The organism is Paraburkholderia sp. BL9I2N2 (assembly GCF_004339745.1).
Classification (GTDB): domain Bacteria; phylum Pseudomonadota; class Gammaproteobacteria; order Burkholderiales; family Burkholderiaceae; genus Paraburkholderia.
In genome coordinates this window covers 1-57671 of sequence record NZ_SMGP01000003.1, presented here as the reverse complement: position 1 = coordinate 57671, position 57671 = coordinate 1, and the positions used below count along the sequence as shown (strand labels likewise).

The 57671-nt window shown below is 60.2% G+C and carries 46 protein-coding genes and 1 pseudogene; 35 read left to right on the top strand and 12 right to left on the bottom strand.

Features of this window, described 5'->3' with window-relative positions; genetic code table 11:
* Positions 1 to 33: 33 nt before the first annotated feature.
* Positions 34 to 864, top strand: coding sequence for an IclR family transcriptional regulator C-terminal domain-containing protein (locus B0G74_RS30980; protein WP_132379606.1), 831 nt, complete (start codon positions 34 to 36; stop codon positions 862 to 864).
* A gap of 417 nt (positions 865 to 1281) precedes the next feature.
* Here the strand turns inward: B0G74_RS30980 and B0G74_RS30975 are convergent, their stop codons facing one another.
* Positions 1282 to 2013: an IclR family transcriptional regulator C-terminal domain-containing protein gene (locus B0G74_RS30975; protein ID WP_243658385.1), complete on the bottom strand. Its 732-nt coding sequence runs from the start codon at positions 2011 to 2013 to the stop codon at positions 1282 to 1284.
* 225 nt (positions 2014 to 2238) lie between these two features.
* Here B0G74_RS30975 and B0G74_RS30970 point away from each other — a divergent pair, with 225 nt between their 5' ends.
* From B0G74_RS30970 to B0G74_RS30935, 8 genes are all read left to right on the top strand, one after another.
* Positions 2239 to 2997: an SDR family oxidoreductase gene (locus B0G74_RS30970; protein WP_132379605.1), complete on the top strand. Its 759-nt coding sequence runs from the start codon at positions 2239 to 2241 to the stop codon at positions 2995 to 2997.
* Positions 2998 to 3008: 11 nt separating this feature from the next.
* Complete coding sequence (locus B0G74_RS30965; protein ID WP_132379604.1) at positions 3009 to 4466, top strand: NAD-dependent succinate-semialdehyde dehydrogenase; 1458 nt, start codon at positions 3009 to 3011, stop codon at positions 4464 to 4466.
* Positions 4467 to 4826: 360 nt separating this feature from the next.
* Complete coding sequence (locus B0G74_RS30960; RefSeq protein ID WP_132379602.1) at positions 4827 to 5873, top strand: homogentisate 1,2-dioxygenase; 1047 nt, start codon at positions 4827 to 4829, stop codon at positions 5871 to 5873.
* Positions 5874 to 6097: 224 nt separating this feature from the next.
* Positions 6098 to 7207, top strand: coding sequence for a Gfo/Idh/MocA family oxidoreductase (locus B0G74_RS30955; protein WP_132379601.1), 1110 nt, complete (start codon positions 6098 to 6100; stop codon positions 7205 to 7207).
* Between the two features lie 1160 nt (positions 7208 to 8367).
* Complete coding sequence (locus tag B0G74_RS30950) at positions 8368 to 8571, top strand: hypothetical protein (RefSeq protein ID WP_132379600.1); 204 nt, start codon at positions 8368 to 8370, stop codon at positions 8569 to 8571.
* Positions 8572 to 8645: 74 nt separating this feature from the next.
* Complete coding sequence (locus tag B0G74_RS30945) at positions 8646 to 11123, top strand: ATP-binding cassette domain-containing protein (RefSeq protein ID WP_132379598.1); 2478 nt, start codon at positions 8646 to 8648, stop codon at positions 11121 to 11123.
* Positions 11120 to 12148 carry an ABC transporter permease gene (locus B0G74_RS30940; RefSeq protein ID WP_132379597.1) on the top strand — a complete coding sequence of 343 codons (1029 nt, stop codon included), beginning with the start codon at positions 11120 to 11122 and terminating at the stop codon, positions 12146 to 12148. Before B0G74_RS30945 ends, B0G74_RS30940 begins: the two co-directional genes overlap by 4 nt.
* 195 nt (positions 12149 to 12343) lie before the next feature.
* Entirely contained in the window at positions 12344 to 13414 is a 1071-nt protein-coding gene (locus tag B0G74_RS30935; RefSeq protein WP_132379596.1) for a porin, read from the top strand.
* A gap of 130 nt (positions 13415 to 13544) precedes the next feature.
* Here B0G74_RS30935 and B0G74_RS30930 read toward each other — a convergent pair whose 3' ends face one another.
* Positions 13545 to 14423: an alpha/beta hydrolase gene (locus B0G74_RS30930; protein WP_243658384.1), complete on the bottom strand. Its 879-nt coding sequence runs from the start codon at positions 14421 to 14423 to the stop codon at positions 13545 to 13547.
* Between the two features lie 751 nt (positions 14424 to 15174).
* Here B0G74_RS30930 and B0G74_RS30925 point away from each other — a divergent pair.
* Positions 15175 to 16392: a porin gene (locus B0G74_RS30925; RefSeq protein ID WP_132379592.1), complete on the top strand. Its 1218-nt coding sequence runs from the start codon at positions 15175 to 15177 to the stop codon at positions 16390 to 16392.
* Positions 16393 to 16938: 546 nt separating this feature from the next.
* Positions 16939 to 17769 carry a 3-keto-5-aminohexanoate cleavage protein gene (locus tag B0G74_RS30920; protein WP_132379590.1) on the top strand — a complete coding sequence of 277 codons (831 nt, stop codon included), beginning with the start codon at positions 16939 to 16941 and terminating at the stop codon, positions 17767 to 17769.
* Between the two features lie 60 nt (positions 17770 to 17829).
* Here B0G74_RS30920 and B0G74_RS30915 read toward each other — a convergent pair whose 3' ends face one another.
* The 5 genes and pseudogenes from B0G74_RS30915 to B0G74_RS30900 form a co-directional block, all read right to left on the bottom strand.
* Positions 17830 to 18303: a ferritin-like domain-containing protein gene (locus B0G74_RS30915; RefSeq protein WP_132379588.1), complete on the bottom strand. Its 474-nt coding sequence runs from the start codon at positions 18301 to 18303 to the stop codon at positions 17830 to 17832.
* A 470-nt stretch (positions 18304 to 18773) separates the two neighbouring features.
* Positions 18774 to 18991: pseudogene (locus tag B0G74_RS46855) on the bottom strand (hypothetical protein); the annotation flags it as partial.
* Between the two features lie 21 nt (positions 18992 to 19012).
* The gene (locus tag B0G74_RS30910; RefSeq protein ID WP_132379586.1) at positions 19013 to 21259 is read right to left on the bottom strand and encodes a xanthine dehydrogenase family protein molybdopterin-binding subunit; all 2247 of its coding nucleotides are present in this window, start codon (positions 21257 to 21259) and stop codon (positions 19013 to 19015) included.
* 10 nt (positions 21260 to 21269) lie between these two features.
* A complete protein-coding gene (locus B0G74_RS30905) occupies positions 21270 to 21743 on the bottom strand; it encodes a (2Fe-2S)-binding protein (RefSeq protein WP_132379584.1) in 474 nt (157 codons plus the stop codon).
* 57 nt (positions 21744 to 21800) lie between these two features.
* Positions 21801 to 22640: an SDR family oxidoreductase gene (locus tag B0G74_RS30900; protein ID WP_132379582.1), complete on the bottom strand. Its 840-nt coding sequence runs from the start codon at positions 22638 to 22640 to the stop codon at positions 21801 to 21803.
* Positions 22641 to 22743: 103 nt separating this feature from the next.
* On the opposite strand from B0G74_RS30900, the gene B0G74_RS30895 reads away from it, so the two are divergent.
* Entirely contained in the window at positions 22744 to 23685 is a 942-nt protein-coding gene (locus tag B0G74_RS30895; protein ID WP_132379580.1) for a LysR family transcriptional regulator, read from the top strand.
* 627 nt (positions 23686 to 24312) lie between these two features.
* Entirely contained in the window at positions 24313 to 24777 is a 465-nt protein-coding gene (locus B0G74_RS30890) for a porin (RefSeq protein ID WP_243658383.1), read from the top strand.
* Here the strand turns inward: B0G74_RS30890 and B0G74_RS30885 are convergent.
* Positions 24740 to 25914 (bottom strand): IS3 family transposase gene (locus B0G74_RS30885; protein ID WP_132373085.1). Its coding sequence is split into 2 segments (ribosomal slippage): positions 24740 to 25644 and positions 25644 to 25914, totalling 1176 coding nucleotides; the frame shifts between segments, so codons are not numbered across the junction. The two genes, B0G74_RS30890 and B0G74_RS30885, sit on opposite strands and share 38 nt — an antisense overlap.
* Positions 25915 to 25976: 62 nt before the next feature.
* Here B0G74_RS30885 and B0G74_RS30880 point away from each other — a divergent pair.
* Positions 25977 to 26711 (top strand): porin, encoded by a 735-nt coding sequence (locus tag B0G74_RS30880; protein ID WP_243658382.1) that lies wholly within the window; start codon positions 25977 to 25979, stop codon positions 26709 to 26711.
* A 251-nt stretch (positions 26712 to 26962) separates the two neighbouring features.
* Here the strand turns inward: B0G74_RS30880 and B0G74_RS30875 are convergent, their stop codons facing one another.
* Positions 26963 to 27979 (bottom strand): ABC transporter substrate-binding protein, encoded by a 1017-nt coding sequence (locus B0G74_RS30875; protein WP_132379579.1) that lies wholly within the window; start codon positions 27977 to 27979, stop codon positions 26963 to 26965.
* A 179-nt stretch (positions 27980 to 28158) separates the two neighbouring features.
* On the opposite strand from B0G74_RS30875, the gene B0G74_RS30870 reads away from it, so the two are divergent.
* The 15 genes from B0G74_RS30870 to B0G74_RS30800 all read left to right on the top strand — a co-directional run bounded on the left by B0G74_RS30870 (position 28159) and on the right by B0G74_RS30800 (position 47219).
* Positions 28159 to 29109, top strand: coding sequence for a LysR substrate-binding domain-containing protein (locus B0G74_RS30870; protein WP_132379577.1), 951 nt, complete (start codon positions 28159 to 28161; stop codon positions 29107 to 29109).
* A 237-nt stretch (positions 29110 to 29346) separates the two neighbouring features.
* Positions 29347 to 30387, top strand: coding sequence for a tripartite tricarboxylate transporter substrate-binding protein (locus B0G74_RS30865; protein WP_132379576.1), 1041 nt, complete (start codon positions 29347 to 29349; stop codon positions 30385 to 30387).
* A gap of 124 nt (positions 30388 to 30511) precedes the next feature.
* The gene (locus tag B0G74_RS30860) at positions 30512 to 31366 is read left to right on the top strand and encodes an amidohydrolase family protein (RefSeq protein WP_132379575.1); all 855 of its coding nucleotides are present in this window, start codon (positions 30512 to 30514) and stop codon (positions 31364 to 31366) included.
* A gap of 161 nt (positions 31367 to 31527) precedes the next feature.
* Entirely contained in the window at positions 31528 to 33567 is a 2040-nt protein-coding gene (locus tag B0G74_RS30855; RefSeq protein ID WP_132379574.1) for a tripartite tricarboxylate transporter permease, read from the top strand.
* A gap of 258 nt (positions 33568 to 33825) precedes the next feature.
* Positions 33826 to 34212, top strand: coding sequence for a carboxymuconolactone decarboxylase (locus tag B0G74_RS30850; RefSeq protein ID WP_243658381.1), 387 nt, complete (start codon positions 33826 to 33828; stop codon positions 34210 to 34212).
* A 139-nt stretch (positions 34213 to 34351) separates the two neighbouring features.
* Positions 34352 to 35356: a LysR substrate-binding domain-containing protein gene (locus B0G74_RS30845; RefSeq protein ID WP_132379572.1), complete on the top strand. Its 1005-nt coding sequence runs from the start codon at positions 34352 to 34354 to the stop codon at positions 35354 to 35356.
* 306 nt (positions 35357 to 35662) lie between these two features.
* Positions 35663 to 36634 carry an ABC transporter substrate-binding protein gene (locus B0G74_RS30840; protein WP_132379570.1) on the top strand — a complete coding sequence of 324 codons (972 nt, stop codon included), beginning with the start codon at positions 35663 to 35665 and terminating at the stop codon, positions 36632 to 36634.
* Between the two features lie 22 nt (positions 36635 to 36656).
* On the top strand, positions 36657 to 37682 hold the full coding sequence (locus B0G74_RS30835) for an amidohydrolase family protein (RefSeq protein ID WP_132379568.1): 1026 nt from the start codon (positions 36657 to 36659) through the stop codon (positions 37680 to 37682).
* A gap of 29 nt (positions 37683 to 37711) precedes the next feature.
* Complete coding sequence (locus tag B0G74_RS30830; RefSeq protein WP_132379566.1) at positions 37712 to 38560, top strand: amidohydrolase family protein; 849 nt, start codon at positions 37712 to 37714, stop codon at positions 38558 to 38560.
* A gap of 71 nt (positions 38561 to 38631) precedes the next feature.
* Complete coding sequence (locus B0G74_RS30825; protein WP_132379564.1) at positions 38632 to 39489, top strand: aldolase/citrate lyase family protein; 858 nt, start codon at positions 38632 to 38634, stop codon at positions 39487 to 39489.
* Positions 39489 to 41039 (top strand): acetolactate synthase large subunit, encoded by a 1551-nt coding sequence (locus B0G74_RS30820; RefSeq protein WP_132379562.1) that lies wholly within the window; start codon positions 39489 to 39491, stop codon positions 41037 to 41039. The genes B0G74_RS30825 and B0G74_RS30820 overlap by 1 nt, the downstream gene beginning before the upstream one ends.
* Positions 41040 to 41083: 44 nt before the next feature.
* Positions 41084 to 41977 carry a phosphate ABC transporter substrate-binding protein gene (locus tag B0G74_RS30815; RefSeq protein ID WP_132379560.1) on the top strand — a complete coding sequence of 298 codons (894 nt, stop codon included), beginning with the start codon at positions 41084 to 41086 and terminating at the stop codon, positions 41975 to 41977.
* Positions 41978 to 42121: 144 nt separating this feature from the next.
* The gene (locus B0G74_RS30810; protein WP_243658380.1) at positions 42122 to 43477 is read left to right on the top strand and encodes an MFS transporter; all 1356 of its coding nucleotides are present in this window, start codon (positions 42122 to 42124) and stop codon (positions 43475 to 43477) included.
* Positions 43478 to 43673: 196 nt separating this feature from the next.
* Positions 43674 to 44861, top strand: a complete 1188-nt coding sequence (locus B0G74_RS30805; protein WP_132379558.1) for an MFS transporter — start codon at positions 43674 to 43676, stop codon at positions 44859 to 44861.
* A 747-nt stretch (positions 44862 to 45608) separates the two neighbouring features.
* Positions 45609 to 47219, top strand: a complete 1611-nt coding sequence (locus tag B0G74_RS30800; RefSeq protein WP_132379556.1) for an aldehyde dehydrogenase (NADP(+)) — start codon at positions 45609 to 45611, stop codon at positions 47217 to 47219.
* 693 nt (positions 47220 to 47912) lie between these two features.
* On the opposite strand, the gene B0G74_RS30795 is transcribed toward B0G74_RS30800, so the two are convergent.
* Both B0G74_RS30795 and B0G74_RS30790 read right to left on the bottom strand, forming a co-directional pair.
* Entirely contained in the window at positions 47913 to 48935 is a 1023-nt protein-coding gene (locus B0G74_RS30795) for an IS110 family transposase (RefSeq protein ID WP_132379554.1), read from the bottom strand.
* A gap of 221 nt (positions 48936 to 49156) precedes the next feature.
* Positions 49157 to 49477, bottom strand: a complete 321-nt coding sequence (locus tag B0G74_RS30790; RefSeq protein ID WP_132379552.1) for a DUF4148 domain-containing protein — start codon at positions 49475 to 49477, stop codon at positions 49157 to 49159.
* 535 nt (positions 49478 to 50012) lie between these two features.
* Here B0G74_RS30790 and B0G74_RS30785 point away from each other — a divergent pair.
* Positions 50013 to 51197 (top strand): porin, encoded by a 1185-nt coding sequence (locus tag B0G74_RS30785; protein WP_132379550.1) that lies wholly within the window; start codon positions 50013 to 50015, stop codon positions 51195 to 51197.
* Between the two features lie 135 nt (positions 51198 to 51332).
* On the opposite strand, the gene B0G74_RS30780 is transcribed toward B0G74_RS30785, so the two are convergent.
* Positions 51333 to 52376, bottom strand: a complete 1044-nt coding sequence (locus tag B0G74_RS30780; RefSeq protein WP_132379548.1) for a LacI family DNA-binding transcriptional regulator — start codon at positions 52374 to 52376, stop codon at positions 51333 to 51335.
* A 507-nt stretch (positions 52377 to 52883) separates the two neighbouring features.
* Here B0G74_RS30780 and B0G74_RS30775 point away from each other — a divergent pair.
* The 5 genes from B0G74_RS30775 to B0G74_RS30755 all read left to right on the top strand — a co-directional run.
* Entirely contained in the window at positions 52884 to 53798 is a 915-nt protein-coding gene (locus tag B0G74_RS30775) for a LysR family transcriptional regulator (protein ID WP_132379546.1), read from the top strand.
* Positions 53799 to 53929: 131 nt separating this feature from the next.
* Entirely contained in the window at positions 53930 to 54850 is a 921-nt protein-coding gene (locus B0G74_RS30770; RefSeq protein ID WP_132379544.1) for an intradiol ring-cleavage dioxygenase, read from the top strand.
* A gap of 66 nt (positions 54851 to 54916) precedes the next feature.
* The gene (locus tag B0G74_RS30765) at positions 54917 to 55798 is read left to right on the top strand and encodes a TIM barrel protein (protein WP_132379542.1); all 882 of its coding nucleotides are present in this window, start codon (positions 54917 to 54919) and stop codon (positions 55796 to 55798) included.
* A 41-nt stretch (positions 55799 to 55839) separates the two neighbouring features.
* The gene (iolG, locus tag B0G74_RS30760; RefSeq protein ID WP_132379540.1) at positions 55840 to 56832 is read left to right on the top strand and encodes an inositol 2-dehydrogenase; all 993 of its coding nucleotides are present in this window, start codon (positions 55840 to 55842) and stop codon (positions 56830 to 56832) included.
* Positions 56833 to 56856: 24 nt separating this feature from the next.
* Positions 56857 to 57671: Gfo/Idh/MocA family oxidoreductase (locus B0G74_RS30755; RefSeq protein ID WP_132379538.1), on the top strand; the 815-nt coding region annotated here is incomplete at its 3' end.

Genomic DNA, 57671 nt, shown 5'->3' with positions numbered 1-57671 from the left:
GAATATCGTACATTGTTCGATATGAGAACCAATATGACACCCATCAAAAGTCCTGTCAACACAGAGGGCGGCGCCTTGTCGCCTGTCAAGGACGAGGACGAGACAAGCCAGACCCGCGCGAAGGAAGGCATGGGGGGGCTGGCCAAGGGGTTGGCGATTATCGAGGCGTTCGGCGCGAACACCACGCGCATGACCGTCTCGGACGCGGCCCATCTGGCTGACCTGAGCCGCCCCGCGGCGCGGCGCTGCCTGCTGACGCTCGTCGAGCTCGGCTATCTCGCGCACGACGGTAAGTTCTTTACGCCGCTGCCGCGCATGCTACGGCTGGGTGGCGCCTACCTCAGCACGTCGTCGCTACCGCAGATTGCGCAGCCGCTGCTGGCGAGCGCGCGCGACAGGCTACAGGAGTCCGTGTCGCTGGCCGTGCTGGACGAGGGTTATTCGGTGTTCATCGCACGCGCCGAGGCGGTGCGTATCGTGTCGACCGGCGTGAAGCTCGGTGGCCGCCTGCCTGCTTATTGCTCAGCCACGGGACGCGTGTTGCTAGGTGGCCTGCCTGAACAGCAGATGCGCGCGCACCTCGAAAGCGTGCCGATGAAGCGGCTCACCAATCGCACCGTGGCAAATCTCGACGGCGTGCTGAAGGCGATCCGGCGCGCGACAGAGGACGGCTACGCGATCAGTGACGAGGAGCTGGAAATCGGCATGTCAGCGATGGCGGTACCAGTGAAGAACAGCGCCGGGCAGATCGTGGCGGCGCTGAGTGTGAGCGTATTTTCAGGGCGCGTAAGCATCGAAACGTTGCGAGAAAACTTCCTGCCGACGCTGCGTGAAACGGCCGGGCGCGTGCAACGCTCGCTATAGCCCAACTGGCGGTCTGCGCATTCGGCCGCCAGGCGTGCTCCCGACTACCGGAGTTTCCTGACGTATGGTGGACGCCACTCAGGCGCACTCGTGTCAATCGAAACCGGCGCGGTGGGCAACAGGCCAGTCCGTTAGCCTGATCGGGTAGGACCGCGGTGCAACGTTGACAAGTGTTAGGTAGTCTAGACGCGCCAGCACTCTAACTGCTGGTCGCAAACCTTGTTCGCCGCTCTTGACTGCCGTTCGTCAACCGGTCCGGCATGCAGGAAAAAAGGACCAGGGCTGACGGAGATCACATCGTCGTGACGGCGCGAAACTGGGCGGTAATTGACGATTTCGCCGGTCCCGCGGGCCATCAACCGCGAGAGTGCGAGCCACACAGGCTCGCTGATTTTGCTTGGCAGAAGAGGCGGAACGCTACAACAGGGCGGCAAGGTGGCGGCGCGCGATTTCAAGTTCTGGCAGCAGGTGTTCCACCACGCCTTCGCGCGTCATACGGCTTGTGGATACAGAAAGACTCATGGCTGCAATCATTTCGCCACGTGCGTTGCGGATCGGAACGGCGATTGAGCGAATACCGATCTCCAGTTCTTCGTCGATGATGGCGTATCCGTGTTTGCCCACGAATTCAATCTCTTTCATGATGCTGCTGGTCGTAGTACGGGTGTGAGGCGTCAGAGCGGGACGTGCCATTCTGTTCAGCATGAATCTCACCTCGGCCGGTGGTCTCTCTGACAGCAGAACGCGCCCTGTGGCGCTACAGTAAGCAGGCAAGCGCGAGCCAACACCCAATCCGCTGGAAAGGCTGCGCCGATGCGTTGAGCGCGCGACGAAGACTGCATCCTGCGAATCCAGCACAGCGATCGAGGCAGCCTCTTGCGTGCGTTCGCTGGTGATCTCCAGGATAGGTTGTGCGACCTTGGTCAACGGTTCTGAGACTACATAAGCGTAGCCCAGCCTCAGAGCGCGCGGTGCCAGGACAAAACTGTGACCATTCTGCGCGGCATAGCCCAGCCTGCACAGTGTCAGCAAACTCCGTCGTACCGAACCCTTTGTATGGCCGGTTATCTCTGCCGCTTGTGTCAGAGTCAGCGGCCCCTTCTTCATACCGAATGCTTCGATGATGGACAGCCCTTTTTCGAGCCCCATCACGTATTCCGGTTCGTTTTCCCGTGGTTCCTTCCCCTCCGAATGAGACGCCATAAACCCTCGCGAAATTCGAATTTCGTACAAAAGTCCGGTATCCGGAAATTGTAGCCGGGATCTTTGACATCTGATCGGGTATGTAGCGAAATGCAGCAAAGGGCCCGCGCTTCCTCGGTGAAACGGGCCTCACTCATTGCTACCTGAAGTCTTCTGACTGCGAAGGAAACTATGAAACCTGAATTACCCAAGCGCCTTATTGTCACCGGCGGTGCCAGCGGCATTGGCTACGCCTTCAGCGAACACCTTGCACAACTGGGGCACCGTGTCGTCATCGCCGACCTGCGAGGCGCCGAGGAAGCCGCGGCACGGCTTCGTGAGGCCGGACATCAGGCTATCGGCCTGCGCACGGACGTTGTCAGCGAGGCGGATGTCGCTGACATGACGGCCGCAGCGGTCTCGGAGTTCGGTGGAATCGATGGCCTGGTCAATAACGCCGCGCTATTTACCACCTTGGCACTCAAGCCGTTTGAGCAGATCACCAATCAGGAATGGATGCGGGTGATGGAAGTCAACACGCTGGGTCCATTTAACTCTGCCAAAGCGGTGTTGCCGCAACTGCGCCAAAGCGGTCGGGGGCGTTTGGTGAACATCGCTTCCACCGTGCCGATGAAGGGGCCGGTGAATATGGCGCATTACGTGGCCAGCAAGGGGGCGGTCATTGCCTTCACGCGTTCACTTGCGCGGGAGCTGGCGAAGGACCTCATCACGGTCAATGCGATTGCTCCGGGCTTCACGCTAAGCGACGGCGTGCTGCAGACTGATCTGCAAGACCGCATTGGTGAAAACGCCCGTACTTCCGGCCGCTGTATCCAGCGCGATCAGGTGCCAAACGACCTCGTGGCGGCGCTGGCGTACCTGGTCAGTGATGGCGCCGGCTTTGTCACCGGCCAGACCCTCGCCGTGGACGGCGGTAGTGTATTCCTATGAGCCAGGCCACCATGAGCACCACAACCGCACCTTACGAAGCACTCGCCCTCTACATCGGTGGCCGTTTTCTGAGCGCCAATGGGCGGCCCGAACAGGATGTGATCAACCCTGCGACTGGCAAGGCGTTCGCCCGATTGCCGCACGCTACGCCCCAGGATCTGGATGACGCCGTGAGCGCAGCGGCCGATGCATTCCAGGTCTGGCGGCACACCCCGGCAATCGAACGCTCTACGCTGCTGCGCCGCGTTGCCTCGTTGATCCGGGAGCGAGCTCCGCAGATCGCCCGCAATATTACGCTCGACCAGGGCAAGCCTTTGACTGAAGCCAATCAGGAAGTACTCAGCTGTGCTGAGCACGCTGAATGGCACGCGGAGGAATGCCGGCGTATTTATGGGCGCGTGATCCCGGCGCGCACGCCGGGTGTGCAGCAGACCGTCTCCCGTGAGCCTATAGGTGTTTGCGCTGCGTTCACGCCCTGGAACTTTCCCTTCAACCTGGCGCTACGCAAGGTGGTCGCTGCCTTGGGCGCGGGCTGCACGGTGGTACTCAAGGGCCCGGAGGAGTCGCCAAGCGCAGTGGTGGCGCTGGCGCGCATATTCCACGATGCGGGTTTGCCAGCGGGATGCCTCAACGTCGTCTGGGGCGTGCCGTCCGAGGTTTCCCGGCATCTCATCAACGCTCCCGCGGTGCGAAAGATTTCGTTCACTGGCTCCATCTCTGTCGGCAAACAGTTGGCGTCGCTGGCCGGCGCGCACATGAAGCGCATGACGATGGAACTGGGCGGCCACTCGCCGGTGCTGGTGTTCGATGATTCCGACGTAGAACAGGCAGCGCGTTTTCTGGCGCGCACCAAGACACGCAATGCGGGTCAGGTCTGCATGGCACCGAGCCGCTTCTTCGTGCACGAAAAAGTCTATGAGAAGTTCGTGGATGCCTTCGCTGCGGAGTACGCGCCGCTCCGGGTTGGAGACGGCCTCGATCCCCAGACCCAGATGGGACCGCTGGCCCACGAACGACGTTTGGACGCAATGCAGGCCCTGGTGACGGACGCGCGGGAGCGCGGGGCATCGCTGGTTTGCGGTGGCAGCCGTCTGACTGAAACAGGCTACTTCTTCGCCCCGACCATCCTCACCGGCGTGCCCGATACCGCACGCCTGATGGTCGAGGAACCGTTCGGACCCGTCGTGCCGGTAACGAAGTTCAGTAGCACTGAAGAGGCTTTGTCACGTGCCAACGCGCTGCCATACGGCCTGGCCTCCTACGTGTTCACCAGTTCGATCGCGACTGCCGAATACGTTGCTGGCCGTATCGAGGCCGGAATGGTCGGCATCAATCATTTCGGCCTGGCACTGGCCGAGACGCCGCTGGGTGGCGTGAAGGATAGCGGTATGGGCAGCGAAGGAGGCAGCGAGACGTTCGATAGCTACCTCGTGACCAAGTTCGTGTCGCAGGCCAGTCGGGTGCCCTGACATTAACGTGACCGGAGCCATTCGTCCGTGACCCCCGTACCAGCAGACTGGGGAGCATTTCTGAGAACGCGTTCGTATGGTGTCCTCGGCCGACTGCATCGGCACTGGCCGCAGCGCGAGCGAAGAACGGGGACGACGAATCGGCCTATTGACGTAGGAAATCGGGGAGGCAGTCAACGAAAAACATGCATGGATAGCAAGCTGGCCCCGGCGGACGAATACCGGCCTTGGTGGGCAAACCAGGCAAATCATGATGGAAAATGCCAGCACGCCCATTGCTATATGAACTTTGCTTGCCGACGTCGACAGAGGAGACAAGAGGCGACGGAGGCAGTGTTGGAGAACGAAGGAGGTGGACAAATGAGTGGCAAGCCGCATGATGCAGGCTCCTCCCCGGTGCAACTCTGGAGCCGTGACGGATTTCAGGGAGCGCTGTCAGTTGTGACCCGGCCGACCTACGCGCCTGATTATCTTTCCGTGCAGGGGCCGCACGCACCGCGGCGTGCCGTCCTTGAGCGCTTGACGCCCGACGATCAGGACGACCCCGAGGCGCTTCCGACCACCGTGGCGACTTCCCGGCTCGGCGTCAGACTGCATGTGTCGGGACGGCGCAAGCCCATGCCGTATGTGGTGCGCAACGTCGAAGCGGACGAGATTCATTTCATCCAGTCCGGCACGGTCAGGTTCGAAACGGACGTGGGCTGTCTCACGGCGACGGAAGGGGACTTCGTCTGCATTCCCCGATCCGTCGCGTACCGCTATGCACCAACGGGCGATGCCATGCGAAGCCTCATCGTCGAGAGTCCCGCGGCCCTGAAGCTCGCGCCGCCCGCGCCAAGTGGCCTGCTCAACGTTGCACGCGATCTGAAGTTCGCCGAGATCGACGCCAGCATCCCGGTCGGCGGCCCGACGCGGCTGGTGCTGAAAACCCTCGACACCGAGAACACGGTGTTCATGATGTCGCATGATCCGCTCGCGCTCGGCATGCGCCTGTCGGAGTCCGTCCCGGTGTGGAAGCTTAATCTGGCCAATATCCAGGTTCACGCCTACCTGCCTGAGGGCGGTCCGCCGAGCCAGTTTCTGTCATCAGGCACGGGCGACATTCTGATGTTCAACCTCAGCGCGCGCCCCGGGGGGCGGCCGCCGGTTCACATCAACGCCGATTTCGACGAGGTGATCTGTTACGTGCGGGGCCCGGGGGCCTGGGGCGGTTGCACGGAACCCGGCACGTTGACCTGTGTGCCAAAGGGGGTCATCCATCACGGGCCGTCGGAGGACGTTCCTGAGGGCTATCAGGCCTGGTTGCTGGAAACACGCGCGACCCTGCGTTGGACACCGAAGGCCCTCGCTGCTTCGGAGCTGATGGAGACGGGACAATACCGGCCGCATCCGAGTGTGGGCAAATGACCGGTGTGACGTTACGCGTCGATGTCCTTGAGGCGTAACAGTCCAGACGCTCGGACATGCGATGCAGCATTGAGCGCATCGTCAGCCGTCTTGAGCGAGTGAGGTTAATTCGTTAAGCCTTTATCTCGCTGTTTCAGGTCTGCATCGAGCGCGATTCTGTTCGAGCCGTACCTGACAAAAAAGGGCGGCCTTTCTACAAATGACTGAATGGTTTCGAGGATGCAATGAAAAAACGCTTTCGAGTGGGAATCGTGGGAGTGAGCACGGAGCGCGGTTGGGGTACGACAGCTCATATTCCTGCGCTGCGTGCGCTGTCCGACGTATTCGAAACCGCCGGCGTGGCAAACACCAGTCTCGCGAGTGCAAAGGCCGCCGCTGCTGCCTTTGGCATTCCGCGCGCGTTCGAGAACGTGGCGGAGCTAGTGGCCTCCCCGGATATCGACGTCGTGGCCGTAACGGTCAAAGTTCCCCATCATCGTGAAGTTGTCACCGCGGCTTTGGAGGCGGGCAAGCATGTCTATTGTGAATGGCCACTCGGAAACGGCCTTGCAGAAGCGATCGAGCTTGCAGAGCTCGCCAAGCAGGCCAAGGTACGGGCAGTGGTGGGCACCCAGGCCACTGCGTCGCCCGAGGTCGAATTCGTGCGCAAGATAGTGGCTGACGGATCAGTAGGCGACGTGTTGTCGTCGACTTATCTTGGCTGCGGCCCTACCTGGGGTGACGAAGTCACGCGCGGCGACTCGTACGCCATGGATTCGCGCAACGGCGCAACCATGCTGTCGATCATTGGTGGGCATGCACTTGCTGCCGTGCAAAGTGTGCTCGGCCCCGTCTACGAGGTGGAGGGCGTGGTGTCGCAGCGCCGGAAGACCGTGCGCATCGTCGAGACGGGCGACTCGATCCCGATGCAAACACACGATCATGTGATGGTCAATGCTGTTTTGAAGTCGGGAGCACCGTTGTCCCTAGAGCTTCGCGGGGGCCTGCCGCGCGGCACGCGCCTGCTGTGGGAAATCAACGGAACGCTGGGCGATTTGCGCATTACCGCGACGAATGACCAGGCTCCCGTCATTAATATCTCGCCACTGCGCGTGGAGGCTGGCCGCAGGGGCGAACAGGGGTATAGCGAGGTTGAGGTTGCGAAGTCTCACTACTTCGATTTCGCGGATACGGACTTTGCGCGGAACGTGGCGGCCATCTATCGGCAGATGGCCGAGGATCTGGTTCAGGGAACCAACATTGCCCCTGATTTTGATGCCGCGGTAGCCCTTCACAAGGTGATTGATGCCATCGAGAGGTCGGATCAGACGCGCAAGCAGGTGCGAATCGAATGACCGGCGTCCAGATCGTGGATTCGTTGAGCGGTCGGCAAAGAATGGTTTTATCAGAATTGACAGAGGTCCTCGAAAAGAGGATCGACGATCTTGTTTGACGGGAGCTCAATCCTCGTTTGCTTGATGTCTGAAGATTCGGCGATGCCATCGTGTCGTGCCGGGAGAGGGAGGACGTCTGTTGCCTTGAATGGCATTGAGCACGTAGCCGGCCTGAACGGAACGATTGCGCACGGCACGAGATGATATTCGAGGTCCAGGAGGGGCAATGCCGCTACCTGGTCGTCAACGCGGCGAACCGCCGAGCCTCGCACAGCGCGTGCACACGATATCTGCGATAGCCCGAACACTGTCGCCGTTTCGGTCGTCGCCCGCTCGACGATCGACTGGCACCGCTCCCGCGAGCGTGTCCAGTTACGACTTGCGCATCTTCCCGATCTGCACGCCAACCCGCGAGCCCACACTGCTGGCGGGCTCATCCGTCTTTGCTTTGCACCACGCTCAAGAATAACCAGGCGATCACGGAGTGCAGCGAAGATGCGTCACGCGGTCAGTTGCGGCATCGCCGCTCGCAGTCGCGCCCTCTTTGAGACGACACCCATGTGAAATCCGTGACCCATGCGACATGGGTAGGGAGATTCCCCAGGGCCCTTGACTTTGTTCATTCCGAAACACATCATCCTATATAAATCGATCGTAGGTAGCATCGTCGTATTTGAAATGATATGCCGAGAGCACGGGTGTGATGCTGCGCATCCTGATGGCGTCTCGTTGACCAACTGCCGTCGGTCCTCTTGAGTGTCGGTACTGCTAGTTACTTTTTTGTAATTCTCACAAGCGGCCTATCCGGTCTCCGCGTTTGCAAGGCTCCGGGTGGAGGCAAAGGCGATGCAATTCAGCAGTCGAATCCTGGGCTATGCCGGCAAGTCTCACCTCGCCCCGCATTCCTCTATTTGTTTTCGAACTATTGCATTCCGCCCTCGAAGTAATCCGTACTCACTGCCGGAATTCAAATTCTACTTAATAAATCTGATGCAGACAGATAAAAAGAACCAGAAAGGCACGTTCTCTTGTCAATAGTTCGTAGGACATAGCAATGCAACTAGTGGGCGCATTGGCAGCATTCAACAACGGAATCAAGGATCAATATGTTCGACTCGCCTATGGCCTGGATAACTGGCACGCAAAACACGGAAGACCCGCGCGATTTCATGAAGGCCTCCTTCGACAGGTTTGAAGTCGATGCAGCGTACCGATTCGGCGGCGCACTCGCGAAGATTGCCACGCCGTTTGGCACCTGCGTCTTCGGGACGGCCGCATATGCGGCGGGCGACTCCGTGACCAACCATCAGAGCCGCTCCGCCTGACGCAGATCTCTCCTCCGCGCTTCCTACCGACAAGTTCAAGGAAGTATTTGCACAGTAATTGTTCGAGACGAATCATGAATGACCAGAAAACGCTGCTGCAGGTCGATGGTGTCACCAAGATCTTCCCCGGAGTCCGGGCGCTTGACGACGTGACGTTCTCGGTGGTCGAAGGCGAGGTACACGGTCTCGTTGGCGAGAACGGGGCAGGCAAGTCCACGCTCATGGCCGTCGCGTCCGGCGCCCTTGTTCCGGAGAAGGGACGCGTCGTGGTCGACGGCACGGAAACGCGAGGAGACACGGAGCAGGCACGCCGGTTGGGGTTGGCTATCGTACGGCAGGAACCGGCGCTCATGCCTGACCTGACCGTAGCGGAAAACCTTTATCTCGGCGTGCCTGCCGAGCAGCGTCCGCCCTTGATTGAGGTCGCGCAATGGGCGCGAGGCCTCCTGATGCAATGGAGCGCCGATGTTGCAATCGATGCGAACGAGCGCGTGGTGAGCTTGGGCCCCGAGCAGCGGTTCATCGTCGAAATCGTCAAAGCGCTTGCTGCAAAGCCCAAGGTTCTGGTCCTCGACGAACCTACCGAACATCTGTTGACGGAAGACGTCGAACGTCTGTTCGAGCGCATCCGCAAAATAACGGCTTCGGGTTGTTCGGTCGTCTATATCTCGCACCGGATCCGCGAGGTGCAGAGAATTGCGCATCGCCTGACGGTTCTTCGCGACGGTCAGGGTCAGGGCACCTATGAGGCCGCGGGCCTCAGCGAACAGGAGATCGTCGAACTGATCGTTGGCGGTGCGCTCGACCGCGACTTCCCGGCCAAGGGCAACAATGGTGGCGCAAGCGTCATTCTCGACGTGACGAAGCTGCGTGGTGCCGGCTTTACCGACATATCGGTTCGGGTCAAGAAAGGCGAGATTGTCGGCCTCGCGGGGATCGACGGCAACGGCCAGCGAGAGTTCATGCGAGCCCTCGCGGGACAGACGCGAAGCCGCGGTAGCGTCACTGTGGCCGGCATTCCCGCGAAGCTTCGCAACTCGCAGGCTGCCGCCGATTCGGGCATCAGTTATCTGCCGGGCGATCGTCATCGCGAGGGAATTTTTGGCGAATTGTCGGTGCGCGAAAATTTTTCGATCCGTAGTCTCCCATTCGATTCGATCAAGGGATGGGTGAGCCAGCGCAGCGAAGCAAAGCGCGCCAGGGACGCCGTGACGCGATTCGCTGTCAAGACGCCGTCCATTGACACGCCTATTCGTACCTTGTCGGGCGGTAACCAGCAGAAGCTTGTGCTGGCGAGTGTCCTCGCCAGTCATCCCAAGGTGTTGCTGGTCGACGAGCCGACCCAGGGCGTGGACATTGGCGCACGGATGGAAATCTACAAGGTGCTTCGCGAGGCCGCGGCCGCAGGCACCGCCGTGATCGTCGTTTCGTCGGATGCGCACGAGGTGGCGGGACTCTGTGACCGTGTACTCATCTTCTCGCGCGGCCATGTCGTCAAGGAGTTGGACGACAACGCCGTCAGTGAGAACAACATCACGTCTGCCGTCTTGACCGCAACGACTGAGCGGGAGAAAGGCGCTTCCCGGACCTCCGGCGTTTGGAAGTGGGCTGCTGGGGATTGGGCGCCGCTCGTGATGCTTGCCGTTGCAGTCTGTGCGCTCGGCATGTATGCGGCGCACGTCAATCCGACCTACCTTTCTGCGCGAAACCTCAGCGGCATGCTGGCGCTCGTGGCGACACTGGCCATCGTCGCATACGGGCAGCAGATGCTCATGCTGGTTGGCGGGATCGATCTTTCGGTCGGGCCGCTCATGGGGCTGATCGTCGTCATACAGTCGTTCTTCCTGACGGATGGCGCCTCGCTAGGCCATCAGCTCTCTGGGTGGGTGATCGTGTTGCTCGTCGCCCTTGCCGTCGGACTCGTGAACTGGATGCTTGTCGGCCCGTTCCGGTTGCATCCGATGGTGGCGACACTCGCGACGTACATGGCGCTTCAAGCGCTGTCGCTGCTCCTGCGCCCGGTTCCGGGTGGCCTGATCGCGGATTCCATCGTGGAGTCGATCGGTGCGCAGATCGGCGTCATGCCCATTGTCGTGATCGTGGCAATCGTGATTGCCGTGGTACTCGAAATCGCGCTGTTCAAGTCGAGGGCCGGTCTCACGCTGCGCGGCGTGGGCTCCCGCGTCGAAGCCGCGCGGATGTCCGGTGCCCGCCCGCAACTGACGTCGCTCGCCGCGTACATGGGGTGTTCGTTTCTTGCGGGCGTCGCTGCCGTGCCCATGATGGCGCAGGTCGGCACTGGCGACCCGAGCGCCGGCATCAACTACACGCTCGGAAGCGTCGCAGCGGTGGTGATCGGCGGTGCAAGCCTGTTTGGCGGACGCGGCTCCTTCGTCGGTTCGCTGCTGGGTGCGCTCCTCATCATTCAGGTGAATGTCGTCACGTCATTCCTCGATATTGGCGACTCGTGGCAGTCGTACCTGTTGGGCGGGATGATCCTCGCATCAGTCGCGCTCTATTCCAAGAGCAGAGAAATGGTGGTGGCGAAATGAAAAACGCAATGCACAATCAGGCGGAAGTTATGTCGGAATTCCTTGAGCCCTCTAAGTCGAAATCAAAAGCAAAGCCGGCACGGCTACCAGCGGTTGATGAATTCTCATGGATCTGGGTCGGGCTGATCCTGCTCTTCGCGTGCAGTTCCATCGTCGCGCCGGGCACGATGACGCGAGGCTCAATTTTGGCCATGCTTCCGTTCGCTGGCATTCTTGCGATCGTCGCGACGGGCCAAACGCTGGTCATTCAGCAGCGCGGGTTGGACATGTCGGCAATCGGTATGGTTTCGCTCGCCGGCATTGTCATGGCCAGGACGGGATTCGCATTCAATTCCATCGTCCTTGCCGTCATTTTTACTATTTGCGTCGGCGGGATCGTCGGAATCATCAATGGTGCGCTCATCTCGAGGGTCGCGATTACGCCGCTGGTGGCGACGCTTGCCGTCAACGCGCTGCTGATCGGCTGCGCCCGCTCGTTGACCGGTAACGTTCCGGTTGCAGTCCCAACCGTCATGCAAACCATTTCGCACGCCCAGTTCCTTGGGCTCCCGGCCAACGTCTGGTTCGCCTTCGCGTTCGTGACGACCGCGTGGATCATTACCCGCAAGACCACGGTAGGGCGCAGGTTCGTCGCCGTGGGGGTGAACCCGCGCGCGGCTGACGCCGCAGGCGTCAACGTGCTGAAGTACAAGATTGGGGCGTACCTCGCCTCCGCCGTTTGCTTTTCCGCAGCGGGCGTGCTGCTCGCCGGATTCATCGGAAGCGCTTCGCAGACGTCGGGTAATGACTATCTCCTGCCGGCGGTCGCGGCCGTGGTGGTCGGAGGCACACCATTCACGGGCGGCAGAGGCAGCGTCGTCGCGAGTGCGGTGGCCGCACTGTTCATGGCGCAACTCGGTCAGCTCGTGCTGGCGCTTGGTGCGGGCCCCGCTGCTCAGCTCCTCGTTCAGGCCTGCGCGATTCTGCTTGCAACCACCGTCCGCCATCTGCCATCCGCGATAAAAACGTTTCGCAAGAGGTCGTAGCGGAAAGTAGTAGCGGGTGTCCGCGCCATTATGTTCCGGGTGCCCGTGGTAGCTCGAAAAGCAGCAGTTTCGGGGTTGGGACCTTGGAGCGGGAAGCCGGTTACGACCAGCCTGCCCTTGCAAGCCGATTGCAGCGACCCGAAAGAGGTCGTCAAGCGATTTCTGGAGACTCTTTTTTAAAGTAAGGATAACGAAATGAGAAAGATCATATTCTGCGCGGCTGTCATGGCACTCGGTGTCTGCAATAGTTACGCGCAGAGCACCGTGACCCTGTATGGACGCGTCGCAGCGGGCATTGACTTTGTGACCAACGTTGCGACGCCGAACGGTCAGTCAAAAAACAACTTCAGGTTCGGCAGCAATCAGTATGGATACAGCTGGTTCGGCCTGAAAGGCGACGAAGACCTCGGAGGAGGTCTGCATGCAGTCTTCAAACTCGAAAGCCTCTTCACTTCCGGAACAGGTGAGATTTTTCCCAACTCGCTTTTTACCCGCGACGCGTATGTAGGCCTGTCGAACGACAAGTTTGGAAGCATCTGGTTCGGACGGGCGATGAGTCTCACCGACGAAACTGGCTGGTACATTGACCCGCTTGGAGAACAGGTGGGAACAGGCATTGCAAACTTCGCTTTCGGACGGGCGTGGGGTCCCCGATCGAACGTCATTACTTACAACTCGCCGATCTGGGCTGGCTTCTCTTTCCGGGTACAAGACGGTTTTGGCAACGAGGCAGGTAACTTCCGGGGCGGACGTCAGTTCAGTGTGAGTGCACAGTACACGCTCGTGAACTTTGCTGCGTACGGAGTGTACGAAGAACTCCGCGACGACAACGGAAAGTTCTCGGGGCTGTACACCGCGTCGCGTGAATACATGGCAGGCGCCACCTACCAGCTCGGTGGGCTGAAGTTCTACGCGGGCTATCAGCAACTTGTCTCGTCAGGGCAGGATACGGTTGCCGACTCTTTTAACCCCTACGCGGCGACGCGGAGCCAGCAAGAGTGGATTGGTGCATCTTATCAGGCAACCCCCGCACTCGCCTTGCAGGCTGGCTGGTATCACGGCAACGTGAATCACGGCGGCGGCACCGGAAATCTTGCTGCCATCGGCTCAACCTACAACCTGTCCAAGCGGACGTTCCTCTACCTGACGGTCGGGGCCATGTTCAACGGAAAGCCGTCAGCGTTCCCAGTTGAAACGGCCGATTCCCAACCGCTGCCGGGGCACAACCAGCAAGGCGGCTACTTTGGCATCATGCACTTCTTCTGAGTGCAATTGATGACCTTGACGCGCGGCCGGCGCTTGATCGGCGCGACGTTCGCGAGGTCACGATCCGGGGCGCAGACATGGTCTCTCATGTGGCGGCGTCCCCGGTCGATCAACCCATGCGGGTGCCCCTTCACGAGCCTCTACCTGACTGCAGTCTCTCCGTAAGAAACGTGCCGATGGCATCGAGAGCCTGTGCCGAGGCCTTCAACGTTCCGATGCTGCCATGGAATCCGTGCGGCATGCCCAACCAGACATCAACTCGCGCATCGACGCCTGCGGCGACCGCACGCTCGACATACAGGCGCGAATCGTCCAGCAGGACTTCATCGTCTCCCACGTGAACGCGGACGGGCGGCAAGCCGGTCACGGGCGCGTGAAGCGGCGAAGCCAAGGGATGTCTGGGGTCAGCGTCTCGCAGGTAGGCATCGACGAGTTCCGAAACTTGCGCGCGCGTGAAAAGCGGATCGGCGTCCGCACGGGTTTCGTAAGTCGGGCCGGAGAGCGTCAAATCCGTAACGGGTGACAACGCAACCGCGCCCACGAGTGTCGCCTTCGCGGCGACTTCTCCGTTGGCGATGCGCGAAGCTAGGATCAAGGCAAGATTGCCACCCGCCGAGTCGCCGGTAACCGCAATCCGGGAAATGCCGCTCTCGCCGAGCCCGAGATAGCAGGACAACACGTCATCCACTGCCGCGGGGAAAGGATGTTCAGGCGCCAACCGATAATCTGGGACGAATGCCTTGATTCCGCTCCTCCCGGTGATTTGGGCGACGAGGTGGCGGAATGCGCTGGCGGATCCAAAGTTGAACCAACCGCCGTGAAGATGGAGTATCGCTTCGTCAGGCCGGCTATTTTCAGGGTTGACCCACAGCCCAGGAATGCCGCCGACCGATCCGGATTCGAATGTCACGCCCGTGTAGGGTAAAACGCGTTCCATCATCGCATCGAACGCGCCACGTCCCTCGACTCCCAGCCGCATGCCTTTGGCGGAACGGGTCACGGCGCGCATTGCCTCGGTGATCTTCCCATCTTCCGGATCAAGCGGGTGTGTCACGATGCAAGCGCTCGACAGATCGCCATTGGATGAATTTTGCATGTTCAGTTCCTATACACAGATCCATTGATTGTCCTGCCGATCACAACCGGTTCTCGTCGCCGCGCCTTGGCGTTTTTCCTCAACTAGCAATTGCCGGGAGCGGCCACGCGGAACCTCAGGTGAAAACTCAGGACAAACTCGGTGCTCCTTCCAGTCCGACCGTCTCCGTTGCGGTCAGCGAGCTGGCGCGACACGCTTGCATCGACAACGGCGCTCACCTGCGGCAGCGGATCAACTGAAATCATAGACGTCATTTGGCCATGGGGGCAGCCAGGTGACAAGTCACGAAAATGGGAAGCTTCGTTTCGCGCGTCGAACGGGTTGGGAGGCATGCGTATGACATTGACTGTGATGGATTCGGTCACGATGGAGATGTCCGCAATTCAAGCGACTGACGGTTTTGCCGCGCGATTGTTCCGATCAACTTCCCCAAACCGACTGCGGCCAGCCTAAAGTGGCGATCGGCAGCGCAGCGCATGTTGGAATGTCGCCCTGGCAACTCGCGCCTCGTGCAGCTCGTTTCTTACCCAATTTCGCGACATTCGCCTGCTTCGCCGGTAGCACCCGCTGCATAACTTGCCTATCATGCAGTGCGCCCTTCCTGATCTGCCGCAGGCCCACGGTAGCGCGCCTAGACAGATACCTCCGCCGCAAAAGGATCTGAATGAAAAGCAACGGTGCCTATGTCAGCGCGCTTTTTCTCTTCGGCACCGTATGCGTTGCCGCACCCGCGTTCGCGCAAAGCAGTGTCACGATGTACGGGATTGTCGATGCAGGGCTCGTTTACCAGAGCAGCCAGACGTCGCTCGGCTCGACGGTCAACGGCCATTCCAACGTCAAGCTTGGTCAGAATATCTGGAATGGCAATCGCCTTGGATTCAAGGGGATTGAGGATCTTGGGGGTGGCACACTGGCCGTGTTTACGCTTGAGTCCGGGTTTAACCTCCTTAGCGGCACCCAGCAGTTCGCGAATGCCGGGTTCAGCAGACAGGCGTTCGTGGGCCTGACCAATGCGAGCTACGGTACGCTTACTGCAGGCCGTCAGTACACCTCGTATTACTCCCTGGTGGGTCCGTATGGCCCCACGACCTGGCTAACCGGTTATTTCGGAGCGCACGCCGGTGACATCGACAATTTGGACGTGATATACCGCGTCAATAACTCCCTTGTCTACAAGTCGCCTGCGTTTTACGGCCTCACCATCAGCGGCTCCTACTCGCCTGGCGCGGTGCCTGGCAGTTTAAGCCGGGGTTCGAGCTGGAGCGCGGCGCTGCGGTATTCAAGTGGGCCGCTGGGCGTCGCCGCAGGCGTCGAGCGATTCAACAACTCGACGCTGGGAGGCGGCGCTTGGGGGGCAAACTCGACCTTGAACTCGGGCGGCCAGCCTGGCGTGTCGGCGCTCACCAATGGCTATCAGACGGCGGCCGCCCAGCAGCGCGTCGCGGTCGCAGGCTCCTACGCGTTCTCGGCGGCGTGGAATGTGTCGGTATCCTATTCGAACGTTCAATACATTCCTGGCGTGGGCTCGGCGTTCCGGGATGAGGCGATCTTCAACACGGTCGGCGCCGTGCTGCATTTTCGCGCGACCGCGGCAGCCGACCTGGCGGCGGGCTATAGCATCACGCGCGCGACTAAAGCGAACAGCATCGCCAGCGCGGCACAGTACGAGCAGTTCAATCTGGCGGAATCGTACAACCTTTCGGCGCGCACGATGCTGTATGCGCTGCAGGGCTTCCAGCGGGCGCATGGCCAGACACTGGGCACCGCCGGCGCCGGCAACGTCATCAATGCAACCGCGACGATCGGCGACGGCTTCAACGCGGCGCCGTCGTCGAGTCGCAGCCAGTTTGCATGCGCCATCGCGGTATCGCACCGGTTCTAGATTCGCCACTGCGGTGCGAGCGACATGCCCAGGGTAGTCTTCAAGCGAAACGCCAGGCAATAACGCGTCTGGGCTACCGGCGGGATAGGGATTTTACTTGGGACATCGAAGGCGCGGGCAGTTTATCGAGGCCTTGCCTCCGGGCATTCCATAGGGTCTCGAGGTACCTAATCGCAGACTCGTCGAGACGCTCGAATTGGATGAGAGGTTGAGCAGAACACTCACGGCGGCGAAGCGTGTCGTGGCGGTTTGACTTAGGCAGATTCGCTATTGCCAGGCCTGTCGGCGATAGGCTTGACGAAGCGACTTCATGCGCTATCTTTTTGCTGTTCAACTGCCATCTCAACGGGATGCACCTTGATGAGTTGTGGTAACACGGACGAGCCGCCGGGCGTTCTCGCGTTCCGTCTGTCCCCAATACGTGGTCCTCATCGCGCGCATTTGAACTAGACTTGGAACACGTGGTGTACCGGCACTTCGCCGGGCACGCGGTCATGATCCCTCGCCCTATAGGCGGGACGTAAACCTTGAACTGGAGTGTGAGCCATGAGCGAACCGTGCATTATCTCCGTTGCCATCACAGGCTCAGTTCCGCGCAAGAAGGATAACCCGGCTGTGCCGATCACGATCTCCGAGCAGATTGAAAGCACGCACGAAGCGTACGAAGCCGGAGCATCGCTGGTTCATCTGCACGTGCGCGACGAGCAGGAGAACTCCAGTTCCGACCGGTCGAGCTTCGCCTCTCTCCAGGAGGGCATCCGGAAACACTGTCCTGACATCATCATTCAGTTTTCGACAGGCGGTCGTGGCCGTTCGTTCGAGCAACGCGGCGCGATGCTCGATCTGCGCCCGGATATGGCATCGCTCGCAACAGGTTCTGTCAATTTTCCGACAACAGTCTATGAAAATCCGCCAGACTTTGTGCGTGCGCTTGCGCAAATGATGCTCGACCACGATGTCAAACCGGAGATCGAGATCTTCGATCTGGCGATGTTGTACAGCACAGGGGACCTCGTGCAACAAGGGCTGCTGAAATCTCCCGTGCACGTTCAGTTCGTGATGGGTGTAAAAAATGCGCTGCCCGCGCGTCGCGAGATTCTTGAGTTCGAGGTGCAACAACTCAAGGCGCTACTGCCGGATGCAACGTGGACCGCCGCCGGTATCGGACGGCATCAGTTGGAGGTCAATCACTGGACTCTCGAACTGGGCGGCCACTGCCGCACGGGTCTGGAAGACAATGTGCGCTGGGACAAGGACACGCTGGCGAAGAGCAACGCGCAACTGGTTGCGCGCGTGGCCTCGTTGTGCGGCGAATATGGCCGGCCGGTGGCGAGCGCCGCCCACGCGCGTGTCATGCTGGGTCTTCCTGCCAGATAGCCCGAAGGGGCGCGCTGCCGTCCGTGGCGCGCCCCGCACATGCCGCCATAGTCCGTTTGATCAGGGTTGGGCCGCCTGACGTTCAGTCGACGTCGTCACTTCTCCAGGGCGGCGCAGCATCTTGTCGACTTCGCCCGCGTGCATCTCTTCGATGTGGATCATCTGGCGGGCGAACTCCTCAAGTGCAACGGAGCGGTCCTCGACCAGCGCGAGCAGTTCGCGATAAAGCGTCAGCGCTAGGTTCTCGGCTTGCAGCGATTCGCGGAGGATCGACGAGATATCGAATGTGTGCGAGTCGAGGAGGGGACCGATCGCAAGCGACGGATAGGCGCCCAATGTGGTGATCCACTCTCCGACCTGCTGTGCGTGCAACAGCGATTCGTCGGCCTGCTCGCGCAGCCAGGATCTGATCGGAATGCGTCCGAATCCGAAAACAAGAAACGAGTAGTGCGTATATCGAACGACGCCGGCCAGCTCGGATTCGAGAATCCGGTTCAGCACCGCAACGACGTCTTCCTTGTCTATCTCTGCCATTTGGTATCTCCTTTTATCGCACCGCCGCAGACACATTCCGAGATTCGCCGCTCGTATCACGCCACATGGTCTTGACGGATATTGATTAAATGTAGTCCCGCAAGGCGATCGCGCAAGGTGTTAGTTCGTACGGACGCGTTTGCGTCGGCCAGCGGCGAGAGGGAAGGGCATCTGTTGCAGGGCTGGAACGCAGTCTCTGTAAGCTGACCGGCCGCCGGTTCCGGCGCGGGAGGCATTGATGGCTGCGACCGAAGGGATCGCCGATAGCCGGATCGGGAATCTGCCGGGTCCGATTCAGGCATGACGAAAGGAGCAATGTTGCTTCCCGTATTAGCTCACCTCTCGGTTCATTTTCGCGAATCAAGAAACGCAACTAACCGTCTAGCGGAATGTACTACGCGGCAACTTCGCACCCCGTCTACAGAACCGGGGGCTGGTGATTCAGCAAGTGCCTGATCGATCGCTTCGTTGAAGCGAATGACGTCGTCCAGATCGGGTGCTTCGGTCATGCCGGCTCTTGGGACCCAAGCATGTTCACAATGAATTCAACGGTCATCGTCTGTTCGTTCAGCGGTCGGCGGTAGGCGGTCGACGCTGAGCGGAGCCATCTGCACATTTGCCGGTCTATCGAGTGATGCCGGTTGCAAACGACCTTCTGGGCCATTTGCGTGATCAATGCCTGGGTATATCCGCCGCTGACTATGTCGGGTCAGGCCAGGTTGAACGGCAATTGGCGCTGCGGCTTGCCGGTAAGGCTCGCAATGGCGTTGGCAAACGCGGGCGCCAGCGGTGGCAGGCCGGGTTCGCCAATGCCGGTGGGTGCCTCGGCGCTCGGCACAATGTGGACATCGAACGTGGGCGTGTCGGTGATGCGCGCCACCGTGAAGTCGCCAAAGTTGCTCTGCTCGACGACACCGTCCTTTAGCGTGATGGCCGAACCTGGCAGGCACATCGACAGCCCCATGACCGCTGCACCCTGCACCTGTGCCTCCACACTGCGCGGGTTCACGGCCAGATTGCAATGCACCCCACCCGTGACACGGTGCAGTACGGGACGACCCTCTTGCAAAGAGGCCTCCACCACATAGGCCACCACCGAGTCGAAGGACTCGTGCACGGCCACGCCCCATGCGCGACCGGTGGGAAGCTGCTTCTTCCCGTAGCCGCTCTTGTCCACCGCCAGCTTCAGCGCAGCGCGGTGACGCGAGTGCTTGTCACCGAACAGGCTCATACGGTAGGCCACCGGGTCCTGCTTTGTGGCGCGCGCGATATCGTCGAGCAGGGTCTGCATCACGTAGGCAGTGTGGGTGGAACCCACGCTGCGCCACCACAGCACTGGGACGTTGGTCTTGGGGTGATGCACGGTCAGGCGCATCGGCAGCGGATAGGGGTGACGCATGCCCTCGGTGGCCGTGGCGTCGATGCCGTTCTTCACCTGGAATTCCTCGAATACCGTGCCCGAGGTAATGGACTGGCCAACAATGACATGGTCCCACGCGAGCACCTTGCCGCGCTCGTCGAAGCCGATGCGTGCGTGGTGCAGGTGCATGGGGCGATAGTAGCCGCCCTTGATGTCGTCCTCGCGGCTCCAGAGCGTGCGCACCGGCGCGTTCAGGCCGGCGGAACGGACGGCCTTGGCGACCTCGCATGCCTCGACCACGTAGTCGCTCGTGCCCACGAAACGCCGGCCAAAGCCGCCGCCTGCCATCTGCACATGCATTTTCACCTGCTCGGGCTTGAGACCCAGCACGCGCGCGGCCGCGACAGCGTCCAGGCCGGGGCACTGGCTGCCGACCCACAATTCGGCTCGCCCGTCGGACAGCTGGACGGTGCAGTTCAGTGGCTCCATCGGCGCGTGGGCCAGGTAGGGGAACACGAACTCGGCTTCCAACTGGTGTGGGGCGGTAGCTAGCGGTGCCATATCTGCGTCGAACTGGCGCGGGCCCGGACGACCAGCCTGCTCGCGGTACTGGGCCAGCAACCGTTCGCTATCCGCCTTCTCGACCGAGGCCGTGTCCCACTGTAGCTTCAGCGCATCGCGCCCCTGCTTTGCCGGCCAATAGCCGTCGGCCACCACGGCCACACCCTCGCCACCGCGATCCAGCGGCACGCGCAGCACGGCCTTAATCCCCTTGATGGCGCGCGCGGCGCTGTCGTCCACCGTGGTCAGTCGCGCGCCGAACACGGGCGGATGCGCCACCACGGCGGTGAGCTGGCCGGACAGATGCGTGTCGATGCCGTATTCCTGATGTCCACTGCTCTTAGCCCGCGCATCGAGGCGCGTGGTGGGGCGGCCAATGATGCGGAAGTCCTTGGGGTTCTTCAGCGTGACCTTCTCGGGCACGGGTAGCGCCATCGCAGCTTCTGCCAGTTCGCCGTAGCTCAGCTTGCGGTTACCGGCGCCCAGCACAGTGCCGGCCTGCGTGCGCAGCGTGGCGACGTCCACTTTCCAGCGTGCTGCCGCCGCGGACAGCAGCATGGCCCGGGCACGCGCGCCGAGCTCCCGGTACTGCGTGAAGCTGTTCTTGATCGACTGGGAACCGCCGGTGAGGTGAATGCCGAAGATCGGGTCGACGTAGGCGGGGTCGTTCGAGCCTTGCTGGCTGCGCACCAGATTCCAGTCCGCGTCGAGCTCCTCCGCCAGGATCATCGGCAAACCGGTTTGCACACCTTGGCCGAACTCCAGGCGGTTGATGGTTACCGTGACCTCGCCCTTGGGGCCGATTTGCACGAAGGCCGATGGCTGTTGCGTCGGCTTCAAGGCGCTGGCCGTCCGGCCGCTGCCGGTGGTTTGGCCTATGGCCAGGTAGGGAAACACGCCAAGCGCCAGTCCGCTGGCACCCACCAGCTTCAGGAAGCTGCGGCGCGGCAGCGTGGCCGCTTCCCCAGTGCGGCACCTGGTCAGCAGGTGCTGCAGGGCACGTGGCATTTCGCTGTAGTCGAATTCAGGCAACATGGTGGCTCCTTCAGGTCAGGGCCCTGGCGGCATCGGCCACTGCGGCGCGAATGCGGGCGTAGGTGCCGCAGCGACAAATGTTGCCCGCCATGGCCGAGTCGATCTCGACGGCGGTAGGCTGCTTGCCGCGTGGCAGCGACTTCAGGAACGCCGTGGCGCTCATGATTTGGCCACTTTGACAGTAGCCGCACTGCGCTACGTCGTGCTTGACCCACGCTGCATGCACGGCGGCGCCGACTTTGTCGCTGCCGTCGGTGGTGGCTTCGATGGTGGTGATCTGCTTGCCCTGGGCCGCCGATATCGGCGTAATGCAGGAGCGGATGGCCTGCCCGTCCAGATGCACGGTGCAGGCACCGCACAGCGCGGCGCCGCAGCCGAACTTCGTGCCGGTCATGCCCAACGTGTCGCGCAAGGCCCAGAGAATGGGCGTGTCCGGGGCGACGTCGACCGTGTGCTCACCACCGTTGACGTGGAGCGTGCTCATGATGGGTCAGTCCTTTGCAGGTTAGGTGTGTCGCGGCAAGTGCACCTCGCTTCGCGATCAGAAGCTGCCGTCCGTCGACCTGGAAAGCGCCTCATGGGCGTGCACTGCCTTCAATCGGGCCTCGACAGCTGGCCCGACCGCCGCCAGTGCATCGCTTCCGGCCACGAACACTCTGGGCGGAGTGTCCATGCCCACAAGCTCTACCAAAACGTGGCCGAGCTTGTTCGGATCGCCAGGTTGCTTGCCCGCGTAGGGAGACCACATCGCCTCGGCGCTGACCTCGGCGGCTGCGTAATCGTCGATACGTTTGTTGGGCCACTTGGCGTGGGCGGCGTCCAGCAGATCCGTGCGGAAGAATCCCGGCTCGACCACCGTAATCTTGATGCCGAACTTTCCGACCTCCTCAGCCACAGCGAGCGAAAGGCCCTCCACCGCAAACTTGCTTGCGCTGTAGGCGCCGCAGTGCATCAGGCCGACAGCGCCTGCCACGGAACTGACGTTGATGATGTGCCCGGACCGCTGCTTGCGCATGACCGGCAGCGCTGCCCGCATGACATGACTCACGCCCCAGAAGTTCGTCGCAAAGAGGTGTTGAATGTCTTGCGTTCCCAGTTCCTCGTAATTGCCCAAGAGGCTGTACCCGGCACTGTTCACGACCACATCGATATGACCGAACTTTTTTTGCGTCTCTTCGACCGCCGCCGTTACCTGGACCTCGTCGGAGACGTCCAGCCGGAGAATCTCCAGGTTCTCGCCGGCCAGGCCGCTCAGGGCATTGCCCACTTTGTCCAGGTTCCTCCCTGTGGCAATGACTCGATCACCCGCCTTCAATGCGGCCTTGGCCGTACCAGCGCCGATCCCGCTGCCAGCACCCGTGATAAACCACACTTTGCTCATGCGCAAACTCCCAGTCCTTAGTCATTGCCCTTCACTCTAGGCAGATTGACTGAGAAGAAAAACACCCTGGTACTGAACACGCTTTGAAGATATTCTTCAAAGTATGAGACTCAATCAGCTTGATGGACTGCTCGCATTCTGGAAGGTCGCAGAGCACCGCGGGTTTTCTGCCGCCGCGGCAGCGCTCGAGGTCTCGCCGTCCGCGCTCAGTCAGGCGATCCGCCACCTGGAGGCCCGGCTCGGCGTCAGGCTTCTCAACCGGAACACGCGCAGCGTCAGTCTCACTGAAGCCGGACAGGCATATCTGTCCCGGATCGGGCCGGCGTTAAGCGACGTGCTGGAAGCCGGGGAGCAGCTTCATGAGCTTCAGGGTCGGCCATCGGGCATCCTGCGCATCAACGCAGCGCGAATCTCGACTGCCATGGTCCTCCAGCCGCTGCTGGCCGGGTTCCTGAAGGCCTATCCGGATGTCCACGTGGAGCTGACGAATGATGAGGGCTACGTGGACATCGTCGAAAGAGGGTTCGACGTTGGCATTCGAATGGGAGAGAGTGTTCAGAAAGATATGATCGCTCTGCCTCTCGGTGGGCCGGTTGGCGTATCCATCGTCGGATCCCCCCGTTACTTCAAGAAGCATCCCGTACCACGGCACCCATCCGATCTGATCCATCACAACTGTGTGCGATTCAGGTTTTCAGGCAGCGGGGCAATTTACAAGTGGGAGCTCGCCGTCGATGGCCGTATCGTCGAGTACGAGATCAGCGGCAATCTCACTATCAGCGACTCATTGTTCTCGGTTGAGGCTGCGCTGGATGGGATTGCCCTGGCGTATACGTTCGAGCAGCTCGCGCTTCCTCACATCCGGGCCAGGAAGTTAAAGCGCGTCTTGAGCAGCTTCTCACCGACTTTTCCGGGGTTCTACCTGTACTACCCCAGCAGACGCCAACAGCCTGCCAAGCTGAAGGCGCTGGTGAACTACGTGCTGGCGCATTCCAGCCCCGGTACGATTGGAACGTCAGCAACGGTGCCGGCGAAAGACGTGTAGTAGCACGCCCATTTTTTTCGGCGGCCGAAAGTCCGCGTCGGCGCGTATGGGAGTCCGATGAGGTTTCCCTGATTCCAGAGTCCCCATGCCCGAAACTGGCTGTTGATCCTGCATGACGGTTTCTGTCCGATGACTGGTGCACCAATCTGCGCCGCGAGATTGATCATTCTCGCGACCTCCAGTTCGTCGGACGTCCGCCGCACCATTGTCGCCGGTCGCGGTACATCGCAACCGGCAAGGAACGAATGACCACTAGCCGGCATTGCCACTATCGGGGAGCAGCCCGCCAACTCCAGTCATCGGACCGATCAAGCGCGCGGTCACTCGAACGTCTCCTTCACCTTGCGGATTCAGCCCGTCGACCACCGATTATTGCCGCGGCAATGGGATATTGACATGAGTTGAAAACGCCGTCGCAGTCAGGGATCCAGATGGCCGTCCCTCCAAGCACACCTTAACCATTCGCTCAAGTCGAACGCGGTTTTATTCAATATACCTGTGGCGCCACGCTGGCAAAATTTCAGTGCGTTACAAACAAACGAAAAATGTGGTCTACATCAGGACGGCGACCGTCCCGAGCTCGCTGCCAGGGCAAATTGTGGATCACTACAGGAGACAGCGACGACCATGAATTACAAGACCGCAGTTTGTGTCTGCGCCGCGTTGATAGGCATTACGCCGGCATGGGCGCAGGACGAAGAGGATGGCAAGGCCGCAGGCGCTAGCATGGTCACCATATATGGTTTGATCGATCAAGGATTCGAATACGTCAACAATGTGGCCAAGGGTAAATCCGCTACCACCAACGTTTTCCGCACGGGGGACGGGACCGCAACCTCTTATTTCGGAATTCGCGGTAGCGAGGATCTTGGCGGGGGCACGAAGGCCATATTTGACTTGCAAGGCGGCTTCATGCCAAGCAACGGAACCTCGAGGCAAGGCGGTCGTCTATTTGGACGGCAATCCTATGTCGGTCTCGATGGAAAATTTGGTCGTCTGACGTTCGGCCGCCAATACACCATGAGGTCGGTCGAGACGCGTGGACGCCAACGGGTTAAGCAGCGACCTGATTCAGATAGTATCGCTGCGTGAATGCTACAGGTGACAGGTAATTGAGACGAGCCTGCGTGCGCTGCCGGTTATAAAACATCTCGATGTATTCGCTGATGGATCGCTTGGCTTCATCGCGCGTGGCGAAGCGTCGATGATAGACCAGCTCGCTTTTTAGCGTGCCCCAAAACGATTCGATCGGCGCGTTGTCAAAGCAGTTTCCTCGTCGACTCATCGACGCCTGCATGCGGAACTGGCCGACGAGATCCTGATAGGCGTGAGCGCAGTATTGGGACCCACGGTCCGTGTGATGGATCAGGCCGGGCGCCGGGCGCTGCGATGCAACCGCACGGAACAGCGCCTGCATTACCAGATGCTTCGTCATGCGCTCGCTCATGGCGTAGCCGACGAGCTCCCCACTAAACAGATCCTTCAGGCCGGCGAGGTACAGCCAGCCCTCGTCAGTCGCGATATACGTGATGTCGCCGCACCAGGCCTGATTCGGCGAGGTTGCAGTGAAATCCTGGTTCAGCAGGTTCGGCGCCACCGGTAGGTCGTGCTTCGAATTGGTCGTCGCCTTGAACTTGCGTTTCTGCCTGCAGCGTAGTCCCAGCTTTTTGCGTAGCCTTTTTATGCGGTGAACACCGAGCCGCACGCCGTGCTCGTCGAGGTGCTTCTGCAAGCGTTCGGGCCCGAAGCTCTCACGCGTGCGCTGATGCGCCGCCAGCACTTCGGCCTCCAGTCTCGGCTCCTGCTGTGCCCGCAACGACGGCGAGCGCTTGCGCCACGCGTAATAGCCGCTCACGGAAACGCCCAGCAGCCGGCACATCGGCGGCACCGGATAGTCCTGTCGCATCTGTTCAATCACGCCGTACTTCACCGCGACTCCCTCGCAAAGTACGTCGCGAATTTTTTTAATAAATCGCGCTCCATTTTAACTTCCGCCAGCTCCCGCTTGACTCGCCCGAGTTCCGCTTCGATCTCCGTCAGCGGCTTTTGATGCTGACCTACACGTTCCAGCTTGCCTGCCTTCGCAGCACGCACCCAGTTTGCCACCGTCTTCATTGATATCGACAGCCGACGCGCAGCCTCCGATACGCCAACGCCCTCGGTCATTGCAAGCTTCACCGCCTCTTCACGGAATTCCTTCGTGTAGACGGCTTTGGGGATTCGACTCATGTATGCCTCCATTCCTCAATTTTACGGAATGTTGGCGTCCACTTTTTCCGGCGGACCTCACCATGAGGTTTTATGCGACCTCGTTCATCAATCCATTCGGAACGGGCGCACAAGGCCTCACCACGCTTGATAACGGAATTGCTAACGCTCGGGCTGATAACTCAATTAGCTACCGCTATTTCCTCGGCGATTTCGAAGCGGGAGTGAACTATAGTTTCGGCCGCGATGCCGTCAATGGAGGTAGCGCCGCCGCCTCGAATTGCCCGGGCGAAACGACACCCTCGAATCAATGCCGGGAATATTCGGCAATGATCAAATACGAGGGACATACTTGGGGCCTCGCCAGTTCCTACGAGCGGAACTACGGCGGCACCTCGGCAACATGGGGTGGTCTCACGTCGCCGAAACTCACAGATAGCCGGTTCACGCTGGGCGGCTACTTCAAGATAAGCAAAGCCAAGTTCGGCGTCGGCTGGATCAGGCGCGATGACGAAGGCATCGCGACGCCGAAAAGTAACCTGTTCTGGTTGACGGGCACAGTGCCCGTGACCCCGTTCATTTATTTCGACAGCATGCTGGCGCAACTCAAATACGATCATTCGCCCAATAAGGCACTGGTGATCGTTTTGCGCGGCGAATACTTGCTGTCCAAGCGCACGTTCCTGTATGTGACCGGAGAGCGCATCCATAACGACGGCAATCTCGCTCTTTCAGCGACTACCATTACACCCGTCCCCACCCCGACCGTGGGCGGGTCGCAGATTTCCGTCATCGCGGGTATCAGGCATACATTCTGAGTCTCGTGCGAATGCTCGCGCGTCGTCACGCATTCTCTAGCCGCTGTCCGCGCGGACAGCAAAACGCACGGGGCGACCACGACGTCACGCATAGTACGACGGCCAACGCGGTGGCTTGATGAGCTACACCCCAGAGGTTTGGACACCGATCCAACCTCTGGGTTTTTTTTCATGGTCGAGGCGCTTCACAGAGTTAAGTTTCGCCTCGACAAGGCGCTGATGCGGAAGTCCGGCCGTCCCCGCCCGAGCGCTCAACCCGACAGTTTCGCCGCGGCGTTCGCCGCCGACATGTCGGCCACGGCGGCGAAGGCCTGCTTCTGCATCAGGCTGCCCGTACCAATGAACATGTCCTGCAGATAACCGATATCGTCATCGGTCAGCGACAGATTCCTGGAGTAAGGCCGCTGCGCTTGATTGAAATTCCAGATTGCCTGCGCCGACGTTTTGTCGAAATTCTTCTGGGCGTGCTTGCGCGCTTCGAAGAAGGCGTCATGCGCTGCGGGCGACATCAGGTAGTCGTAGAGCGCCCCATAGGCGGCCATTACCGCGACCATGCCCTCATGCTTGTCCCTGATCGCGGAATCGGAGGCGTAGGCGGTCTGGAAAATGCATTTCGGCAGTGCCTGCCACATGTTGGCCTCGCTGATCGCCACGAGCCCGTCCTCGTCGTTCAGATGCGAGATGCTCGAGCAGCAGGCGTCAGCCTCGCCCTTTACGACGGCCTCATAGCACTGGTCGTTGCTTCCCCTGTCGACGAAATTCACCTGCGAAGCATCGATGCCTTTCTCTTTCATGAGTTGCAGCATTAGCGTATGCAGCAGACCCAGAGCAGGGCCTACCGCGACCGTCTTGCCCTTCAGATCGGCGAGCGTCTTCGTTCCATCAGGTCTTGCAAAGACCGTCAGCGCGCACTTTTTCATACCGGCGCCAACGATCTTGACTCTGGCGCCTTCCGCGATTCGCGATAACACCATGTTGTAACCCGATACCATGCAGACATCCGCGGCTCCGGCGGATATGGCATCGAACGGGCCGCTGACGCCGGGGATCTGGGTCATCATTGCGTTCACACCGAATTGCTTGAAATAGCCCATCTCGCTCATCAACGCGTTCAGCGTAGCGTTCTCCAACCCCGGATTGCTGACGATCCGAATCTGCGTCGCAGCCGCCCGCGCGACATACGGCGCGGCAAGTCCGCCCGTAGCAACACTGAGTCCGAGAAGCCCCGCGTTGCGCAAGAAGCGGCGGCGATCGAGGGAGTGGGTCATCGGTTGTCTCCGTCCGCCGGTCGAACCGGCGAATCTGCGAAATTTGTTTTGAGTGCGCGCGCGGGCCCACCGACCGACCTGCTTGGCCGCATCCGGATCTTGCCAGTGGCTCGCCGCCCGGTCGATTGAGTAAAATTGCGGTAGGCTTAACGAGTTGGTAAAACCGGGGGGTACACGGAGTGTCAGAGCTTGACTGGTTCCTGCAGATCAACTTGAAGGCGCGGCACTTGCGCTTGCTCGTGACGATCGACACATACCGCAATCTGAGCCAGGTGGCCGACGTGACTCACGTGACCGTGCCAGCCATATCTAAGTCACTGGCCGAACTGGAACGGGGGCTCGGACTCACGCTTTTTTCGCGCACTGCTCAGGGCCTGGTGCCCACACCGCACGGCGATTGCCTCATTCGTCACGCGCGCGAGATGTTGACGATCCTGCACCAGGCCCGCGACGAGCTGAAAGCTCTGAGTTCGGGGACCGAGGGCAAAGTTCATATCGGCATGTTGCCTGCTTCGGCCTCCATGCTGGTCGCGCAGGCGCTAAGCCTGTTGAAGCAGCGGTCGCCGGGCACCAATGCGACGGTGATCGAAGGTACGACGGCGTCGCTGCTGCCTGAACTCTGGCAAGGTCGGCTCGACCTGGTCGTAGGCCGCCTGCCACCGCCGGATACCCTTGGCAGCTTTGCAGAGAAGGAACTCCTCGAGGAGCCGGTGACACTGGTGACGGGCCCGCATCATCCGTTGGCCCGCAGGAAAACCCTCAAATGGTCAGACCTGCGCCCCTACCCCTGGATACTGCCGCCGCCCGGCTCGATACTGCGCGATCCCCTGGAGCGGGCACTCGAGGCGCACGACGTGCCGCTGACCAACAATTACATCGAGACGCTCTCGACTCACGTCGTTCGTGCGCACCTGCAAGTCTCGGATTTTATTGCCGTGATGGCCGACACGCCTGCCAACGACACCGTGCAGCCTCTTCATATCCTTCCATTGAGCCTGCCCAAACTGCTCCGACCGGCCGGTGTGCTGTGGAATCGCAACCGCAGCCTGACACCCAGCGCGCAACTCATGGTTTCGTGCCTGGAAGAGACGGCTCAGCGTCTCGCAGTGAAGAGCCGGGGCGCGCGCTAAGGCCCACGCCGGCCATAAAGCGTTTCGCCACATCCGGCAATGCTGCCTCGGGCAAGCCTTAACCATTTACTCAAACCCCGGGCGGTTTTTCTCAATTGACCCGAATCGGCGCGCTGGCAAAATCTCCATACGTTCACTCATAAGCGAACGACAACATGATCCATCCCGGGGACAGGGATTGTCTCCGACGCGCCATGCTGGCGGACCGTGGATCAATACAAGGAGACAGGGACGACTATGAACTACAGGACCGCAATATGTGCTTGCGCGGCGCTGTTGAGCTTTGCCGCGACGGCGTTTGCAGGGCCAGTTTCTGGTCAGTCCGTCGAAAAGTTTTATCACGGTAAAGCTTTGACGATTGTTGTCAGTGCCGACGCGGGCACGCCGACCGACATCATTGCGCGTCAGTTCTCGCGCTTCTTTGTCAAGTACATCCCCGGACATCCCCAAGCGGTGGTGATGAACGTAGTCGGAGCCGGGGGAATGGTTGCGGCAGCCTCGCTCCAGTCCAGACAGCCCAATGACGGTACCGTCATTGGCTTCCTGCAGCGCAACAATCTCTACATTCCACTGCTCGATCCAAGGCAAAGCAGATTCGACCCGCGGAATGTCAGATGGCTTGGCAGCCTCAACAAGGTCGAATACTGCCTGGTGTCAATGACCCGATCTGGTGTCACCACGGCGGATGATCTCACCAAAAAGAAGATGTACATCGGTGCGACCGGTTTTGCTAACGAGGACAGGACGCTGCCGGCGCTGCTCGATGAATACTTGGGCGCCAAGATGAGCATCGTGCCCGGATACACGGGTCGCGGCGAGGTTTATCTGGCGATGCAACGCGGCGAAGTCGATGGCTGGGCCTCGACCATCGACGGCCTTCAGCAGGGCGAGCCGGTGCGAATGCTCGCAGACGGCAAGATGAAGGTGCTGCTGCATCTGGGATGGAAAAGCCCGGCGGCATTCGCTGATGTCCCGAACCTGAGTGCTTACATCGCCAAGCCAGATGACAAAGCGCTGTTCAACTTGTTCCTGCTGCCGTTCCAGGCGGGACGGCCGATCGCCGTACCGAAGGACGTGCCTCAGGATCGTCTGGACGCACTGCGCGAGGCCTTTTCGAAGACCATTGCGGATCCGGAGTTTATCGACGCAATGAAACATTCAGGCTATCCGATTGATCCGATCGACGGAGGCGCAGTGGAACAAATCGTCAGCAAGCTGTACGCCACACCCGAGCCGCAACTCGAGAGCGCGCGCAAGCTCATCTTCAGTTCTCACTGAAAGCAGCCGGGAAGTGCGCGTGTCGGTCCTGCTTGCCCGGTCTCAGTCTGCCCTGATCTGAAATAGAGAACGTCATGAACCTCACGTGGGTGAATGACAGTCAATCACCGAGAGGTTCAATCATATGACGCCCGAAATTATCGACATTCATCCCCATATCATTTCGACGGACACGGTTCGCTACCCCATTGCTCCCCAGCATGGACATCGCTCAAATTGGTCAGCTACGCGTCCGGTCACAGTCGAGCAGATGATCGCGGAGATGGATGAGGCCGGCGTTGCGAAAGCCGCGATCGTGCATTCCTCGACGACCTATGGTCACAACAACGCTTACGTGGCCGACAGCGTGGCGCAGTATCCGAAGCGCTTTACCGGCGTCTATTCCTTCGACTTGCTGGCGCCCGATGCGTTGACGACCTTTGACCATTGGCTGGCTCATGGAATGGGGGGAATTCGGCTCTTCACTGGGGGAGCGACCCATCAGAGCGATGGGATCTGGCTGGTCAATCCGGCGACCTTCCCGATCTGGGAGCGCTGCGCCGAGCTCGGTATGACCATGGCGGTTCAGACGACGCCGGACGGTTTGTCAATGGTGGCCGAGTTGGCCGAACGTTTCCCCACCGTGAAGATCGCCCTCGATCACTGCGCGAGGCCCGATCTCGAAGACGGCCCGCCCTATGCGCGTTGCGCGGCGCTGTTCGAGCTTGCGAAGTATGACAACGTCTACATGAAGATCACGCCACGCACCTTTGATCTCGCGCAGGCGGCGCCGGGCGGGGCAGAGGCCTTTTTCCCGCATCTGGTGAAGGTGTTTGGCGCACACCGTCTGGCTTTCGGCTCGAACTACCCAGCTTCGGCCGGGCCGTTGAAGAAGCTGATTGATCAAGGGCACAACTGTTTTGCGAGTCTTAGCGAGGAGGAGCGCGCCTGGGTTTGGGGCCGCACGGCGAAAGCTCTTTACCCTGCGCTTGCCGACTGAATCGTAGCAATGCCGAAAAGCCAGGCGCCGAAGCGCTGAGCGACGGACGGCAACCGACGCCCGTCGTACTCCGCTTCCACCTGAGTCGACGCTCCAAACACTCGACCCTTACCGGGTCACAGCGTGAGCCCACCGAGCTTGCCATCTCATCAGGATGACGCATGGATTTTTACAACGACGCAACTTTGTTGGCAGCAGGCCATGCGCTGTCGACGCTCTTGCAATTCCACCGTTTGATCTTTCTTGTTTTCGGCGTCGTGGTCGGACTGGCGATCGGACTGTTGCCCGGGATCGGAGGACTCACGGGTTTTGCGCTTCTGGTGCCGTTCACCTACACGATGGACCCCTATGCAGCCTTCGCGATGTTGCTCGGCATGGCTTCGGTCATTACGACTTCCGACGTGATCCCTGCGGTGCTCTTTGGCGTGCCAGGTCACGCCGCTTCGCAGGCGACGGTGCTCGATGGCCTGCCCATGACCAAACGCGGTGAAGCGTCGCGTGCGTTGAGCGCATGCTACACGTCGTCGTTGCTCGGGGGCTTGATCGGAGCGGTCATCCTTGCAGTCTCGTTGCCGTTGGTACGGCCTTTCGTCCTCTCCATCGGTACGCCGGAAATGCTGGCGCTCACGATCTTCGGGGTCTCGATGGTTTCTGCTCTATCTGGCAACGCGCCGCTGCGGGGCGTTGTCGCGGCCTGTTTCGGCATTCTGGTCGGCATGATCGGCACCAACGTCGCAACCGGGCAAATGCGTTGGACGGGGGACATGCTTTACTTGCAGGACGGCATTCCACTGGTGCCGATCATACTAGGCATATTCGCGTTGCCCGAGTTGTGTGAACTCGCCATCCGACGCGCGGCAATCGCTGAGAATGTGCAGTTCAGTTCGCGCCGGGGGATGCAACAAGGCGTCGTGGACACCTTGCGAAACTGGTTCCTGGTTCTTCGGTGCGGCGGGCTTGGCGCGGTCCTTGGGGCGGTGCCGGGTATTACCGGGGCTGTGACGGACTGGATCGCCTACGGACATGCGCTACAGACCTCAAAAGGCGCGAAGCAGACCTTCACCAAGGGCGATGTGCGCGGTGTAATCGCTCCCGAAGCCGCCAACAATGCGAGGGAAGGCGGCAGTCTGGTGCCTATGCTGTCTTTCGGTGTACCCGGTGGCGCGGCGCAGGCTATTTTGCTCGGCGCGATGATGGTCCACGGGTTTATTCCCGGGCCCGACATGCTGACCAGGCATCTCGACCTTACCTATTCAATGGTCTGGTCCATCGCGCTTGCCAATATCTTCGGAGCGGGCTTGTGCTTCCTGCTCAGCGGGCAATTCGCCAAGATCTCGACACTACGTTACACGCTTATCCTGCCGGTCATCATGCCCATCATCTATGTCGGCGCCTTCCAGGGTTCGCGTAGCTGGGGCGACCTGTTCGTGCTGCTCATTGCCGGGCTTATCGGCTGGACCATGAAGCGCCTGAAATGGGCGCGCCCGCCCCTGATCCTCGGTCTTGTGCTCGGCGTGCTCATGGAACGCTACATGTCGATTTCCTTCGTGCGCTATGGCACGGATTGGCTGACGCGGCCGGTCGTCATGGTTCTGCTCGCCCTTGCGGCGCTGGTGTTTTTCAAACCGCTGTTCAAGCTGGTACGCGGAGGCGGGCTCGCGCGGATGCGGCCGAGCGGAAAGATCGCGTTGAAGCTCGAGGACCTCGTCTATGTATTCTTCATCGGCATCGGGCTCTACATGCTGGCGACCGCGCAGGGCTGGCTCCTGATGGCCAGAATCGGGCCGACGGTAGTCGCGAGCATCCTCGTGATCGCCGGGACCATCAGCCTCGCATACAAGGTTTTCGTGATTCCGGCACAGCCGGGACAGGCACATGCCGGCGACGGCATCCACATGGATGTGGCGAGCGACCACGACGAGAAACTGCCAAACAAGGTGGTGCTTACACGGGCGCTGAGATTCTTTGGCTGGTTCCTCGCGTTTCTCGCCTGCATGGGCGTGATCGGCATGATCCCCACCGTACCGCTGATGATCGTAGCCTTCATGCGCATCGAGGGACGCGAGTCCTGGCGCCTCAGTCTGATCCTCGCAGCTTGTGTGACGGTGTTCCTCTATGTGGTCTTCGATCAGATCATCCATATTCCGTGGCCGGACAGTTTCCTGGGGCAGTGGTTTCCCGCGCTCGCAGGCGGCGCGTGACGACTTGATTGAACTGTGTAAGCGCGAATTTGTGGTTCTTTAGGCAGCATTCCTACCAAAGTAGTGTGCCGAGACGGGATTCGGCTTCGGCATCTTTTCACTGCAAGGAAATAGCATGACGGACAATCGACTCGAGCTCATCGACCCGAAGAACACCACCGACGAACAGAAGAAGGTCATTGCACGGCTAGGCGAAGGGCGGGGCGCATTCCTACGCCGTTCAACATCTGGCTTCACAACCCGCATCTCGCTGAAGGAATGGAGATCATCGGCACGCACGTCGACCACTCTCCGGTTCTGGGCGAAGCGGAAAGCGAAGTGGCGATCCTCTCGACGGCTGTTTTCTGGAACGCGCCCTATGTCATCGCCAATCACCGCCGGCATGCGCTGAAGGCCGGAGTTCCTGAGGCGGTCGTCAACGCCATCGTGGAAAAGCGGCGACCCGAAGCTGTCGAGGGGCGTTTGGGTCAGATCTGCGACGCAGTCTGCGACATTCTTGCGGGCGGCGTGGTCGAGGATGCGCGCTTTGCCCGTTACGAGGCCGAGCTGGGCCGCGCGGTGATTGCCGAGCTGCTTGTCACTGTCGGCTATTTCACCTCGATTTCGCTTGGCATGACCCTGCACGCGCTTCGGCCCAAGGAATGACGCAATGACAATCATGGTGGCGTGTGCGGGCGATTGGACCTGAATCCGGTCAGGACGTACTGAGCGGCTGGTTTGTTCATCAACTTGCCGCAGCCGCAACGTCCGTGGCGAGATGGAAAAAATGCGGGAGGTACGCGACGTGTCAGGGCTCGACTGGTATCTGCAGATCAATCTGAAGGCGCGGCACTTGCGTCTGCTCGTGACGATCGACACCTACCGTAATCTGACCCAGGTGGCCGACGTCACTCATGTGACCGTGCCGGCCGTCTCGAAGTCATTGGCGGAACTGGAACGGGGACTCGGACTCACGCTGTTTTCGCGTACAGCGCAGGGCGTGGTACCCACGCCGTATGGCGATTGCCTCATTCGCCACGCGCGATCGATGTTGACGATCCTGCACCAGGCGCGCGATGAGTTGAAAGCCCTGAGTTCGGGGACGGAGGGCAAGGTCCATATCGGTATGCTGCCCGCCTCGGCCTCTGTGCTGCTGCCACAGGCGCTGAGTCTGCTGAAACAGCGGTCGCCCGGCACCAATGTCGCGGTGATCGAAGGTACGACGGCGTCGCTGCTGCCAGAGCTCTGGCAGGGCCGCCTCGACCTGGTCGTGGGCCGCCTGCCGCCGCCCGATACGTTGGGGAGCTTCGCGGAGAAGGAGCTTCTCGAGGAACCGGTGACGTTGGTGACGGGCCGTCACCATCCTCTGGCGCGCAGGAAAACCCTGGAATGGTCGGACCTGCACGCCTATCCGTGGATTCTGCCGCCGCCCGGTTCGATACTGCGCGATCCCCTGGAGCGGGCACTCGAGGCGCACGCCGTGCCGCTGACCGGCAACTACATCGAGACGCTCTCGATTCACGTCGCGCGCGCACAGCTGCAAATCTCGGATTTCATCGCCGTGATGTCAGGGACGCCTAACGAGACCACCCAGCCCCTTCATACCCTTCCGTTGAGCCTGCCTCGACTGCTCCGCCCCGCCGGCGTGTTGTGGAATCGCAACCGCGGCCTGACACCCAGCGCGCAACTCATGGTTACGTGTCTGGAAGAGACCGCCCAGCTTTTGCTGGCGAGCCACGGCGCGGCATCGCGGGGAGTGTCGTCCCAGCTTAAGGCGACCCGGCCGCATCAATCGCCGGACGCACCGTGAGGGGTGCGGAGGCGCGCCAACCGGTCGCTACCCCGTGGACCATAACTGCCGCTCTGATCAATGCTGTTGCGCATCTTTGGCTCTCCGATACCGAAGTCACCGGCGCGGCAACCCATGTTGTCATTGCGCCAACGACTTTACCAATCGGTTAAGGCATTCGCGGCTTATTTCAATAGACGGAAAAGGCGCGCAGAAAGATCATGTAGTCAACGAGATCACCTGAAGAGCCCCCGCAATTTGCCGGTAACGAGCACGGGGCAATCGGAAATGGGTCGATCTGAATGTCTATTTAAACAGGAGACTAAGTTGAGCAAAAAAGTTCACCTCAAGATCGCAATCGCCGAGCATCCGCATACCTCGGCGATCCGTGACGGATCCATTCCCATCGAGGGCGTGGAAGCAGAGTTCATTACGGTCCACCCGCAAATCGGAGCCTTTCGCCGGATGGTTCGCGACGTCGAGTTCGATGTGTGCGAGCTGGCGCCGACGACGTACATCATTGCGCGGGCGTATGGCGCTCCTTTCGTCGCGCTTCCCATCTTTGTCGTACGGCGCTTCCACCACGCCGGGTTGCTGGTGCGTCCGGACGCTGGGATCAAAACCCCCAAGGACCTGGAGGGCAAGAAGGTGGGTGTGCGCGCCTATTCGGTTACGACGGGGGCGTGGACGCGTCAGGTGTTGATGGACGAATTCGGCCTTGATTCGTCAAAGGTGACCTGGGTGGTGGATGACGAGGAGCATGTCACGCAGCTCAAGCTGCCGCCGAACGTGATCCACGCTCCCGCCGGCAGCTCGCTGGCCGAGATGATGGAGAAGGGTGAACTGGCGGCGGGCTTTGGCGCCAACGCGGGCATTGGCCGCACGGGCGCACCGACGGGTGGCTGGAAGGAGGTCGAGGCCGACTATCCCGATCTGTTCCCGAACGCGGCCGAACTGGAGGCCGAGTACTACGCGCGCACTGGCGTGTACCCGATGCACGGCACTATCGTCGTCAAAGACTCGGTGCTGGCCGAGCATCCCTGGGTAGCCAAATCGATTTACGACGCTTTCGACCGCGCGAAGAAAGAATGGCTGGCCCGTCTCGATGCGGGTGAACTCACCGACAAGAAAAATAAGAAGTATCTCGAGTTGCGCAAGATCGTCGGCCACGATCCGCTGCCTTACGGCATCGAGGAGAACCGCAAGACCATCGAGGCGCTCGAAGCCACCGCTTTCAAGCAGGGCTTGACACCGCGGCGCATGTCCATGGGCGAGCTGTTCGTCGATCCCCGCGTCTGAATCCCGTACGGAAGCAAAAAACATGATCATCGATTGCCACGGCCACTTCACGACCGTCCCTGCTTCTTTCCGCGACTGGCGCGCCAAACAGATTGAGTTTGCCGACGACCCAGCCAATGCGCCGCCGCTCTCGGGCGCGCACGTCACAGATGACGAGATCCGCGAGGGCGTGGGCAACGGCCAGTTGCGTCTGCAGAAGGAGCGGGGCGGCGACCTGACGCTGTTCTCGCCGATCGCCGGGCTGATGAGCCACCACTTGGGCAACGAGCGTACGAGCCTCGAGTGGGCCGAAGTTTCGAATAACCTGGTGCGCCGTGTCTGCGACATTTATCCGGACAATTTCGTACCCGTGTGCCAGTTGCCGCAGTCGCCGCTAGCGCCGCCCAGGAACTCGATTCCCGAGTTGCGCCGTTGCGTCGAGGAGATGGGATTCGTCGGCTGCAATCTGAATCCGGACCCGACCGGCGGATACTGGACCGGCAAACCGATGACCGACCGTGAGTGGTATCCCGTCTACGAGGCGCTGTGCGACCTCGACGTGCCGGCCATGATCCACGTTGCGGCCTCATGCAACCCCTGTCACCACGGCACCGGCGCGCATTACCTGAACGCCGACACGTCCGTCTTCATGCAACTGCTGCAGGGCGATGTCTTCAAGGACTTCCCGACGCTGCGCCTCGTCATCCCACACGGCGGCGGCGCTGTTCCCTACCACTGGGGCCGCTACCGCGGCATGTCGCTGGAGATCGCCAAGCGTCCGCTGGAAGGCCTCCTGAACAACATTTTCTTCGACACGTGCGTCTATCACCACCCCGGCGTGGAACTGCTGACCAAGGTCGTGCCGGCGAGCAACGTGCTGTTCGGCTCCGAAATGGTCGGCGCTGTGCGCGGTCGGGATCCGGACACCGGCGAATACTTCGACGACACGAAACGCTACATCGACGCCTGCACGGCCCTGAGCGACGCCGAGCGGGACGCCATCTTCGAGGGCAATGCGCGCCGCGTCTACCCGCGCCTGGACAAACTTCTCAAGGCCAGAGGCCTGTAACCAAGCCAATAGCTCATAGCTGGACCAACATGATGAACATCATCGACATTCATCCCCACATTATCTCGGACGACGAGAAGCGCTACCCGCCCGCGCCATTGTTCGGCAAGCGCTCGGACTGGTCGCAGGAGCGGCCCAACACGGTCGAAACGCTAATCAAGGCCATGGACGAGGCCGGTGTCGCGAAAGCCGCCGTCGTGCACTCTTCGACCACTTACGGATTCGACAACAGCTACGTCGTGGACGGCTGCAACCAATACGCGGACCGGCTCGTCGCCGTTGGTTCTGTGGATATGCTGGCCGATGACGTGCCGGCCGTGATCAAGACCTGGACCGGCAAGGGCCTCGCCGGCCTGCGCATCTTTACCGGCGGCTCGACCAAGGACTTCGACCCCAGCGAGCTCGATAACCCCAAGTCCTTCAAGGCGTGGGAGACGCTGGCCGAGCTGAAGCTGCCCATGTGCATCCAGACCGGGCCAGTCGGCCTTCCCCAGGTGCGCATGCTGGCGGAGAAGTTCTCGAGCGTGAACATCATCCTCGATCACCTCGGCCGTCCCGATGTGCTCGATGGGCCGCCTTACGCCAACGCCGCAAGCCTGTTTGCGCTAGCCGATCTGCCGAACATCTATCTGAAGCTCACGCCACGCATCTTCGGCGACGTGACGAAAGAGCGCGCTAGTGCGGAGACGTTTTTCCCGGGCGTCGTCGAAGCCTTCGGCGCGCAGCGCCTCGCCTGGGGCTCGAATTTCCCGACTTCCCCCGGAACACTCAGCGAGATTCTGGCGACGGCCGAAAAAAGGCTGGCCTGCCTCGGCGAGGAAGACCGCGCCTGGATCTTCGGCAAGACCGCGCAGAGGCTTTACCCGGCACTCAACTGACGCTCGAATAATGGCAACCGCGCGTGCCGCCGACTGAAGCGCCGCGCAGCGAGAGAGAAAGAGAGATACCCATGTCTGATATTCGCCTCAATAGCATCATCCGCGCGTTCGAATCGGGCAAGCCCGCGCATGCCGCCTTCGCCAAGCTCGACAAGCAGACCGCCATCGAGATGAGCGATTCGCCCTATGACGGCATCGTCTTCGAGATGGAACACAACCCTTACGACGTAAGTGCGCTTGGCGACGCGTTGCAGTACATGCTGAGCCGCAAGCAGATCGCCGAGTCTGCGTCGGTGGCGGCCAGGGTGACGCCGCTGGCACGGATCCCGGCCAACGGCGTAGAGATGAATCAGAGCTTTGCCAAGCAGGTGCTGGATCGCGGCGCATACGGCGTGATCTGGCCGCATGTGGCAACGGTGGAGCAAGCCTATAACGCGGTCGCATCCTGCCGCTATGCCAGGCCGAAGAACGCGCCGCTGTACGAGCCCAAAGGCGTGCGCGGCGACGGCCCGGCCAATGCGGCGCGCTACTGGGGCCTTTCGATGTCGGACTACTACGCAAAGGCTGACGTCTGGCCGCTGGCGCCGCAGGGCGAGATCCTCGTCGGGCTGATGTGCGAGAGCACGCAAGCCATCGAGAACCTCGACGACATCCTCGCCAATGTGCCTGGCATCGGCTTCATCCTGATCGGCGAAGGCGATCTCAGCCAGGAACTGGGCTTCCCGCGCCAATACGAGCACCCGGAAGTCGTCGACGCAATGCGGCGCATCGCCGAGACCTGTCATAAGCACAAGGTCGTGGTCGGCAATCCGCACGTCACGGCCAAGAACCAGCGTCGCCTAATAGACGAAGGCTACCGCCTGTTGCTGTCGGCGCCACAGCGCACCTACGGCGTGGTCGGTCTCGCACGCGACATGGCGGGCTACTGATGAACGGCGCGGAAAGTCTCGTCGCCACCCTGGTCGACCAGGGCGTGGACATCTGCTTCGCCAACCCCGGCACCTCGGAGATGCATTTCCTCGCGGCGCTGGGTAACAACCCGAAGATGCGCAGCGTGCTCTGCCTGTTCGAAGGCGTGGCCACCGGCGCCGCCGACGGTTGGTACCGGATGAAGGACAAACCGGCCTCGACGCTGCTGCACCTGGGGCCGGGCCTCGCCAATGGTCTCGCGAACATCCACAATGCGAAGCGCGCTTCGTCAGGCATGGTCAATGTTGTCGGCGAGCATTCGGTTTCGCACCTCAAGTACGACCCGCCGCTAACCTCCGACATCGAGGGCTTGTCGCGGCCGCTTAGCCACTGGGTGCGCCGCGCTGAATCGTCGAACACCATCGCCTGGGACACCGCTCAGGCTGTGGCCAAAGCCGGCGAGCATCCGGGGCAGATCGCCACCTTGATCCTGCCCGGCGACACCTCCTGGCAGCAGGTAGCCAACGTCCCCGTGCTGCCGCCGGCTGTCGCGGCAGGGCGCAAAGTGCCGAGTACCGAGCGCGTCGAACACGTCGCACGCGTGCTGCGCTCGGGCGAGCCGACACTGATCATCCTGGCCAACAAAGCCACGCGCGGCGCGGCGCTCGAGAAGGCCGGCCGCGTGGCCGCGGCCACCGGCGCGCAACTCGGCTCGCAGTTCTTCACCGCACGCATCGAGCGCGGCGCGGGCCGCGTGCCGATCGCGCGCATTCCCTACGCCGTCGCGCAGGCCGCAGCATTCCTCAAGGACTTCAAGCACATCGTCACGTTCGAGACCAGGGAGCCCGTGGCCTTCTTCGCCTACCCGGACAAGCCCAGCCTGCTCAAGGCCGAGGGGACGCAGGTGCATGCGCTCGTCGAGGCGGATGAGGACAGCGAGCTTGCCTTCGACATGCTGCTGCAGGCGCTCGGCACCGCGGGCACGGCGCCGCTCGTGCAGCAGCGCATCGAGACGCCGGTCCCGACCGGCGCGCTCAACCCGACGAGCATCGCTCACGCGCTGGCCGCGGCCTTGCCTGAGCACTGCATCGTCGTGGACGAATCGCTGACGACAGGGCGCGAGTCCATGAGCCTGACCATGGGCGCGTTGCCGCACGATCTTATCAACAACATGGGCGGCTCCATCGGTTACGCGACGCCCGTGGCCACCGGCGCGGCGCTAGCCTGTCCCGATCGACGCGTGTTCTGCATGGTCGGCGACGGCAGCGCGATGTACACGATCCAGTCGCTCTGGACTCAGGCACGCGAAGGCCTGAACGTCACGACCATCATATTTGCAAATAACAGCTACGCCATCCTCAAGGCGGAGTACGCAAATATGGGCGCGGGCACGCCCAATGAACGTGCGTTGTCGATGATCGACATCGACAAGCCGAGCATCGACTGGCTGGCCATGGCGACGAGCATGGGCGTGCCTGCCGTCGCCGTCGAGACGGCTGAGAGCTTCCACAAGGCCCTTATCGATTCAACCCGCGAGCCAGGCCCGTGCCTGATCGAGGTCCGTCTATAAATCCGCAATCCGATACAAGGATCAAGCAAAAGGAGTGACATTCCATGACAACGACGCTGACCGGTGCGCCGACGCTGCGCGTCAATCTGGCCGAGTACGCAGTGACAAAGGCGATGCGGGACGGGCGCGTGAGTTCGGACCTCATGACTCTCGACTACTGCGGGCCAACGCCCGCGCACAACGGCTTCAAGGCGATGGTGCGCGAGAGCAAGTTCGACGCCGGCGAACTGGCGATCGTCACGTTCCTGCAGGCCAAAGCCTATGGCAAGCCGTATTTCTTGCTGCCGACGCCGATTTCGGGGCGATTCCAGCACCACTGCGCCGGGTACAACATCGACTTCGGGCATCTCGATCCAAAGGATATCGAGGGCAGGAAGGTCGGCGTGCGTACCTACACGCAAACGACCGCGCTCTGGATTCGCGGCATTCTGCGCCACGAATATGGCGTGGACCTCGACAAGGTGACGTGGATGACACTGGGCGATGGGCACCTGGCCGAGTACAACGATCCGCAGAACTGCCAGCGCCTGCCGGCGGATGCGTCGATTCCGCAGATGATGCTCAACGGCGAGCTAGCGGCCGCGCTTCTCGGCGAAGACATGCCGAAAGACGAGCGCGTGCGCACGCTGGTGCCGGATGCACATGCTGCCGCGAAAGACTGGTTTCAGCGCAGCGGCATTGTCCCGATCAACCACATGTTCGTGGTGCATGAGACTCTGTCGAAGCAACGGCCTGACATCGTTCGTGAGCTATACCGAATGATCGTGGAAAGCCGCTCCCTCGCCGAAGGCGTGCCGGCCGTGTTCCCGCCTATCGGTATGGAAGCCAATCGCAAAGGCCTGCAACTTGCGATCGACTGGGCATTCGACCAGAAGATCATTCCGCGGCGCCTCGCCGTCGACGAGTTATTCGATGATGTAACCGGCAGCCTTGGGTAAGTGCGCGAAGACTGTCGCGAGCCTCCGCGGTTGAGTGGATGTTCATCTCGACCGAAGCAGGCGGTTAGCGCGGCAGGACCGCCGCCACGCCGAAAGCAAAGCACACCAACTGGCGAGTAAAACAGAGAAATCGTCGGAGACAGAGTGAACCGGACAACTCGACGTAAAGCGGCGCGGCGTGAGAGTCGCTGGGGCATTCTCGTGCTGCTCGCGGTCGGGCTCATGATCTCTTTTGTGGACCGCACGAGCATGTCAGCGGCGCTCGCAGACCACCATTTCGTTCGGCAGTTTGCGCTGACTCATGTCGAACGCGGCTGGCTCGGCTCTGCGATGTTCTGGTCTTACGGCCTGCTTCAGATGCCGATGGGCTGGCTGGTGGATCGCTATGGCGTGAAATGGCCTTACTCGATCTGCTTCCTGCTGTGGTGTCTTGCGGCGGCGGCGACGGGCGTCGTCACCACGCTTTCCGCGCTGATCGTAGTGCGCCTGCTGATTGGCATTGCGGAAGCCGTGGTGGTCCCCGCAACCTATCGCTACCTTGCGAACAACTTCGATGAAACCCGGAAGGGCACCGCGCTCGGGATCTACTCGATTGGCGGCAAGATGGGACCGGCGCTTGGCGCGCCGATCGCGGTCTGGCTGATCGCCATCAGTTCGTGGAAGGCAATGTTCGTTGTCACCGGCCTGGCCGGGCTGGTCTGGCTAATGCCATGGCTGCTGATGCTCAACAATGATTTCCCGTCCAAAGCGGAACTTGCGGCGGCAAGGCGGCGGGCGGCCTCGGTGCCGCTCGGTAATCTTCTGTCGAGCCCAGTGGTGTGGGGCGGTTTGATTACCAACTTCTGCTACAGCTATTTCGCGTTCTACTGCATGACGTGGATGCCTGCTTATCTTGTCGAACAGCGCGGCCTTTCGCTTGAACAGTCGGGACTCTATACGTTCTTTAGCTTCGCGGGCATCGCGATCGTGGCGGCGCTCGCCGGATGGGCAGCAGACCGCCTGATCGCGCGCGGCCATGATGCCGTGGTGGTGCGCAAATCGTTCATCGTGGCGGGATTTGTCGGTGGCACTACTGTTTTGCTTGGCGCGTACACGCGTTCGCCGCAAATGGCCGTGTTCTGGAATGTCGTATCTCTCTCGCTGTTGGGCCTCGTCACTGCGAACAATCTGGCGTTGGTCAAGCTCACTCTGATCCCGAAGCAGGCAGTGGGATTGAACACGGGATTGCAGCAAGTGGCCACCAGTCTTGCGGGTGGGATTTCAGCCAGCCTTTCGGGCTGGTTACTCCATGTGGGGGGCAGTTACACGCTCCCCATGCTGGCTATTTTCATGTTCTTGATACTCGGCGCTGCGGGTACCGTGGTGCTATTGCAGTGGAAGTGGGCGCCGAAAGTCAATGCGACTGGATACCAGCAGCAGAGCGAAGAGGTAGCGGCTGAAGATTTGCTTAATACCCGCCCACCGGAATCGGAAAACCGGTCACTGCCACACAGCAGATAATTCACAAGGGTCCAATGCCGCAAACGAAAATTATCGATAACCATCCGCACTTCTACAACGGGGAAAGCTGCCAGTTGGCGCTGCGCGGTCAGATCAACAAGCGCATTCGCAATTCAAAAGAGTGGAGTCCGGTATGACGCGTGCCCCCGATACGTCGTCGCCGGCGCTCGAGGCGCGCGCGGGCATTGCGCCTTTGATGCACCATTCATCGTTGATGCGCTTCCTGATCGCCCGCATTGGTTCCATCACTGCTCAGCAGGTGCTCATGCTGGCGATCAGTTGGCATATGTATGACCTGACGTCCAGCGCCTGGTATCTCGGCCTCGTCGGCCTTTTCCAGTTTATTCCCGGACTCGCCACGACGCTGGTCGCCGGCCATTGCGCTGATCGCATGCATCGAGGCCAAATCGTTGCAGTCTGCCTTGCGGCCCAGGCAGCCATGGCCACGCTGCTTGCCGTATCGACCATGACGCACATCGTGACCCGCGACTTGCTGCTGGGGCTCTCGCTGATCCTGGGCGCGATTCGGCCGTTTCAGATGTCAGGCCAACAGGCACTCCTACCGATGCTCGTTCCGCACACTTTGCTGGCGCGGTCGATGGCGCTCAGCACGGTGGTCCAGCAGGTATGCGTGATCGCCGGGCCGGCGTTGGGCGGCTTGCTGTTCGCGATCGGCATCAACGCGCTCTATTTGACCTGCGTCGTGCTGTTCTGCGTGAGTGCGGTAATGTACGCGCTTATACGTTATGACCACATTCCACCGCCACGCGAACCCGTCACGGTCGAGACGCTTCTCGCCGGCTTGCGCTTCGTTTGGCACAACCCTCTGTTGCTCGGTGGCATCTCTCTCGACCTGTTCGCGGTCCTGTTCGGCGGCGCCACTGCGCTGCTGCCTGTCTACGCGAAAGAGATCCTGCATGTGGGGCCGCAAGGACTGGGCTTGCTGAGATCCGCACCGGCCGCAGGCGCGCTTTGCGTTGGCCTCATGCTATCCCGGCGGGCCATCGGCAGCGGCGTCGGCAGGAAGCTCCTTATTGCGGTCGCCGTCTATGGAATGGCTATTGTCGCGTTCGGGCTTTCACGATCGTTTCCGATATCGCTGTTGCTGCTGGCGATCTCGGGCGCTGCTGACACTATCAGCGTGGTGGTGCGGCAGACGCTTGTTCAACTGGAAACGCCTGATCGCATGCGAGGACGGGTCGCTGCCGTGAACACCCTCTTCATCGGCGCGAGTAACCAACTGGGGGAATTCGAGTCCGGGGTGACTGCCACGGCGTTTGGCGTGGTTGGCTCCGTCGTGCTGGGTGGATGCGCGACGATCCTTGTCAGCGCTGCATGGAGCCGGCTATTCAAGCCGCTCGCCAGACGCGAAGCCTTGTACTGACGGAAAGGCTCGCGTGTCGCAGGTCGGGAGTAAGTGAGAGCATAACGGCGGGCAAGAAAGTGTCACGAAGAGGTTTAACGCTTCGGTTAAGTCGTCTGCCTTTAACTTCAATGGACGGTACCCTCGAATGGCTCGATCATATTCACACCGCCTCCACCTTCTTGGGTAGAAAAAGTCCAACACGACGCGGAGTCACATTGCAATGGCCTGTGGGCCGAAAGAGTTAAGCGTGAGTCTGGTCGTGTGGTGTCACCGCACGAACCAATTCGCTGTTGCGCCTGTTCGGTTCTGCTACCTGGCCGCGAAGCACGGAGAAGCGTATGAGCAGTCAGTGCAAATCTCTTCGGTTCCTTGTCAATGACTGGTTTGGTAGCGATGAAAATTTTCGAGTTACCCGCCCAGCTCGCTCAAGGAAAATGCCATGGCGAGTCGTAAGGATCGAAGTCATGCGTTCGTTTGGAACGTTCGCGATTGTCTTCTTTCGACATGGCGACGGCTCGTGGTGCGTCTACCCGCCCTCCGCGGTTCAACCAACAATGAATGGGCTTCGGAACTAGCCGCACTACTCGGGTGACACTCGCCACGCATAGTGGTCGGCATCGACAAATCCGAGAAGCTGCCTGGCGGTCGTTGCTTTGTATGGCCGTGTCTTCGGCACGACGATTACCTCCGGCTTTCGATTCAGGTGCGTACCACGACGCGTAGTGCCACAAATTAGCTCCATCGAACCCATTTTAGGAAACCTGCATGACCCTCACTGGTGAAATGCTTATCGGTTTTTCCGCAGTGCGAGGCACTGACGGTGATCAGCGCGCGTTCAACCCTGCCACCAACTCGGAAATCACGGAGCCAGTCTTTGGAATGGGCGGTGCTGCGGAAGTTGAGCACGCGGCTTCGCTGGCCTTCCAGGCTTTCGACATCTACCGGAGTGTTTCCCTTGCAAAGCGCGCGGATTTCCTCGAGTCGATCGCCGACAACATCCTGGACATCGGCGACGAACTCATCGAGCGGGCGCATGCGGAGACCGGATTGCCCGTGCAGCGTCTGCAAGGCGAACGCGCGCGCACGGTTGCTCAGATGCGCCTGTTCGCCAGAGTCGTTCGAGATGGACATTTTCTCGGTTCCACAATCGATCATGCGCAGCCCGTGCGCCAGCCGTTGCCACGAGTGGATCTTCGTCTTGCAAAAGTACCCGTGGGGCCCGTCGCCGTATTCGGCGCAAGCAACTTCCCGCTCGCATTCTCGGTTGCCGGGGGCGACACGGCATCCGCACTTGCCGCTGGCGCGCCCGTCATCGTGAAGGCGCACGGCGCGCACCTGGGCACTTCAGAACTCGTCGGCCGCGCAGTTCAGGCCGCCGTCAAGCAGCAGGACTTGCCGGAGGGTGTCTTCTCAATGCTGATCGGTGCGGGCCGCAAGCTCGGCGAAGCACTCGTTTCGCATCCTGTCGTCAAGGCGGTCGGTTTCACGGGCTCTCGGCAGGGTGGTCTCGCGCTGATACGTCTTGCCAACGCTCGGCCTGAACCGATTCCTGTATATGCGGAAATGAGCAGTATCAACCCGGTATTCCTGTTTCCGTGCGCGCTAGCGAACCGCGCCGAAGCAATCGGCAAGTCGTTTGCTGATTCTCTGACGATGGGCGCGGGCCAGTTCTGCACGAACCCAGGTCTTGTCCTGGCTATCGATGGTCCGGACCTCGATCGGTTCGTGAGGGCGGCGGGGGAAGCAATGACCGCCAAGCCGGCCCAAACGATGTTGACGCCTGGAATTTTTGACGCTTACTGCACTGGAACGAGAAATGTTAGTGAGGTTCAGGGCGTGGTGAAGGTTGCCCAAGGCGAGTCAGCAGGTGAACGTCCGAACGCCGCGCAGGCCGAGCTTTATGTGACCGACGCGCAGCGCCTGCTCGCCACGCCCGCACTTGAGGCAGAGATGTTCGGCCCGGCTTCCGTCGTGATTCGCGCTCGTGATTTCGATGAAATGTTGCGAGTCGCTGAGCACATGGAAGGGCAGCTAACGGTCACGTTGCAGATTGACGAAGGCGACCATGCCGATGCGCAGCGCCTGTTGCCGGTGCTTGAACGCAAGGCTGGCCGCATTCTGGCGAACGGTTTCCCGACAGGCGTGGAGGTTTGCCACGCTATGGTTCATGGCGGCCCATTCCCATCAACTTCGAACTCGATGTTCACGTCGGTAGGTGCGACGGCAATCGACCGTTTCCTTCGTCCTGTCTGCTATCAGGATCTACCCGAGACGTTGCGTCCAGACGCAGTAAAGGAATCTAATCCGTTGGGCATCCGGCGTCTCGTCGACGGCGAACTGGCCACGCCGGCGCAAGTGGGGGATTCCATCGCCTGACCTTGAATCTTCCAGCCGGCGGCCCGCCAATTGTGGCGGTCTATCTGAACGCCAGGCAGCGCGAAGAGTTCGGTGGCATTGCGGTCGTTCTGGAATACGGATAGTGCGCATGTTTCTGCGTACGACTCCCGTGACTGCGTATCACGAACCAAACGTCCCATCCCAGCTACCAAGGCGCGATGCGCTCCTCAATCTCCCGTTTAAGCAGCGTCGCCGGAATCCAGTCTGGCGTCGCCGCCTCGACGATCACGCGCCGCCCAAGCTTCTATGACCCGGAATGGATTGTCCTGTCCGATATAGTTAGTCGTCGGCGCATTCGGGAAGTAGTGCGACCTGCTTGTGGTCATCGCCTTCAACGAATCGCTTCATGAGTCACCTGATCTCAGTGCGTTGATTCAGTCTAGGCGACCAATGCGTTTTCACACGGTCTTATATGGACACCGCCCGGTTTGCCAAGTTGATCTTATGTGATACGTGAGCGAGGTATCGGCTGCGGTCTTATATGCGGCCTTCTGCAAGCCGAAGCTGCGGGCCCTGATGGAATTCGCCAGGAACGTCCTCATCTCGGCCACGTGCTTGAAGCACAAGACTGTGTTCAGGTTTGCGTTCCTGCGGTCCGACCTGTCGCGCCATCACATTGAAATCAACCCAAGCAACCTACCAGTTCCTCAACGCTTCAAAGTGCTCATCCTGCTATGCAGGTCTGTTGCTCACATGATGCGCTTCGTACGAAGTCCCGTGAGCGAGGATCGCCCAGGCGATTCTCGCCATTTTGTTCGCCAAGGCCACTGTTACTACATTTGCTGGTCGTCGCACCTGTATTGCCTTTTGCCATGCGGTGGGTACCTTGGTGTGACACAGAACAGAGCGCGCCCCATGTATCAGCAACGTACGCAAGTATGGGTCGCCACGTCTGGAGATCGAGCCCAGCCGTATCTTTCCGCCGGTACCATTCTGACGGGGAACAAGTCCCAGAAACGCTGCGAACTCGCGCCCGGACCTGAATGTCTTCGCATCTCCAATTGTTGCTACCAGGGCCGTTGCGGTCAGGCGGCCGATACCCGGCACTTCGGAGATCGCACGACATGCCGCTTCGTGTTTCTGCCAGACGCCAATCCGCTTCTCGAGTTGATCGATGTCCTCCTCAAACAGGTTGATGCGACGCAACTGTTCGAGAAGGTTAAGAAGTATCGATCGTGGCAGTGTGTCTTCGAGTTCTGCCATGCGATTTCTGATCTCGTCGAGTCCTGCTACGCGTCCTGCGCGAAACGTTACGCCGAATTCATACAGCAGCCCACGCAGCTGATTTATCTGCATCGTTCGAAATTTGACGAGCAACGAGCGCATACGATGGAGGCTTAGCATCACTTGCTGATCCTCTGTCTTGGCGGCAACCGTGCGCATGCCGGGTTGCTGCACTGCAGTCCAGATTGCCCGGGCGTCGGCCGCGTCAGTCTTGTTCGTTTGCACGAAAGGTCGAATGAATTGGGCGTGTAATAGCACCACCTCATGTCCGAGCGCGCGAATCTTACGTGCCCACCAGTGAGCACTTCCGCAAGCTTCGAGGGCAACGCGACCGGCGGGGCGCTGCGCCAGAAATACAATTAAATCGTCACGTCCGAACTTCCGATTCGCGATCTCGCCAGTTTGGGCGTCGACCCAGTACATCTGGAACACCCGCTTTGCAATGTCGAGTCCGTATGTCGTAGCATTCATCTGGGGCCTCCGCTCCTTAAGTGGTTGTGTCGCAACTCCACTTTGGCACATTGATGCCGTTCGGTCCTGGAGGCCCTCAATCGTGCCCAATTCCCCGGAGGGAGGGCGGTGTCCATTCCATCTCGACCATCACCATTTTCAGCAAACGTTCCCACTTGCATTGCCCGCGCGACTCGCGTGACCACCACCTCGAGCGCGCGCGATCCAGACCGCGTGAAGCGTCAAGGCGCGACCGCTGGTGCGTTCGTAGGCTTTTGCCCGGCGGCTTTCTGTTGAGCGTTCTGCAGATTCTGCGGATAGTTTGTTTGATTTGCCGACGGGCTATACCCGTTCTTTTCCAGTGTGCTCAGTTCAGCGTTCTTCTTTGCGCGGCGCGCCTGGCGGTCGGCCTTCTTTTGCGCCTTCAGTTCCTGCTTTGACATGGCGGCGCCGGAGGCAGCGGCATCGCTTGTCGCTGCATTGGCGGGCAACGACGGTAGTGAGAGGAGACTCAGGGTCATACTCGCTGAGACAGCGAAGCCAGACAGTTTCTTGAAGTTCATACGTATCTCCGTATGGATGCGTTAGGCGACGTGAGACTGGTCACGGACCGTTTGGGGTATTACCGAGAAGAACATGTCTCTTCGCATTGGAACATACGAAGCGTAATCGATACAACGTCGACCGGGATACGGGGTTAACCGTGAGGAGATTAGTAGCATAAGGCCGGAAGGCTTCTGTCCGCTTGCTTTAAGGTCCATTTTCCCTGATTCCGCGAAAGAGATTCCCCTTTCCGCTCTTTGTTCGAGGGAATGGGGAATATACACTCGGGCCAAATTACACAAGAGCAGTTCAGGAGACACGCGTCAGGGAATTTATCACCTTCCGCGTAAACCTTCCTCCTGTTCTTTCGATTGCTTCCAATTTCTTCTGTACGAGCGGTTGTGCGACTCCACTCGGTCCTGTCGTCTCGCGCGTGATGAAAGTGGGATGGGCGCTCGCAGCGGTGACTTCGATAATTCTCGATCGACCGAAGGCATTAGGTGTTCCCGATAGCGCGGGCACAGATGAAGTACAACTAAATTACTGGAGATATCGATGAAGAAGCTTTTGTTCAGCGTGTTCGCATTGTCGACGACGGCAACAGCGATGGCTCAGAGCAGCGTCACGTTATACGGTATCGTCGACAACGGTCTCGTGTACGAGACGAATCAGCCGAAGGGACATGTATTCGGCGCGCAAAGTGGAGGCTGGGCGCAATCGCGATTCGGCCTCAAAGGCGCCGAGGACCTCGGCGGCGGCACGCATGCAATCTTCCAGCTGGAGTCTCGGCTGAACACGATGAACGGAAGCTTCGCCAACGGGAGCTTCTTCGAGGGGCAGGCGACAGTGGGTCTGCAGAACGACACCTGGGGGCAAATCAAGTTCGGAAACATGGGTTCTGCCGAGATAAGCCAATACTCGGGCGATGTCGACCCACAGCAAACGAAGAAGTATTCGATTGGAACCCTGGTCCGGGGTCGCATCTTCTCGCAGGCAGCGAACGGCGCGGAGTACCTGTCGCCGACGATAGCCGGCTTCACGCTACAAGGACAGTATGATCTGACGAATTCGCCAACATGGAATGCCGGAAATCCAGGAAGCGCGCCCGGTCAACTCGGCACTTCTACGGGACTGGGAAGTTCCCAAGGCCGCTCGGACGGCATCAAACTCTCCTACGCGAACAAGGGTCTTTTCTGGCAGGCGACCTATGACGAGGTTCGAGACGGAAACGGCCAATTCAGCAACGTGTACCTTACTTCTCGCTCGATTCTCACGGGCTTGACCTACGCGTTCGGTCCAGTGCTGGCATATGTCGGGTACCAACATCTGAGTGCTCCGGACGCGTCGAATGCGGGCTATTTTGGCACGACGGCTCCGTCGGCGTTGCCGGCAGGTACCAGCCTCCCGACGACCGTCGATCATGAGTGGATTGGCGCAACCTGGCAGACGACGCCCGCGCTCGCTATCACCGGTGCCGTTTATCACGCGAATGCAAACAAAGGGAACGGAAACGCAACCCTGTACACACTAGGCGTGGACTACTCGCTGTCCAAGCGGACGCTCCTCTACACTGAACTGGCTTACGTTCGGAATAGCTCATCGTCTAACGTCGGCCTTGATAGTGGCCTGTATGGCGCGAACATCAACAACGACCCCATCAACGGAAGCGCATCGAGCACCAACCCCAACTATGGCAAGAGCCAGTTCGGCGTCATTGCCGGGTTGGCGACGAGATTCTAATGCCGTCGAGAGGTTCGAGCGATGACTTTCTCGGACCTCTCAGGTTGGACTGCTTTGTAGCCGACAACAGCAGCCCTGCGAGCAATTACGCACGCGGAGCTTGCGTAGACAGAAGCGCGGTTGTGAGTGGTCGAATCAATCGCGGAAGCGACTGGCGATGTGGTCCGGGATATTTTCTGGCGTCACGACTACGACGGAAGAAGATGACGCTACCGAGGATGCTGGCAAGAGCTTATGAAAGTGCATGACGTGATGACAAGCGGACCGCATGTCTTGTCGGAGATCATGATGCAAGATTGCTTGAATCCTTCCGGCACGTAGAAGCTGCACGTTATCTCTGTCGAGGTCGTGACCGATGAAGTAGACGGGAGCTTGTTGCCACGCCTCTAGCGCGCGAAGAATCGCGGCATTGCCTCCGCCCATGGAGTACACGGCAGCGATGCCAGTCTCCTCGTTGAGAACGCTCCGGACTCGCTCTTCGGTCGGCGAATCAAGGCCATGTCCGCCGCTTGCGTCGATGAGTTTGAGTTGAGGGTGGCGCTTGCGCAATGCTCGACGAAAGCTTATCTCGCGTTCTTCCTCGCCCCGAAAATGCTCGTCGCTCATCGTTATCAACACATTAGCCTGCCGCGGCCCCAGCAATAGGCCTATGAGGTAGGCGGCCGTGGCGCCAGCCACGCGATTGTCGAGCCCGGCGTAGGCGATGCGACCAGACAGCGGTATGTCAGTGAAGACTGTGACGACGGGGATGCCGTGGCGCTGTAGTTCGCCAATTGCCTCAGCAATTTCAGGAACGTCGCGGGCCTTCAGGAAGACGCCGTGGCTTCCTCTTCGCGCGATGGAGCGAAGGGTTTCCACCACTTCTGACGTCGTCATCGTCTCCTGTAGCAGAAAGCGCGGACGAACAACGGCCGGATGCATTAGTGCGAGTTCGGCCTCAAGGGCGCTCTTTAATTCATCGCTGAACCGCGTCGGCGCTTCTACGACAACGTCAACCATGAGCTTCCGACCCGTGTTTGCCAGGTTCAACTCCTGTTTCTCTAGTTCTTTGATTGCCCGATCAACCCGATTGCGAGTGTGCTCCCGGACGTTTGCGCGCCCGTTCAACACCCTGTCGACCGTAGCCACTCCAAGCCCTGCTTGAAGGGCAATTTCTTTGATCAAAAAGCGGTGAGCCAATCCGACCCTCCATATTTGATAGCTTTTGATGCGTTTCTGAGACTCCAATTGATGCTGAGAGCTATCCTACATCGAAAATAGAAGACACGGATGGACTACCCGTCAGAGACTATCCCGCGAACGATACGATTGGTATTGCGAACGCGACCGCGGTCTGAGCGCTGGTGATTGGCTCTGCGCCGCTGGGTATTCGTGCGCGGCAAACTCGCGCTGGGGCTCGTCCACCAAAGATCTCGTGCCCGAAAAATCATGGCCGGATGTGTCGCGGGCGCTTGTCGAGGATTGAGGGCGGCAGATTTTCGTTAGCGATCGTGGAGCACACTTGGCGCCATACGGCCAGTGGATCTGTCAAACGGATAGTTTTTTGATGGATTCTAGTTGGTGCACGATAGATTGATCGCACTATTATGTTGCAGACGCGGCGCACAAAAATGACTCGGTCAAGTCGCGCGTACTCCCGTATCCCGCGCGGATGTGGGCGGAGACAAAACGTAATGGTGCGAAGGCATGGACCAGTTCAAGGAACTACAGCTGTTCGTCGAGGTGGCCGAGACGGGCAGTATCAGCGGAGCTGCCGAGGCAGTCGACCTCTCCATCTCGGCGGCAAGCCGGTATTTGATTTCGTTGGAGGCGAGGCTCGGAGTCCAGTTGGTGCGCCGAACGACGCGCAACCTTTTTTTGACTGAGGCTGGCGCCGAATTCCACCGGCGCTGCAAATCTATCCTGGCAGACCTTGGCGAAGCAGAGGCTGTCATCAAAGAGGCGGTAGTGCGTCCAAGCGGCGTCCTTCGCGTCACCGCCTCGTTGTCGTTCTGCATGCTGCACATCGCGCCCATGCTCCCTGATTTCACGGCGCGTTACCCCGACATCACCGTCGACGTACTAGCGGCTAACCGTTACTGCGACATCATCGAGAACGGCATAGACGTCGCGATTCGAACAAAGGTTCTTGAGCCAGACAGCAACATTACGATAAGAAGACTGGCATCAACACGCCGCATATTGGCTGCATCGCCCGGCTACCTCGAGTCGAACGGACACCCTCGTTTCCCGGCGGAACTCGCGAAGCACAGGCTGTTGAACTATCAACTCGCCGACAACCCACGCGAGCTTTCATTCACACGTGGTGGTGAAAACGTAGTTGTCAGAGTGAAGCCATTGGTGGAGTCGAATGATGGCCAGATATTGCGTGTCGCCGCGCTGGACAACATGGGCATTCTGGTGCAGCCGAAATACATCATCCACGACGACCTTAAGGCGGGTCGCCTTATTCCGGTGCTTGACGATTGGGATCTGCCCCGGTTGACCATGAACATCGCGTTTCAGACCCGCTCGCATCTTCCTGTCAAGGTGCGGCTGTTCATTGACGCGCTCCTGGAACGGTTCCATCAGAACGACTACGAACGGCATTGGACAGCGTGACCTCCGTGCTCCTTGCATTCGAGGCTTCTTCCCACTCAGCGCGAAAGACATTCCCTTTCCAGCTCTGTTTTGCCAGCTACGGCGAATATAGACTTGTCTCAAAGCTACAGAAAGTTTGATGGAGACACTCAATGCAAAGCGCTTTCTCAGCAGTTCAGTCCACGTCGCCGTACTTCGATGAAGCTCGCTCGGCCGAAGTCGTCAATGCTCGTATGAGCGACGGTGCAGACGCTCGCCTGCGCCAGGTCATGTCGGTTCTGGTCAAACACCTTCATGCTGCGGTCAAGGAAATCGAACCTACGCACGAAGAGTGGTTCAATGCCATCCGTTTCCTGACTGAGACCGGTCAAATGTGCACGGACTGGCGGCAAGAATACATCCTGCTCTCGGACGTCCTCGGCGTCTCCATGCTGGTTGATGCAATCAACCATCGCCGTCCGAACGGTGCTACGCCGAACACGATTCTGGGTCCCTTCTACATCGCCAACGCACCTGAATATCTGAACGGCGCGAACATCTGCCTGGATGGGAAGGGCGAGCCCATGGTTGTAGAGGGTCGGGTAACCGATATTGAGGGAAATCCGATTCCGAACGCGAAGCTTGAAGTGTGGCAGACCAACGACGACGGCTTCTACGACGTGCAACAGAAAGGCATTCAGCCTGATTCGAATCTTCGCGGCGTTTTCACGTCGGATGCTGAAGGCCGTTACTGGTTCAAGTCCGTTAAGCCGCGCCACTATCCCATTCCCTCGGACGGCCCGGTCGGTAAGCTCCTCGCCGCAATGGGCCGACACCCGAACCGGGCTGCTCACATGCACTTCATCGTGACCGCGCCTGGCTTTGATCCGGTCATCACTCACATTTTCACGCCTGATTGCCCGTATCTCCCAGAAGATGCGGTCTTCGGCGTCAAGCGTGAACTCATCGCCGAATTTAACAAGATTGACGACCCGGAGGCTGGCAAGCGCGTCGGGTTCTCGTCGCCGTTCTGGACTGTGTCGTGGGATTTCACTCTCGCGACGTCCAGCAAGCCCACTCGGACAATTTCGTAATCGTTTGGCATGCGGGAGCATGCCATCAAAAAACCGATGACATTGAAATAAAGAGGAATACTACATATGAGCGCGAAGAAAATTGAACTGCTGGCTGCGTACTGGACCCTTGCTGGCGACGTCTATCCGTGTGCGTCGAACGAGATCAGCCCGTTTCCGCTGCGCGACCGTTGCGAAGCGGCTTCGCGCGCCGGGTGGAGCGGCATCGGCCTGATTCTCGATGACCTCGAGTACAGCATCGACAAGTACGGAGTGTCTGGCGTCAAGAAGATTCTGGACGATACGGGCATGAAGTACTTCGAGCTCGAAATCCTGATGGACTGGTACTTCGACGGGGAGGCGCGGGTCAAGTCTGACGATAGCCGTCGCCGTTTCATCGAACTGGGTGGGGAACTGGGCATGCGCAATCTGAAAATCGGAGCGAGCCCCTTCGACAAAAATCCGGCCGACTTCGCCCGCATGACCGACGAATTCGCGAAGCTTTGCCAGGATGTGGCGACGGTTGACTCGACGGTTGCAATCGAGTTCATGCCTTTCTCTCCCATCCGGAATATCGCAGAGGCGCTGAAGGTTGCTGAAGGCGCCAACCAGCCCAATGGTGGTCTGATGGTTGACCACTGGCACGTAGCGCGCGGTGGCAGCCCTTATAGCGAAGTCGCCCAAATTCCCGCGCGTTTCATCAAGGGAGTGGAGATGGACGACGTCGGCGCCCAGGTTAAGGGGTCGCTGTTCGACGACTCGACCTTTAACAGGCAGCTTTGTGGCGAAGGTGCAGGCGACCTGCCTGCCTTCGTCGATGCCCTTGAGCAAGCAGGCTGCACGCTCCCGTACTACGGCGTGGAACTGATCTCTGAGACGCACCGAAAATTTCCTCTCGACGAGATGGCGAAGCGCGCTTACGACACCACCGTCGCGCAGTTCTCGGCGAAAAGCGCAACTTCCGTCTGACGCTGTTGACCTTAAACGACAAAGTATTTCTGGAGACTCACATGATTCGAATCGCCGTACTCGGTGCAGGCCGCATTGGTCGCATTCACGCTGGCAACGTCGCCGCGAGCCCGAACGCACAACTGGTCGTGGTGGCAGACCCTGTTGAAAGTGCAGCCAAGTCGTTGGCTAGCCGCCTTGGCTGCGAGGCTTCGACGGACCCCGCAGCGGTCCTCGAGCGAAAGGACATCGATGCCGTTGTCATCGGCACGCCGACGGACACGCACATCATGTTCATGCTCGAGGCCGTCAGGCGCGGCAAGGCTGTTCTGTGCGAGAAGCCCATTGACCTCGACATGGGCAAGTCGCTTGCCGCGGCGAACGAGGTCGAGCGCCTGGGTGGTCGCGTCATGCTCGCTTTCAATCGCCGTTTCGACCCGACGTCGCAAGCCTTCCGCAAGGCGATTGACGCAGGTGACATTGGCGAAGTGCGTCAGGTCATTATTTCGAGCCGGGACCCAGGCATGCCTCCCCGTGACTATGTCGAGCACTCGGGCGGCATCTTCCGCGACATGGTTATCCACGACCTGGATATGGCTCGCTGGCTGCTCGGCGAAGAACCGGTCGAGGTCATGGCCATGGCCAGCCGTCTTGTCGACGAATCGCTTGAGAAGCTGACCGATTTCGATACGGTGATGGTGCAGTTGCGGACCGCTTCCGGCAAGCAATGCCACATCAACTGTTGTCGCGAAGCCGTGTACGGCTACGACCAGCGCATGGAAGTATCAGGTTCGAAGGGAATGCTTCTGCAAGAAAACCTTCGTCCTTCGACGATTCGGCGCTGGTCCAAGGACGCAACCGACGTCCGCGAGCCGTTGCTCAACTTCTTCCTCGAGCGTTACGAGGCCGCGTACAAGGCCGAACTCGAAGCCTTCGTGGACGCGCTGAATGCAAACTCGGCATTGCCGACCTCGGTGCAGGACGGCCTCAAGGCGCTGCGCCTGGCGGACTGCGCGCTTGAATCCGCCTTGTCGGGCAAAGCCGTCAAGGTGTAACTGAAAATCTCGAGGAGATATGTCATGACGCGAAAGATTGGTCCCAACGAAACGCTCGGCGTAGCATGTCTTGGCATCACTCATCCCCACACGTCCGGGCGAGTCAAGGCAATCCAGCGCCGCACCGACGCAAAGATGCTCGGTGCGTGGGATGCAAGCCCGCTGCTCACGCCATTCGTCGATGCGCTCGGTCTCGAGGTGCGGTCAAAGGAAGACATCCTGGCGGACGAGAATGTTCATGTCGTGCTCGTCCACTCCAAGAGCGAGAAGATGGCCGACCTGACCATTGAGGCGCTCGAGGCGGGCAAAGCTGTGTTGTGCGAGAAGCCTGCCGGCCGCAGTTCGGTCGACGCAAAGCGCATCGTCGAGGCTGTGGAGCGTACCGGCGGACTGGTGCAAGTCGGCTATTGCTGGCGTTTCGCACCTTCGGTCGACGCCATGCAAGCCGCCCTCAAGAGCGGTCGTCTCGGGAAAGTCGTTCAGGTGCGGGCGCACGGTGGCTGCTCACACGACGAGGCGGGCACTCCGCACATGACTCAGCCAGGTGATATTGGCGGTGCTGTCTTCGTTATCGGCTGCCACCTCATCGACCGCATTCTCTTGCACTTCGGCTTGCCACGCTCCGTGAACGCCCGTATCACGAAGTTCCCCAATTTCCACGGTGACGAATCACGTGAGGACGCGGCTGGCGCGGTGTTGAACTACGAAGACAAGATTGTCACCGTCGACTTCATGTCCTGGGACGTTCTGCCATGGACCGAGAGCTGGGACATCACCGCCTACGGGACGGAAGGCATCATGTCTTCCCGCTCGCTGCCCGCGAGCTACAAGATTTATGA

What these genes read in the sequence shown, in the direction of transcription:
- B0G74_RS30980 (WP_132379606.1), top strand. Translation starts at nt 34, where the DNA reads ATGACACCCATCAAAAGTCCTGTCAACACAGAGGGCGGCGCCTTGTCG.
- B0G74_RS30975 (WP_243658385.1), bottom strand. Translation starts at nt 2,013, where the DNA reads ATGGGGCTCGAAAAAGGGCTGTCCATCATCGAAGCATTCGGTATGAAG.
- B0G74_RS30970 (WP_132379605.1), top strand. Translation starts at nt 2,239, where the DNA reads ATGAAACCTGAATTACCCAAGCGCCTTATTGTCACCGGCGGTGCCAGC.
- B0G74_RS30965 (WP_132379604.1), top strand. Translation starts at nt 3,009, where the DNA reads ATGAGCACCACAACCGCACCTTACGAAGCACTCGCCCTCTACATCGGT.
- B0G74_RS30960 (WP_132379602.1), top strand. Translation starts at nt 4,827, where the DNA reads ATGAGTGGCAAGCCGCATGATGCAGGCTCCTCCCCGGTGCAACTCTGG.
- B0G74_RS30955 (WP_132379601.1), top strand. Translation starts at nt 6,098, where the DNA reads ATGAAAAAACGCTTTCGAGTGGGAATCGTGGGAGTGAGCACGGAGCGC.
- B0G74_RS30950 (WP_132379600.1), top strand. Translation starts at nt 8,368, where the DNA reads ATGGCCTGGATAACTGGCACGCAAAACACGGAAGACCCGCGCGATTTC.
- B0G74_RS30945 (WP_132379598.1), top strand. Translation starts at nt 8,646, where the DNA reads ATGAATGACCAGAAAACGCTGCTGCAGGTCGATGGTGTCACCAAGATC.
- B0G74_RS30940 (WP_132379597.1), top strand. Translation starts at nt 11,120, where the DNA reads ATGAAAAACGCAATGCACAATCAGGCGGAAGTTATGTCGGAATTCCTT.
- B0G74_RS30935 (WP_132379596.1), top strand. Translation starts at nt 12,344, where the DNA reads ATGAGAAAGATCATATTCTGCGCGGCTGTCATGGCACTCGGTGTCTGC.
- B0G74_RS30930 (WP_243658384.1), bottom strand. Translation starts at nt 14,423, where the DNA reads ATGCGCGCCGTGACCCGTTCCGCCAAAGGCATGCGGCTGGGAGTCGAG.
- B0G74_RS30925 (WP_132379592.1), top strand. Translation starts at nt 15,175, where the DNA reads ATGAAAAGCAACGGTGCCTATGTCAGCGCGCTTTTTCTCTTCGGCACC.
- B0G74_RS30920 (WP_132379590.1), top strand. Translation starts at nt 16,939, where the DNA reads ATGAGCGAACCGTGCATTATCTCCGTTGCCATCACAGGCTCAGTTCCG.
- B0G74_RS30915 (WP_132379588.1), bottom strand. Translation starts at nt 18,303, where the DNA reads ATGGCAGAGATAGACAAGGAAGACGTCGTTGCGGTGCTGAACCGGATT.
- B0G74_RS30910 (WP_132379586.1), bottom strand. Translation starts at nt 21,259, where the DNA reads ATGTTGCCTGAATTCGACTACAGCGAAATGCCACGTGCCCTGCAGCAC.
- B0G74_RS30905 (WP_132379584.1), bottom strand. Translation starts at nt 21,743, where the DNA reads ATGAGCACGCTCCACGTCAACGGTGGTGAGCACACGGTCGACGTCGCC.
- B0G74_RS30900 (WP_132379582.1), bottom strand. Translation starts at nt 22,640, where the DNA reads ATGAGCAAAGTGTGGTTTATCACGGGTGCTGGCAGCGGGATCGGCGCT.
- B0G74_RS30895 (WP_132379580.1), top strand. Translation starts at nt 22,744, where the DNA reads ATGAGACTCAATCAGCTTGATGGACTGCTCGCATTCTGGAAGGTCGCA.
- B0G74_RS30890 (WP_243658383.1), top strand. Translation starts at nt 24,313, where the DNA reads ATGAATTACAAGACCGCAGTTTGTGTCTGCGCCGCGTTGATAGGCATT.
- B0G74_RS30880 (WP_243658382.1), top strand. Translation starts at nt 25,977, where the DNA reads ATGAGGTTTTATGCGACCTCGTTCATCAATCCATTCGGAACGGGCGCA.
- B0G74_RS30875 (WP_132379579.1), bottom strand. Translation starts at nt 27,979, where the DNA reads ATGACCCACTCCCTCGATCGCCGCCGCTTCTTGCGCAACGCGGGGCTT.
- B0G74_RS30865 (WP_132379576.1), top strand. Translation starts at nt 29,347, where the DNA reads ATGAACTACAGGACCGCAATATGTGCTTGCGCGGCGCTGTTGAGCTTT.
- B0G74_RS30860 (WP_132379575.1), top strand. Translation starts at nt 30,512, where the DNA reads ATGACGCCCGAAATTATCGACATTCATCCCCATATCATTTCGACGGAC.
- B0G74_RS30855 (WP_132379574.1), top strand. Translation starts at nt 31,528, where the DNA reads ATGGATTTTTACAACGACGCAACTTTGTTGGCAGCAGGCCATGCGCTG.
- B0G74_RS30850 (WP_243658381.1), top strand. Translation starts at nt 33,826, where the DNA reads ATGGAGATCATCGGCACGCACGTCGACCACTCTCCGGTTCTGGGCGAA.
- B0G74_RS30835 (WP_132379568.1), top strand. Translation starts at nt 36,657, where the DNA reads ATGATCATCGATTGCCACGGCCACTTCACGACCGTCCCTGCTTCTTTC.
- B0G74_RS30830 (WP_132379566.1), top strand. Translation starts at nt 37,712, where the DNA reads ATGATGAACATCATCGACATTCATCCCCACATTATCTCGGACGACGAG.
- B0G74_RS30825 (WP_132379564.1), top strand. Translation starts at nt 38,632, where the DNA reads ATGTCTGATATTCGCCTCAATAGCATCATCCGCGCGTTCGAATCGGGC.
- B0G74_RS30820 (WP_132379562.1), top strand. Translation starts at nt 39,489, where the DNA reads ATGAACGGCGCGGAAAGTCTCGTCGCCACCCTGGTCGACCAGGGCGTG.
- B0G74_RS30815 (WP_132379560.1), top strand. Translation starts at nt 41,084, where the DNA reads ATGACAACGACGCTGACCGGTGCGCCGACGCTGCGCGTCAATCTGGCC.
- B0G74_RS30805 (WP_132379558.1), top strand. Translation starts at nt 43,674, where the DNA reads ATGCACCATTCATCGTTGATGCGCTTCCTGATCGCCCGCATTGGTTCC.
- B0G74_RS30800 (WP_132379556.1), top strand. Translation starts at nt 45,609, where the DNA reads ATGACCCTCACTGGTGAAATGCTTATCGGTTTTTCCGCAGTGCGAGGC.
- B0G74_RS30795 (WP_132379554.1), bottom strand. Translation starts at nt 48,935, where the DNA reads ATGAATGCTACGACATACGGACTCGACATTGCAAAGCGGGTGTTCCAG.
- B0G74_RS30790 (WP_132379552.1), bottom strand. Translation starts at nt 49,477, where the DNA reads ATGAACTTCAAGAAACTGTCTGGCTTCGCTGTCTCAGCGAGTATGACC.
- B0G74_RS30785 (WP_132379550.1), top strand. Translation starts at nt 50,013, where the DNA reads ATGAAGAAGCTTTTGTTCAGCGTGTTCGCATTGTCGACGACGGCAACA.
- B0G74_RS30775 (WP_132379546.1), top strand. Translation starts at nt 52,884, where the DNA reads ATGGACCAGTTCAAGGAACTACAGCTGTTCGTCGAGGTGGCCGAGACG.
- B0G74_RS30770 (WP_132379544.1), top strand. Translation starts at nt 53,930, where the DNA reads ATGCAAAGCGCTTTCTCAGCAGTTCAGTCCACGTCGCCGTACTTCGAT.
- B0G74_RS30765 (WP_132379542.1), top strand. Translation starts at nt 54,917, where the DNA reads ATGAGCGCGAAGAAAATTGAACTGCTGGCTGCGTACTGGACCCTTGCT.
- iolG (WP_132379540.1), top strand. Translation starts at nt 55,840, where the DNA reads ATGATTCGAATCGCCGTACTCGGTGCAGGCCGCATTGGTCGCATTCAC.